The sequence below is a fragment of the Flavobacterium sp. genome, from assembly GCF_040379285.1.
In the GTDB taxonomy this organism is placed as follows: Bacteria; Bacteroidota; Bacteroidia; order Flavobacteriales; family Flavobacteriaceae; genus Flavobacterium.
Window position 1 is genome coordinate 1 of record NZ_JBEILJ010000016.1, and the last position, 48,783, is coordinate 48,783.

Consider the following 48,783-nt stretch of genomic DNA (forward strand, 5'->3'; position numbering starts at 1 on the left):
TAGTCCGTTGTGTTTTGGGTGTGAAGTGGGTGAAAAAACCCTCGCAACGAGCATAAGTCATAGTGAGAGTGAATCTTCAGGGCAATTATTACTCAAAAGAATAACGGTCAATGGACAACCCGCTTTACAAGCGAGTATGGGGTGGAGACTTCGATGGAAACCCGCAGGAACGGTGCTTCCGCCTAATCCGCTCCCAGCGAGGGACTTTATTTTATTGTTACAACCTTAAAAATGTAAATCCTGTCTTTTGATAGGATTTTTTTAGATTTATGAATATCGTTTTTGTATTTTGTAGTTACATCACAGGTTGTAATTTAATTATCTGTCAGAGCCGCAAACAACGACCTTACCCAATGGGAAAAATTAGAACTCAATACCAACCCCAATGCACTGCCCGGGCAACAACTTAGCGTAGCTGGGGTGCCATGTAATTAAATAAAGTAGTAGTATGAAAAAAATAGTTCAACTTTTTGTAGGGTTGTGGGTGACTGTAAACGCCTTTTCCCAAACTCAAATCGTAATGTGGCAGAATCGATTGGGAGGTTCCTCAATCAATATTTGTAGAGCCTCTACTTCTTCAAACGACGGTAGCGTCGTCCTTTGTGGATACTCCAATTCAAATGCCTCAACTGATAAAACAGAAAATTCAAAAGGAGAATTTGATTATTGGGTACTAAAAGTTAATGATCAAGGTCAAGTAGTATGGGATAAAACATTAGGCGGCGAAACGATTGATGTAGCGACTAAAATCATTCCAACAAACGATGGGAATTATTTACTTATAGGATATTCAAACTCCATAGTATCTGGAGATTGCACCGAAGCAAGTCTTAATAATAGTCTGGATTTTTGGGTGATGAAAATCAATGATTCTGGTACTATTTTATGGCAAAATAAAGTGGGTGGCACATCAAATGAAGAACCTTATGATAGTTGTACGACGAATGATGGTGGATATTTAATAGGTGGATATTCTGAATCAGCTATTTCGGGCGATAAAACGGAAAGCAATAGAGGTTTCCAAGATTATTGGGTGGTTAAAATTGATGGTGTGGGTAATGTGGTATGGAATAAAACCTATGGTGGCATTGGCAACGATATATTATCTTCGATTTGTCCATTGTCCGATGGGAATTATTTATTATCTGGGTTCTCCAATTCTCCAATTTCAGGTGATAAAACCGAAAATTCAAGAGGAAATCATGATTATTGGATTCTAAAAATAGATGGAAGCGGTAACATCCTTTGGCAAAAGACAATTGGTGGATCAAATTTCGATATTGCATATTGTTCATTTGAATACAGTCCGAATTCTTATTGGATAGGAGGCGATTCTAACTCTTCTATTTCAGGAGAAAAAAGTGAAAACACAAGAGGCTTTGATGATTTTTGGATTACAATACTCGATGCCCAAGGTAATTTAACCCAACAATTTACCCTTGGTGGAAATTTAACAGAAAGCCTTTTTGAAATGATTAAAACACAGGATGGAAATGTAGTGTTGAGCGGTAGTTCAAACTCTCCCGTTTCTGGAGAGAAATCGTTGCCAACTATTGGTCAAGGCAGTAAGAATGATTGGTTGCTTAAAATTGATCAAACGGGAAATATTATCTGGCAGCAAGTGTATGGTGGTATTTGGGAAGAAGGATTTAACAGTATAGTAGAACTCCCTAATGGCGATTTGTCTTTCTCAGGAGTAGCTACTTCTCCACTTTCTGGTACATTAACCGAAGGGCCTATTGGTCAATATGACTATTGGACACTACGTCTAACAGAAACTCTAGGCAATTTAGAACATTCAAAATATGATATGACTGTTTTTCCCAACCCAACTACAAGTGATGTAACCATTCAATGGAACCCCAATGGGGAAACTGTACAATTTTATTTGTATTCTCCCTTGGGCCAGCTTCTCTCCCATCAAATCGATGTGTCAGGATTAGTTGCAATTGAACTCCCTGAGGCAAATGGCGTTTACATTTTAAAAATCAATACGGTGAATGACCTATACTACACTTTTAAAATCCTAAAAATGTAATCGGATTAGCGCTTCAATTATGCTTGTTTTAATTGTTTATAAACGGAAACAAGACTTATATTGATAGCGAGCGCGAAGAGTAAAAGGTGTATCCAAAAAACTAAAAACCGTTTCTATCCCAGAAGCGGTTTTTTTATTTACATTACAACAACATTCAGCGCCTTCGAAAACCCAACGAAAATTATTTACTCCTTTTCCGAAAACCCTTGATTTTTCAGCGTTTTATCAAAAAATGAACTTCTATTTCCTTGTTTTTCAATACGTTATAAAATAGTTAAAAACAAGAATTTTCTTACGCGTTGTTAAAAACTAAAGCCGATTGTGGATAAGTTTGACTTTCTTTTTTACGGGTATTTGACCAAATTTGTAACAGTCAGAATAACGTTAATAAAATCCTAATAAAGAAAAACACTATGGCAATTGCGGAACCCATTCTACAGGACAACAAAGACCGATTTGTAATTTTCCCCATCAAACACCATGATATTTGGGAATGGTATAAAAAACAAGAAGCCTGTATTTGGACGGCGGAGGAAATCGATTTGCACCAAGACTTAACCGATTGGAACAACAAATTGAACGATGATGAACGCTATTTTATCAAACATATTTTGGCCTTTTTTGCGGCTTCAGACGGGATTGTCAATGAAAACTTGGCCGAAAACTTCGTCAGTGAAGTGCAATACCCCGAGGCAAAATTTTTCTACGGGTTCCAATTGATGATGGAAAACATTCACAGTGAAACCTATTCGCTTTTGATTGATACCTATGTAAAAGATGAGGCCGAGAAAAATCAGTTGTTTCATGCCATTGAAGTCTTTCCTGCCATCAAAGAAAAAGCGGATTGGGCTTTGAAATGGGTGCAATCGCCCAATTTTAATGAACGACTCATTGCTTTTGCTGCCGTAGAAGGTATTTTCTTTTCAGGATCGTTTTGTTCGATTTACTGGTTGAAAAAACGCGGGTTAATGCCCGGACTCACCTTCTCCAACGAATTAATTTCACGTGACGAAGGAATGCATTGCGATTTTGCCGTTCACCTACACAACCACCACTTGGTGAATAAAGTTTCGAAAGAACGCATTACCGAAATTTTAACCGATGCTTTAGATATTGAGCGTAAATTCATCACGGAATCGTTACCGGTGAGTTTGATCGGAATGAATTCCAAATTAATGACCCAATATCTCGAATTTGTAACCGACCGTTTGTTGGTAGAATTGGGATGCAATAAAGTATTCAACGTGACCAACCCCTTCGATTTCATGGACATGATTTCGTTGCAAGGAAAAACAAATTTCTTTGAAAAACGCGTTTCTGAATACCAAAAAGCAGGCGTTATGAATAATGACTCCAGCACACAGAAAATTAGCTTCGACGCTGATTTTTAATTCGCAAAATCAAACGTAAATACTGCTCCGGGAGGAGTTACAACCGATTCGGGCTGGCACACCGTGTCTCCGCATCAAAAATCAATTCGAGTTAGAGAAGGGATTGTCTAACTCATAACCTAAAACCAAACTAATATGTACGTAGTAAAAAGAGACGGCCACAGAGAGCCCGTTATGTTTGACAAAATTACCGACCGTATCAAAAAATTATGTTACGGCCTAAACGAAATGGTCGATGCTGTAAAAGTAGCCATGCGTGTAATTGAAGGCTTATATGATGGTGTGACCACTTCTGAGTTGGACAACCTTGCCGCCGAAACCGCTGCTGCCATGACCGTAACCCATCCGGATTATGCGTTGTTGGCCGCCCGAATTGCGATTTCTAACTTGCACAAGAACACGAAAAAATCGTTCTCCGAAACCATGAACGATATGTTTCATTATGTGAACCCAAGAACCAATCAAGAGGCGCCTTTACTCTCTGAAGAAGTACATCAAGTAATTATGGAAAACGCCGAGTTTTTGGATTCTCATGTAATCTACAACCGCGATTTCAATTACGACTATTTTGGTTTTAAAACCTTAGAGCGTTCCTACCTTCTCAAAATAAATGGTAAAATCGTAGAACGTCCCCAACACATGTTGATGCGTGTGGCGGTGGGTATTCACTTAAACGACCTTCAGTCGGTGATTGAAACCTACGATTTGATGTCCAAAAAATTCTTTACCCACGCAACGCCTACCTTGTTCAATGCCGGTACGCCCAAACCACAAATGTCATCGTGTTTCTTGTTAACCATGAAAGACGACAGTATTGATGGAATTTATGATACGTTAAAACAAACCGCAAAAATCTCGCAATCGGCCGGAGGTATTGGGTTGTCTATTCACAATGTCCGCGCTACAGGTTCGTATATTCGTGGCACCAATGGAACGTCCAACGGGATTGTGCCGATGTTACGGGTTTTCAACGACACCGCGCGTTATGTTGACCAAGGGGGTGGAAAACGCAAAGGAAGTTTCGCGATTTACATCGAACCCTGGCATGCCGATATTTTCGAATTCTTGGATTTGAAAAAGAATACCGGTAAAGAAGAGATGCGTGCCCGCGACTTGTTCTTTGCGATGTGGATTTCTGATTTGTTCATGCAACGGGTAGAAAACGACGGCGAATGGACCTTAATGTGTCCGAACGAGTGTCCTGGTTTGTATGACACCTATGGTGAAAAATTTGAAGAATTATATACCTCTTACGAATTGGCTGGCAAAGGACGTAAAACGATCCGTGCCCGTGAATTGTGGGAGAAAATCTTAGAATCACAAATCGAAACAGGTACGCCTTATATGCTGTACAAAGATGCGGCTAACCGTAAATCGAACCAGAAAAACTTAGGAACGATTCGTTCATCCAACTTATGTACTGAAATCTTGGAATACACCTCGGAAGATGAAATCGCAGTATGTAACTTGGCTTCGATTTCCTTACCGATGTTTGTCGAAGACGGCAAATTCAACCATGAATTGTTGTACAACGTAACCAAACGCGTGACCCGCAACTTGAATAAAGTTATCGACCGCAACTATTACCCCGTTCCCGAAGCCGAGAACTCCAATTTGCGCCACCGTCCCGTAGGATTGGGTGTACAAGGATTGGCCGATGCGTTTATCATGATGCGTTTGCCCTTTACCAGCGATGAAGCCAAACAATTGAATCAAGAAATCTTTGAAACGATTTACTTCGCTGCCGTTACCGCTTCGATGGAATTGGCCAAAGAAGAAGGACCTTACTCTACGTTCCAAGGGTCGCCGATTTCACAAGGAGAATTCCAATACAATCTTTGGGGATTGAAAGACAGCGACTTATCTGGTCGTTGGGACTGGGCTTCACTGCGTAAAGAAGTGATGGAACACGGGGTGCGCAACTCCTTATTGTTGGCGCCAATGCCTACCGCTTCTACGTCGCAAATCCTTGGAAACAACGAAGCTTTTGAACCTTATACGTCCAATATTTATACCCGCCGCGTATTGTCGGGCGAGTTTATCGTAGTCAACAAACACTTGTTGGAAGACTTGGTAAAACACGGGTTGTGGAATGAAAACTTGAAACAAGAAATCATGCGCCACAACGGTTCGATTCAAAATATCGACATCATTCCGCAAGAGTTGAAAGACTTGTACAAAACGGTTTGGGAAATGTCGATGAAAGATATTATCGACATGTCACGTCAACGCGGGTATTTCATTGACCAATCACAATCGTTGAACTTGTTTATGCAAGATGCAACCTTTGCCAAACTGACCTCTATGCACTTCTATGCGTGGAAAAGCGGCTTGAAAACCGGTATGTACTACCTACGCACTAAATCGGCGGTTGACGCCATCAAGTTCACTTTGAGCAATGAGAAAAAGGAAGAACCTACGGTTACCCTCCAACAACCCGAACCCCAAGCGGTAGAAGTTATCGCCCCAGAATCGGGTGAAATGAGCGCCGAAGAATTCCGATTGATGGTCGAACGCGCCCGCAACGCCGGTCCAGAGGACTGTGAAATGTGCGGATCTTAGTTTTATTATGAATTAGGAATTTTAAATTATAAATTAGGATAACAGCTGTCAGTAATGGTGGCTGTTTTTTATTGTATCATTCCATAATTCCCCACAATGAATTTATTTACATTTGTGTTTACTGAAAATTCTAAACTATATGATGACTTGGGAACAACTTTTATCCCTGAAACGTCAAGGCGACACGGGCAAACGCTTACGTATTGAGCAAGACGATACCCGTTTGGGATTTGAAGTCGATTACGATCGGATTATTTTCTCGGCGCCTTTTCGCAGTTTACAAGATAAAACTCAAGTAATTCCACTATCCAAAACCGATTTCGTACATACGCGCCTCACCCACAGTTTGGAAGTTTCGGTGGTAGGACGTTCATTAGGTCGTTTAGTCGGTAAAAAAATCATCGAAAAGTATCCTTACCTCGCCACCATACACGGGTACCAACCCAATGATTTTGGAGCTATCGTGGCAGCAGCAGCTTTGGCCCATGACATTGGTAATCCGCCGTTTGGCCATTCGGGCGAAAAAGCCATCGGGGAATATTTTTCGCGCGGTAACGGCCAAAAATTTAAAGAACAACTGAGTCCCAAAGAATGGCAAGATTTGGTTGATTTTGAGGGCAATGCCAATGGTTTCTCGGTACTTACGGGAACGCGTCCAGGCATTGAAGGAGGTTTACGTTTGTCGTATGCCACCTTGGGCGCTTTTATGAAGTATCCCAAAGAAAGTTTGCCTAAAAAACCTACAACCAATATCTCCGATAAAAAATTCGGCTTTTTCCAAACCGATAAAGCTTTTTTTCAAGAAGTGGCTGAAGAATTGGGGTTACTCCAAATAAACTCGAGTGAAGATTTACGCTATTTACGTCATCCCCTCGCTTTTTTGGTCGAAGCCGCCGACGATATTTGCTATACCATCATTGACTTTGAAGACGGGATAAACTTGGGCTTGGTCTCCGAAGATTTCGCACTGGAATACCTCATTAATTTGGTCAAAGACACCATTGACCGCAACAAATACAATGCTTTAACCACCAAAGAGGATCGCATCAGTTACCTACGTGCCTTAGCCATTGGTAACCTCATCAATGATGCGGTAAAAGTATTTTTAGAAAATGAAGAAGCTATTTTGAAAGGTGAATTTCATCATGCCTTAACCGACAAAAGCAAATACAAAGCCCAAATGGATGACATTATCAAATTGAGTGTCAAAAACATTTACCAAAGTCGGGAGGTCATTGAAAAAGAATTGAAAGGCTACCAAATTATTAATAGTTTATTGGACAAATTTATCACCGCTTACAACCATCAATACGAAGGAAAAACATCCAATTACGATGCGCTTTTGTTAAAAGTACTCCCCGAAAAACACCGCTTGGAAAAAAGTAGTTTGTATGATCGATTGATGCACATTTGCCATTTTATCTCGCTTTTGACCGATGGAAATGCCGTATTGTACTACGACATGCTTGGTTAACATTTCTTAATTTTCTGACTATCAATGGGCTGCGGTTGTTTTTTTTAAAAGATTACGTTAATTTTGAAAAGATTAACTAACAGCTATGAAAAAATTTTACCTGGGATTACTGGGCCTTTGCAGCAGTATTTGGGCGCAAGAGATTCCGAAACAAGCTATTCAAACAGCATTACAAAAGCAACAAATCACCAAAAAATGGGCTGAAAGTGACATTGCCCACTGGGAAGTAGTTAGCCAAACTTCTTCTGAATCAACAGGCATCACCAATTATTTTATCCGACAAACCCTAGATGGGCTGCCTATTTTCGAATCCGTAACTACCGTTTGGGTTAAAAAAAGCGCTGTGATTCAAGTCGGCGATCGTTTCATTCCGAGAATTTTACAAAAAGCCGATCGAAATACAAAAGTACAACCTGCAGCGACAATTTTTCAGAAAGCAACTCAAGAACTAGGATATACCCTTTCGCCATCTGTGCTGAAACAAGAAAGCGCAACAAAGGTAACGCTCACAAACGGCGATGCTATAGATGACCCTATTCAAGCTACCTTAGGCTATCTTACCGTCAACGACCGCTTGCAAAAAGTATGGTATTTTGAATTTTACAGTCCCAACCAAGAACATTTATGGAGCCTCTATGCAGATGCGGCCTCTGGTTCGATTGTCCAAAAAAACGATTTAACAGTACGATGCCAATTTGACCATCCGCACAGCCCCGCGCAATCGGCTTCTCCTATTTTCTCTTTTGAAAAATCAGTTCAAAAAGCGGTAAGTCCTTTACAAGTGCAAAGCGGGAATTATCGCGTCATCCCGTTTGAGTTTGAAAGTCCAAACCACAGTCCCTTTCAACTTATTAGCAGTCCCGCCAATGCATTGGCCTCCCCCAAAGGATGGCATGATACCAACAATCTTTCGGACAATACTCCTACATTGAAGTACACCTACACCCGCGGCAATAATGTTTGGGCCCGTGCCGACTACACCAACACGAATCCCACAGCCCATTCGACCAATCCCACGGCCAATGGATATGCACCCGATGGCGGAAGTAGTCTCACCTTTGACTTCCCTTATGGCGGAGTAAGTGTGCAACCCAATACCTACATTAATGCTGCGGTAACCAATTTGTTTTACATGAACAATTGCTTACACGATGTATGGTACCAATACGGTTTTAATGAGCAGAATGGTAATTTCCAACAAAACAATTTCGGTCGGGGTGGATCAGGTTCCGATTTTGTATGGGCTGATGCGCAAGACGGTTCTCGTTCGAACACGCCTACTTTTAACAATGCTAACTTTTCCACACCAGCCGATGGAACCCGTCCACGCATGCAAATGTATGTTTGGAATGTAGCGCCTCCTATTTTTCCGGTAACCGTAAATAGCCCTGCTAGTGTAGCTGGAAATTATCGTGCTGTACAAAATGTCTTCAACCCTGGCTTTGTGAGTTTACCGCAAGCGCCCAACTTTATTCAATCGAATTTGGTATTGTATCAAGATGGGACAGGTGGTTTAAATGAAGCGTGTGTGCCTCCATCCAATGGACCCGCGATGAATGGAAAAATCGTCATTATTCGTCGTGGAAATTGCAACTTCACCGTAAAAGTCAAAAATGCACAAACGCGAGGAGCTGTGGCAGTGATTATCGTGAATAATGTTTCCGAACCCGAATTTGTGAGCATGAGTGGAGCCGATGCTACCATTACAATCCCAGCGATTTGTATGAGTTTTGACGACGGGGAAAATTTGATCGGAAATACATTTGGAAATTCGGTAAATGTTCGCTTACAACTCAACGGAGCGCCTTTCGTGAGTACCGATGGCGATTTTGACAATGGAATTATTTCCCATGAATATGGCCATGGAATCTCCAATCGTTTGACGGGGGGACCCAGTTTAAGCAACTGCTTAACCAATGAAGAGCAAATGGGCGAAGGCTGGTCGGATTGGTTTGCCTTGATGTTGCAAATGAAGCCAGGAGATTTAGGAACAACGCCCAAAGGGATTGGAACTTTTGCGGTAAGTCAGTCTACCACAGGACGAGGGATACGCCGTTTTCCGTATACTACTGATATGACTATTAACCCGAGTACATTTGCCACAGTAAACGATAACTTTATCACCGATGCCGACGGGAATAGTACCGTTTCACCTCATAATATCGGTGAAGTTTGGTGTGCCATGCTTTGGGATTTAACCTGGGCTTATGTTGCCAAATATGGGTATGACAACAATAAATATACGGGAACGGGAGGAAACAACCGTGTGATGCGCTTGGTGCTGGACGGATTGAAATTGCAACCCTGTAATCCTTCTTTTACGGAAGCCCGCGATGCTTTAATCGCTGCCGATCAAGCCACTACAGGCGGTGCAGATTATTGTATGATTTGGGAAGTTTTTGCCCGCAGAGGTCTCGGTATTAATGCCAGTTCGGGCAATCGTAACGACTCCGCCGATCAGGTAGAAGACTTTACGCAACCGGCGCCTGGCCCCAACTGTACCGCATTGGGAACTTCTATATTTGAAAACAGCCTCACGTACCGGGTTTATCCTAACCCAGCGACCAATGAGGTCTTTGTGGAGCTCCCCAACTATAGCAGTGCGTTGGAGGTTCGTTTGATCGATATCCACGGCCGTGTCGTGTACCAAGCCCAATGGAGCAACGGGAATATAAACCGAATTCCAATCGGGAACTTCCAAACGGGAATGTACCTGCTTCAAGCTACTGGAGAAAGCATACAAATCATCGAAAAAATCATCAAAAACTAAATCGAAAAACGGACCTCAAAAGGGTTCGTTTTTCTTTATGTCAAATTCAATTAAAATCGCACTTCTTTTTTTAGTGAGATTTTGTTAAACATATGGTAACCTCAATACAAACTTCATCCACAAATACTTACTTTTATTAAATTAAATTTATTCAAACCTATTCGCCAAAATCATATTTATGGTTCGAAAATTTTTGATCACAATCACATTACATGTGGGATGTATTTCCTTTTCACAACGATTTATTGCAGTTGATGACAGCACACATTTGCCTGTTCCCTATGTGTCCTATTTTTTGTATAATGGTAAGACCATACAAGGTGGCGGCTATAGTAATGAAAAAGGCTTTTTTGAAATAAAAAGAGAAAAAGAGTATACAAAAATAGTGTTATCCTGTATTGGATATGAAAATTTAGAGCTTGTACAAAATTCAATTAAATATGATACATTACTGCTAAAACCAGTAGTGTATCATTTAAATGAAGTAGTTATTGACCCAAAGGCAAAAAAAGAAACGGCATTATTAGGGAATTACACTACAAAACTGAAATCATTATTGGGGGCAGCTACGGGAATGGAGATTTGCACTTTTATTGAGAATCCTTACCATGAGCCAAAACCTATTCAATCGGTACTTTTTAAAATAAGAAATCATTCAAAAAACAAAGTAGGATTTAAAATTCATCTTTATGAACGGGACTCCTTAACTGGCGAACCAAAACGTGAATTAATCACGCAAGACATTGTCATTATTTCCGAAGAATCAAAAAAAGAAAAAATCGAGTTCAATGTTCGGGCGTATGATTTGGAATTACCTGCCAACGGAGCCTTTCTTGGCATTGAATGGTTAGGGAATCTAGATGAAGAAAATAATACGTTTGAAAATACCTTAGTAGGCAATGGTTACATTGAATTAAATGATTCGTCTAATGCAAAAAATACATTTGAAAGAAATCGATTTTCATTTTATTCATGGGTTTCCATGGAAAAATTTAAAAAGAAAGTGGAAGATTATGTCACCTACAACAACTTACCTAATGCTTCTTTCGGAATTAAAATAATCACAAATTGAAGCTTAATTGGTTTTAAAAAACCGAAACGGTTAAAGCAATTTATTCAGTAATCGCCGTATACCCGCAACATCGATAGCACAATCTTTTTGCAACTCACCAACCGTTCCGTGCTCAACAAACGCATCTGGAATCCCCAAGCGGTATACAGGAAGTTTATAATCGTGCGTGGTGACAAATTCGGCGACAGCACTGCCCAATCCACCTTCAATCGTTGCATCTTCTAAAGTGATTACAACCCGATGCTGCTTACAAATGGTATGCAAAAGCGCTTCATCTAGCGGTTTAACACAACCAAAATGATACAAACCGACCTTTTCTTTTGAGTCAAAATCAGCTAAAGCGGCAAGTGCATTATTTCCAATAAAACCCGTTGCTATTATCGCAATATCCGAGCCTTGATGCAGTATTTTTCCTTTTTTATAGTCTATTTTTTGAAAGGGTTTTTTCCAATCCAAACCTACGCCACGACCCCGTGGATACCGAATCGCAATCGGATTTTCCAATCCTAAAGAAGCGGTATACAACAGTTGACGCAACTCTACTTCATCTAGGGGCGCAACAATTTCCATATTGGGCACACAGCGCAAATAGGCCAAATCAAAAACACCATGATGCGTAGCGCCGTCCTCGCCTACTAAACCGGCACGATCCAAACAGAAAATCACGGGTAATTTTTGCAAAGCAACATCATGAATTACTTGGTCGTAGGCTCTTTGTAAAAAGGTCGAATAAATGTTGCAAAACACTACCATCCCTTGAGTTGCCATTCCCGCAGCCAATGTCACCGCATGTTGCTCGGCAATCCCCACATCAAATGCGCGTTCGGGAAAAGCTTCCATCATGTATTTCATCGAACTCCCCGACGGCATGGCTGGGGTAATTCCGATGATCTTGGTATTTTGCTGCGCCAATTCTACTAAAGTATGACCGAAAACATCTTGAAATTTGGTAGGCAAATGGGACTCTTCTTTAGTAATGAGTTCGCCCGTCGCCGCATCAAATTTCCCCGGCGCGTGGTACTTTACTTGATCTTGTTCGGCTTGCAACAACCCTTTGCCTTTGGTGGTGATGACGTGTAAAAATTTTGGCCCTTTCACCTTTTGCAAACGCTTCAATTCTTTGATTAAAGTTCGGAGATCATGACCGTCTATCGGACCCGAATAGGCAAAGTTCAACGACTTGATCATGTTGTTTTGCTTCGGATTTTTCCCTTCTTTCACGGCCGTCAAATAGGTTTTCAAGGCACCCACACTCGGGTCAATTCCGATCGCATTATCATTCAAAATGACCAAAATATCGGCCTCGGTTACGCCCGCATGATTCAGTCCTTCAAACGCCATTCCGCTGGCAATCGAGGCATCGCCAATCACTGCTATATGCGACCGTTGTTTGCCTTTCAATTGGGAAGCAAGCGCCATCCCCAAAGCCGCAGAAATCGAAGTGGAGGAATGGCCTACGCCAAAGGTATCATAGACACTTTCGGAACGTTTAGGAAAACCCGAAATCCCACCTTTTTGCCGATTGGTTTCAAATTGATCCCTGCGACCCGTCAAAATTTTATGGCCGTAGGCTTGGTGCCCGACATCCCATACCAACAAATCATCAGGCGTATTGTATACATAATGCAAGGCAATGGTCAATTCGACAACACCCAAACTCGCTCCTAAATGTCCCTCTTTTACCGCAACCACATTAATGATTTTATCCCGTAATTCCTGAGCAACTTGCTCCAATTGCGCGATATCGAGTTGCCGTAAATCGGACGGAGATTGAATTTGTTCGAGTAAATGTTGACTCATAAGTCAAAGGTACAAATTGAATTCCTATTTTTGTTTTTATGGAACCCATTTTCACCGACGAATACTTTATGAAAAAAGCCTTAGTTGAGGCTGAAAATGCTTTTGAAAAAGGTGAAATTCCGGTTGGCGCGATTATTGTAGTAGAAAATCGGGTCATTGCCCGAAGTCATAATCTCACTGAAATGCTCCACGACGTTACGGCACATGCCGAAATGCAAGCCATCACCGCAGCTGCCAATTTTATTGGGGGAAAATACCTCAAAGGCTGCACGTTGTATGTCACGTTGGAGCCTTGTCAAATGTGTGCTGGTGCGTTGTATTGGAGTCAGATTTCCAAAATTGTATTCGGTGCCCGCGACGAACAACGAGGGTTTATGACCTTGGGAACCCAGTTACATCCCAAAACCGAAGTCGTTTCGGGGGTGATGGCCGACCAATGCGCCCAATTGATGAAAGATTTTTTTAAAAAAAGACGCTAACCTATTTGCGCTAACGAACCCGTTCTTCGCCATCCCGCAACCCACCTACCAATAAATAAACGTATCTTCATTCACCCATTTTATGAAAACTTTTAAGTTTCTGTCTGTGCTTATGGTCCTTGTGACCCTAGCCGCTTGTTCCAAAAAATCGGCTGCCGATTTTGACTCTGACCCTACGCTATTTAAAGCGTACATTGCTGGTTTTACCTCTGGTTTTATTCCTGCAAAATCCGACATTCGGGTGCAACTTGCTTTCCAAAAAAAGGATTGGAATCCCGAGCAAGAATTGGATGATGATTTATTCTCCATTTCACCAAGTGTGGATGGAAAAGTGAAAATGTTATCCTCCAACACGATTGCCTTTATTCCTGAGGAACCCTTGGAACAAAACACCTTGTACCAAGTGACCTTGAATTTGGAAAAATTGACAACCGTAACGGATGAAAAACTCCAAGCTTTTAATTTTTCATTCAAGACCATTAAGCAAGATTTTATTGTTCAAACCCAGGATTTACAGTCGTACAACAAGAACTATTATTACCAATACGGGACGATTCGCACCGCAGATGAAATGGATATTGCGTTGGCACAAAAAATCCTCTCGGCGAGCCAAAACGGTAATGATTTAAAAGTGAAAATCGACAAGGAAATGAGTTCGCCCACCGAATTCAAATTCCTTATTGACAGCATTCAACGCTTTGACGATGAAAGCACGATCACCTTAAAATGGGACGGTGACGAAGCCGATGTCGAAGACCAAGAAGGTTCGGTGGAAATTAAAATTCCGGGGAAAAACCAATTTAAAGTGGTGCATATCACTTCGGGCGATGAAAATAACCAATCGATTTTAATCAATTTCTCGGATCCGTTGAAAAAAGACCAAAATTTTGCCGGCTTAGTCAACATACAAAACACCGACAACTTGAAATTTAGCACGATGGGCAATGTGCTCAAAGTCTATTTCGACAATGTCGGCCCCACAACCAACACCCAAAAAACAGCACAAAACGAAGTGGCAGCTACCGCAGAAGTGGCGGTGGATACCGTGGCGATGGCAGTAGACTCAACAGCAACCGTTATCAACACTTCCGACGAGGTTTCGGATTATGAAGAAGAGGAAGAACCCAAAATGATTTCGGCCAATAAATTTGTAGAAGTGTTTGCCGGAATTGAAAGCAGTGACGGTTTTAAACTCAAAGAAAATTACTCTGAAACACTTATTTTCGACCCCATCAAACCGGGGGTGAAATTGGTAAAAAGCGGCAGTATTCTCCCCAGTTCGAACAATTTAAAAGTGAATTTTGAAGCGGCCAGTTTAAATGCTGTAGACGTAAAAATCTATAAAATTTACAAGAACAATATTCTTCAGTTTTTGCAAGACAACGAACTCAATGGCACGCAAAACTTGCGCCGTGTGAGTCAGCCTATCGCGAAAACCACCTTGCAACTCAAGCAGAACAATCTCTATAATTACAACAAATGGAATACTTACGCATTGGATATTTCCAAAATTATCGAACCCGAACCTGGGGCGATTTACCGAGTTGAGTTTTCGTTCCGTAAAAAATATGCTTTGTACAAATGCGACGGTACTTCTGAGGAATCTTCCAATGAGGATGAAGAAGAAGAAAATGAAGACGATGTGAACTACAGTGGTGGTGGCGGTTATTATTACTATTATGAGGAGGATTATAACTGGATGGAAAGTCAAGATCCTTGTTCCAACTATTACTATTACAACACCAAACGCGGCACAAATATTCTAGCAACAGATTTGGGAGTTATTGTAAAACGCGGCAATAATAAATCGGTTACGGTTGCAGTGAGTAATATTGTGACAACCGATCCTGAATCGGGGGCGAAAGTAGAATTATTCAACTACCAACAACAAAAATTAGCCGAAACTACAACTGATGGCGATGGTATGGCGACTTTCGAATTGACGAAAATGGCGTACTTCGCGGTAGTTTCCAAAGGTGATCAAAGTACGTATGTGAAGCTGGATGATGAACTTTCATTGTCGGTAAGTAATTTTGATGTTTCGGGTGAAAGTTTGCAAAAAGGCTTGAAAGGCTACATTTACGGGGAACGCGGCGTTTGGCGTCCGGGAGACAAAGTGTATTTGTCCTTTATTTTAAATGACAACAACAATAAACTTCCTGAAAACCATCCGATTAAGTTGCGCTTTAATGACCCCAAAGGCAAAACGGTGTATCAAACGGTTCAAACCAAAAACGAGTTGAATCATTATGCCTTTATGATTCCTACAGAAGCCGATGCGCCTACGGGGAATTGGGAAGCGCGGATTAGTGTGGGTGGTGCTCATTTTTACAAAAGCATTAAAATTGAAACCATTAAGCCCAACCGTTTAAAAATTAAAAATAGTTTTAATGGTAAAATGCTTTCTGCGGGTGAAAAAAACACCAATACCGTTCAAGTGACTTGGTTACATGGTGCCATCGCAAAAAATTTAAAAACCGAAGTACAAGCCAAATTTTCTCAACAAGTTACCAGTTTTAAAGGGTATTCGAATTATATTTTTGACGATCCTTCTCGTAATTTTTCCACCGAAGAAATCAATATTTTTTCTGGAAAAATCAACGAAAATGGTCAAGTTTCGATTCCGATTAATCCGACCATTCAAGGACAAGCTCCAGGTATGCTTCGCGCGGCTTTCATTACCAAAGTTTACGAACAAGGCGGTGATGTAAGTACTGATGTTGCGGCTGTTAATTATTCTCCCTATAAAACCTATGTCGGCATAAAAGCGCCCGATCCAAATAAATACGGTTTAATCGAAACCGACAAAAACAACCGTTACGAAATCATTTCGGTAAATGAAAACGGAAACCCCGTTGCGGTGAAAAACTTGGAAGTTCGCGTCTACCGTTTGGAATCACGTTGGTGGTGGGATGCTTCGAACGAAGATTTATCCAATTACAACACGGCTAACGTGACCACTTCGTATAAGTTATTCCGCATCAACACCGATGCTTCTGGCCGTGGTCAAGTGGTATTTTCAGTACCTGGCGATGATTGGGGGCGCTATTTAATACGTGTTATCGACCCAACGAGTGGACATGCTTCTGGAACAACTGTATTTTTAGATTATCCCTATTGGTCGTCGCGTTCCCGCAATGTTGATGGCGATGGAGCTACTGTTTTACGTTTTAATACCGATAAAAAAGAATACGCGGTGGGTGAAACTGCAAAAGTGTTTTTACCATCTAGTGAGGGTGGACGGGCATTGATTTCGATAGAAAATGGTTCCAAAGTTTTAAAAACATTATGGGCCAAAACAAAATCGGGTGAAACCACAATTGATGTACCGATTACCGCCGAGATGGCGCCGAATGTGTACATTAATGTAACCTTATTACAACCGCATTCTTCTACGAAAAACGACGCGCCGATTCGCATGTATGGCGTAGTTCCGATTGGGGTAACGGATAAATCGACGGTTTTACAACCTAAATTGGTGATGCCTGAAGTTTTAAAACCCGAGCAAACGGTAAACATCAAAGTCAGCGAACAGCAAGGCAAAGCCATGACCTATACCATTGCGATAGTCGATGAAGGTTTGTTGGATCTTACGCGTTTCCAAACGCCCAATGCTTGGGATGATTTTTACAAACGCGAAGCCTTGGGTGTGCGCACTTGGGATATTTACAATGATGTGATTGGCGCTTATGGTGGCCGTGTGAATCAGGTTTTCAGTATTGGTGGTGACGCTGATGCAGGCGGTGGCAAATCGAAAAAGGCCAATCGTTTCAAACCTGTGGTCGTATTTTTAGGTCCATTTAAATTAGAAAAAGGCGCCGAAAAACGCACCAAATCAAGTTGCCGAAATACATTGGTTCGGTGCGCACCATGGTAGTTGCCGCCAATGCCGATAGCAATGCTTATGGAAGTATTGAAAAAACAACACCTGTTCGCAGTCCGCTGATGGTCTTGGCTTCGTTCCCAAGAAAAGTTACACCCTCGGAACAAGTAACCTTACCGGTGACGCTATTCGTTATGGAAAATCAGGTGAAAAATGTAACGGTACAGGTGAAAACCAGTGGCGGCATTGTGATTGCAGGAAAAGCGACACAATCGGTTACTTTTGCCCGTCCCGATGAAAAAATGGCCTTTTTTAATTTAAAAATTGCCAATGTCACGGGTGTTGGAAAAGTACAAGTGATCGCTACTTCGGGCAAAGAACGCTCCGTTTACGAAATTGAAGTTGATATTTTCAACCCGAATCCGGTAACTACTTCTTATACCGATGTTGTTTTGAATCCGAATCCGAGTAAATCCGTCAACTGGAAAACCTTCGGAATTGCGGGAAGTAATAAAGCGGTGGTCGAAATTTCGTCCATGCCTACTGTTGATTTTGGTCGCCGAATGGGGTATCTAATTCAGTACCCTCACGGTTGTGTGGAGCAAACGACATCCTCGGTATTTCCACAATTGTATTTGATGGACATAATGGATGTGGACACGAGTCGCAAAAATCGAATTCAACGCAACGTCGCTGCAGGAATCCAACGTTTATCGAAATTCCAAACCGCAAGTGGTGGTATGAGTTATTGGCCCGGCAATAATTATGCTGACGATTGGGGAAGCAGTTATGCCGGACATTTCTTGCTTGAAGCCGAGAGAAAAGGGTATGCTTTGCCGCCAATGTTTAAAGCAAAATGGATTGCTTACCAACAAAGGGCTGCCAAACAGTGGCGTTTTGAAAGTCATAATGATATAGCACAAGCGTATCGTTTATATACCTTGGCTTTGGCGGGGAATCCTGACTTGGCTTCGATGAACCGTTTGCGAGAAACTCGCGATATCTCCAATGAAGCCAAATTACGCCTAGCGGCAACTTTTGCCTTATTGAAACAAAATAATGCAGGTATGGCATTACTTTCACGAGCTAAAATCGATGAGGAATATACAGACGAGAACTATTACGACTATTACTACGGTTCGCGGGAACGCAATCGTGCCATGGCGTTGGAAACGTTGCTTCTTTTGGGTCAAAAAACGCAGGCGTTTCAATTGGCAACAAAATTGGCCAAAAATATGGCTTCTGACGAATGGATGAGTACGCAAACATCAGCCTACTGTTTGTATGCTATGTCAAAATTTGCCCAATCCAATGGTGGAAAAGGGATGAATGTGAATGTGATTCAAAAAGGGAAATCGGAGACAATCAATTCGGCAAAATCGCTTTCGCAACGTACCTTAGTGGTCCAAAACGGTTCAAATAATGTCACTTTGAAAAATAATTTGAAGAACACTTTGTTCGTTCGGGTTTACAACAGCGGAATTCTTCCGGTTGGAAAAGAAAAGCCAATGGAAAACAATGTGAAAGCTTCGTTGGTGTTTAAAGATCGCAAAGGGAACAAAATTGATGTGCGTAAAATCACGCAAGGTACCGAGTTTATTGCGGTAGTAACTCTAACCAATTTAAAGAGTGATTATGTCGAAAACATTGCCTTGACACAAATCATTCCGTCTGGATTTGAAATTGTAAATACTCGGTATACCGAATATGGCAATGCAACCGACAACACGGTGGATTATATGGATATTCGCGATGACCGCGCCAACTATTATTTTGGCCTAAAAGGGGGAGAAACCCGTACCTTTAAGTTATTATTGAACGCTTCCTACCTCGGAAAATACTATTTACCTGGATTACAATGTGAAGCGATGTATGACCATGAATTCATTGCTCGAACTAAAGGACAATGGGTGGAAGTGGTAAATGAGTAGCCTATAGCGATAGGTTGGAAAAATTATAAGCCTAGTTTAACCAGACCTAACAGGTTTCGAAACCTGTTAGGTCTATAATATAAGCCAAAATGAAACGAGAACTATTTGAATATGGTGGGTATTACCATGTTTACAACCGAGGGAACAATCGAGAAAATTTATTCCTAGAAGAACGAAATTATCTTTATTTTTTAAACCTTATGAAGAAGTATATTCATCCAATTGCTGAAATTTATGCCTATTGTTTGCTGAAAAATCATTTTCATATCATTTTAAAAATAAAAGAACAAGAGGAGTTAATAAATGTGACTGAAGACAAATTGCATTTACCCTTTGCCAACTTTTTTAACAGCTATGCAAAGGCAATAAATAAAGCCTACGGAAGAACAGGTAGTTTATTCCAAGAGCATCTGAAAAGGAATCGAATCAGTTCCAATGAAACCCTGATTCAAGCGGTTGCTTTTGTACATTTAAATCCCGAATACCACAAAGTTTGTTCTGATTTTGAGTCGTACAAACACACCTCCTATAAAGCCTATCTTTGCCTACAGCCAACCTTGTTGACCCGTCAATATATAATTGCATTATTTGGAGGGATTGATAATTTTAAACACGAACATGATTTAAAAAAAATAAAATTTGAACTTTTGAAGGATATTCTATTTTTTGAACAATAAACAAACCTAACAGGTTTCAAAAACCTGTTAGGTATTAATCAACAAGCCATTGCAAAAACAGCTTTACATATTTATTCACTTCCTACAATCTAAGCTTTTACTGTTTTACCATGCAGTGAAAACGCGTGTACGTAAGCATCCCAAAAAAGCAACAGTCCTTTTTTTACTACTGTTGGCTTATTATTTTTCACTGCCCCGCACCCTGTTTCAAGTCCCCTACGCTACCGTAATTGAAAGTTCGGATGGCCAGTTATTGGCCGCAAAAATTGCTGCCGATGGTCAATGGCGTTTTCCAGCAAAAGATAGTGTTCCCGAAAAATTCAAAAAATGCATTGTCTATTATGAAGACGAACATTTTTACCACCATTGGGGATTCAATCCAATTGCCATTTACAAAGCCGTACAACAAAATCGGGCGGCAGGAAAAGTCGTTCGCGGTGGAAGTACGTTGACACAACAAGTCATACGCCTGTCGCGGAATAATCAAGACCGCACCTATTGGGAGAAAATAAAAGAAATCATTTTGGCGACGCGATTGGAGTTTCGCCATTCCAAGGATACGATTCTCGAACTCTATGTGGCACATGCGCCTTTTGGGGGAAATGTAGTCGGATTTGAAATGGCCTCCTGGCGGTACTTTGGTGTTCAAGCACATCAGTTATCCTGGGCAGAAAGTGCAACCTTAGCGGTATTACCCAATGCTCCTCGATTGATTTATCCGGGAAAAAATCAGGAAAAATTATTGAAAAAACGGAATGCCTTATTATTAAAATTATACCAAAATAAAGAGATTGACCAACTCACTTACGAATTGGCGTTGAAAGAACCGTTACCGCAAAAACCCTATGATTTACCCCAATTGGCCCCTCATCTATTGGAACGGGTGGTCAAAAAACAACCGGGTGAACGCATCACCACAACCATTGAGTTGCCCTTGCAAAATCGGGTGAATCAAATTGCGAGTTATTATTACAATCAATACAAACAGAATGAAGTCCATAATTTGGCGGTGATTGTAATCGACGTACAAAACCGCAATATCGTGAGTTATGTGGGCAATGCCCCTACGGATATGCAACACGGTAAAGATGTAGACATTATTGGCGCTCCGCGAAGTACGGGAAGTATTTTAAAACCCCTTTTGTTTGCTTCAATGTTGGATGAGGGCGAACTCTTACCGAACACTTTAGTAGCGGATATTCCGACTCAAATTTCGGGCTATGCACCTCAAAATTTCAATCAAACCTTTGACGGTGCCGTTCCTGCACAGCGCGCTTTATCGCGTTCGTTGAATATTCCCGCGGTTTTGATGTTGCAAGAACACGGGATACCGAAGTTTTATGAAACCTTGCAAAAGTTAAGTCAAAAAAACATCAACAAACATCCCGATCATTATGGATTGTCTTTGATTTTGGGTGGGGCAGAAAGTAATCTTTGGGATTTAACGAAGACCTATGCCAATATGACGTCGACCTTAAATTATTACAACCGCACCAAAAAATACCGCAGTCAAGAGTTTGCAGATTTGAATTACATGCAAGGAAAAGAACATGATTTCGGAACCGATTCTTTTGATAAAACCATTTTCGGAGCGGGTTCGATTTACCTCACCTATACGGCGATGAAAGAAGTCAACCGTCCGGAAGGCGATGAAGCTTGGAAGTTTTATGATTCTGCTTTACCGATTGCTTGGAAAACGGGAACGAGTTTTGGAAATCGCGATGCATGGGCGATTGGAACCAATTCACGATATGTGGTGGGCGTTTGGGTAGGAAATGCATCGGGAGAAGGCCGACCTGAATTAACGGGTGTGGACAGTGCAGCTCCGATTTTGTTTGATGTTTTTAATACATTATCCAAGTCGGGTTGGTTTAAAGCACCCTTAAACGATTTGGAACAAGCAGAAATTTGTATGCAAAGCGGACATATCGCCCAAGACGACTGTCCTAAATCAAAACAATGGATTCCATTAAAAGGATCAAAAACCAAAGTTTGCCCGTATCATAAATTGGTTCATTTGGACCCAACCGAACAATATCGTGTGAATAGCAATTGTGTCTCAGTAGACCAAATTGTAACCAAAAAATGGTTTGTCTTGCCACCGGTTTGGGAATGGTATTACAAGAGTTTACATATTGATTACCAACCCTTACCGCCTTTCCGAGTGGATTGTGTGGGAGAAACACAAGTTCAAATGGATTTTATTTATCCGCGGGCTACGAGTAAAATTTATTTGACCAAAAACTTCAACGGTGTGATACAGCCCGTGGTATTTAAGGTAGCCCATTCCAATCGAGAAGCCAAATTATATTGGTATGTGGATGACCGATTTTTGGGAACCACCCAAACCTTTCACGAAATGCAGATTACGGCCCAAACGGGTGTACATCGTGTGACGGTAGTGGATGAAAAAGGCAATGAAATCAAGCGTAAAGTTGAGTTGATACGCGATTGATACCATGATGCAGCCCGGACTTGCCTACCGGCAGGCAGGTTGCAGCGGCATCCTCCCGACGTTAGGAGGGAGATACAGCGGAAAGCCGGAATTGCTGCCCAAAACAAAAAAACCGCCCTTCACATCGAAAGGCGGTTTTTGTTTATTCTTTAATCTCGTTTCCTTCTTCGTTAAAGAAACGGTATTCGAGGTACGTGTAAGCATCACGAGGTATGATTTTCACCCATTTTTTATGTTCGAAGAACCACTTCAAACGTAAAGATGGAAAACCTTTGGTAAGGTAGGCAGCCACAAAAGGATGGGCATTGAGCACCAACTTATTTTGACTGTCTTTTAATCGTTCAATATCGGAAGCAATGCGGTCGATTAACAAAATGGGCGCATCGACTTCGCCTTGTGATCCTTGGCTAGGATCTTCTTCCTGTGTTTTAATGTTGACTTCAGGTCGCACCCGTTGTCGTGTAATTTGGACCAATCCGAATTTACTCGGAGGCAAAATTTTGTGTTTCGCTTTGTCATCGCTCATTTCGGCTTTGAGATGATCATAGAGCACTTTGCGATTTTCTGGATTTTGCATGTCAATAAAATCAATAACAATAATCCCACCCATATCGCGCAGTCGCAACTGTCTCGCAATTTCTGTAGCTGCAATCAAATTGACTTCCATAGCGGTGCCTTCTTGACTGGTTGCTTTATTTGAGCGGTTGCCGCTATTCACATCGATGACATGAAGCGCTTCCGTATGTTCGATAATCAAATAGGCTCCTTTACTCATGGAAACCGTTTTCCCAAAGGAAGTTTTGATTTGTCGTTCAATATGAAACCGTTCAAAAATCGGATGATCGACGGCTTGATAAAGCTTCACAATTTTTTGTTTCTCCGGCGCTATTTCGGCTAAATAGTCCTTGGTTTGTTGGCACAACACTTCATCATCAACGGTGATTCCAGTGAAGGTATCGTTGAAAATGTCTCTAAGCATAGAAGAAACTTTGGTAAGTTCGCTCAATACTTTCGACGGATGATGTGCCGTAGGTAATCGTTTACACATTGCAACCCATCTGTTCATCAGATTTTGCAAGTCTTTTTCGAGTTCGGCTGTTGATTTGCCTTCGGCTACTGTTCTCACAATAACACCAAATCCTTTTGGTTTGACGGCGGTAACTAATTTTTTAAGTCGGTCTTTTTCTTCTCGTGAATTGATTTTTTGTGAAACCGAAACCCGATCGGAGAACGGCACTAACACCAAATAACGCCCGGCAAACGACAGCTCAGAGCTGATGCGCGGTCCTTTGGTGGAAATGGGTTCTTTGACCACTTGAACTAGTACCGATTGATTAGCGCTCAACACATCGGCGATGGCACCATTTTTATCAATCTCTTTTTCAAACGGAAAGTTTTTTAGGGAGAAATCTTTTAATTTACCTGTGCTTACAAGTTTAATGAATTTCAAATAAGAAGTGAGATTGGGTCCCAAATCGTGATAATGCAAAAAGGCATCTTTCTCGAATCCAACGTTAACGAAGGCAGCGTTGAGTCCTGGGACTGGTTTTCGAATTTTGGCAATAAAAATATCGCCTACCAAAAATTGGCTTCGATCTTCTTCTTCTTTGTGTAATTCAATGAGTTTTCCATCTTTTAGTAAGGCAAAATCTACAGCATCGTAACTCTTTCGGATGATAAGTTCTTTATTCATGATGTAAATTTTTATCCCGGAACAGGTCAAAAAGACCAATTTTAGGATGGATTAAACATTTATACAGGTTGTTTACCCGTTGGGAAAAATGGAAAAAATAACGATTGTTTAGGTTTAAAACGTAAAACAACGTAAAAAACGGCATTTAATTCGATTTTTTTTAAGTTTTTCCCGTAATTTCAAGGAACGTGTAAAAAGAAAAAAGTAGTTAAAAACTACTTTTTCTTTTTATGACGGTTTGCTCTAGCTCTTTTTTTACGTTTATGCGTCGCAACCTTATGTCTTTTTCTTTTTTTACCGCTTGGCATAGGTTAATTTGTTTGTGATTAATAAATATTTTTAGACTGTTACTTCGGTTTTAGCTTTTACACCTTCAACAAATACTTTAGCTGGCTTAAAGGCAGGAATGTTATGGGCTGGAATTTTGATGGTAGTATTTTTGGAAATATTTCTACCTGTTTTCTCTGCTCTTGTTTTGATGATGAAGCTACCGAATCCTCTTAGGTATACATTGTCTCCGTTCTCTAATGAAGCCTTTACCTCTTCCATAAATGCTTCTACAGTAGATTGAACATCTCCTTTTTCAAGACCTAATTTCTCTGAAATCTTCGCTACGATATCTGCTTTCGTCATTTTCTTTCGTATTTAATAATTATGTGTAAATTTTTGAGAGTGCAAATATAGGAATTAAAAAAACAAATTTTCAATTATAATCTATTAAAATTTAAATACATAAAGTTATACTTTTGTTAATCTCAAATTATCCATGGAATTTACTAACTCACTATTAGTTTGGTATTTAGAAAACCAACGCGATCTCCCTTGGCGTCAAACACGCGACCCCTATTGTATTTGGCTCTCAGAAATCATGTTGCAACAAACCCGAGTCGCTCAAGCCGCACCCTATTATTTGCGCTTTCTTGAGGCCTTCCCCACGGTGGTCGATATGGCAGAAGCCACCGAAGAACAAGTGTTGAAACTATGGCAAGGACTAGGATATTACTCTCGTGCCCGTAATCTTCATCATACCGCCAAACAAGTTGCCTTTGATTACCAAGGCCAATTTCCAACAACTTATCACGAACTCCTAAAACTTAAAGGGGTTGGTGCTTATACCGCTGCCGCGATAGCTTCCATTGCTTTTGACGAAGCCGTAGCTGTGGTTGATGGAAATGTATATCGGGTGTTAGCACGCTTTTTTGGGGTTGAAACGGACATCGCCTCTACTTCCGCTCAAAAAGAGTTTACTACCTTGGCTAATACGTTATTAGACCCAAAACGCCCAGCGCAATTCAACCAAGCAATGATGGAATTTGGCGCGATACAGTGCACACCCAAAAAACCGCAATGTCTTCAATGCCCCCTTCAATGGGGTTGTGTAGCCTATCGCGATCAAAAAGTAGATGTATTGCCTGTAAAAACAAAAAAAACCAAAGTAACCGACCGCTATTTCCATTATCTAGTCATCGAAGATCCACAACGAAAGATTTTGCTTGAAAAAAGAACGGAAAAAGGAATCTGGCATAACCTCTACCAATTTCCTTTAATTGAAACCCCTTCTCCTTCCTCTTGGGAGGATTTACAAGAAAAAATAGAATCCATTTGTCCACGTGAAACCATTAATTCTATTATTGAAGTTAATAAAATAACTATTTTACACAAACTTTCTCATCAAAATTTGTACATTCGTTTTTATAAGATTAGTCTTAATAAAGAAATGGAGACTGGTGTTCCAAGAGAATCTCTCGAAGATTACCCGTTTCCAATAGTAATTTATAATTTTATTAGGATGTATTAGGTATTAATTCGTATTTTTGCGTGATATAAACACGCCAATTTTATTATGAACGGGACACTTAACAAAGTTATGCTGATTGGTCATCTGGGGGATGATGTTAAAATGCACTATTTCGAAGGCGGTAATTGTATTGGGCGCTTTCCATTAGCAACAAATGAGATTTATATCAATAAATCCACTAACGAAAAAATTACATCAACCGAATGGCACAATTTGGTTGTGCGTAACAAAGCAGCGGAAATCTGCGAACGCTTTTTATCCAAAGGCGATAAAATTTATGTTGAAGGGCGAATCAAATCGCGTCAATGGACTACCGAGGAAGGTATTACTAAATACACAACAGAAATTCAGGTGACTGAGTTTACATTTCTGAATGTGAAAAAAGATTTAGAAAGCCGCTCGGTTCCTAACCACGAACCTAGAAATGCAAGCTATGAAACGCCTAGCTCGCATGTTGAAAACGATATGCCTTTCTAAACCACTCCTTTTTAATGTTTTGCATTAATAGGTAAAAATTAAACTGCAATTGCTTCTTGGATTATGTTCCACCCAGTGCGAATATAATTTTGTTTCTTCAGAACAAACCAAAAAGCAATTGCAGTTCTTTTTTATTTACAATCTAATCTGTTAGTGCCGCCCTGTATTTTCAACGTTCATTTTCTTTTATAAAATAATACGACTCGCTTAGCGTTAACCCCTTTGATAAAAAGAACAAATTGTCGCATCGAAATGATACCTTTGTGCTCGTATAATTCTAATCATCGGATGAATCAACATACCTCTATTTTCTCAGCGCAAAATCGTTCGTATCGCTTCGGTTTTTTATTGGTTATACTTTTATGTTGCACGTCGAGTTGCAAAGAGGAAATCATTCCAAAACCACCTGGAAATTTACGTTTAGAATATCCAATGGCTGCGTATACCACTTATAACGGCCCATGTCCTTTTTCATTTGCCCGAAACAAAGAAGCGCAAATCAAAGAAAAAGGCGACTGCACGTTTACGATTACGTATCCTAAAATGAAAGCAACACTATTTCTAACGTACAAACCGATTCAAGGGAATTTAGAACAATTGTTACGCGATACGCAAAAACTAACGTACAAACATGTAATCAAAGCCGACAACATATTGGAACAACCTTTTATGAATGCCAAAGACAAGGTGTATGGCATGTTTTATCGTGTGGGGGGGAACGCCGCTACCAATGCACAATTCTATGTAACCGACAGTACCCGCCATTTTTTAAGTGGTTCCATGTATTTTTATGCGCGTCCTAATTTTGACTCCATCATGCCTGCCGCCGATTACATTAAAAACGACATGCAATCCTTGATGGAATCTTTAAAATGGAAATAAAAAAAGGATTCCAGCTGTATTGGAATCCTTGGGTTGAATATAATTAAGTAAGTTGTTAACTTTTTTTGGCCACTTTCATATCGGTGACTTTATACGTTTTGCCATCAGCGCAGGATTCGATAGCCGCTTTTAATTCAGAACCTGAAAGTTGATCAGCATCAAAATTTACAACCGCTTTTTTGGTTTCAAAATCGACTTTAGCCTCTTGTACACCAGGCATCTCTACGAGCTTTTCTTCTATCGTTTTGGCACATCCAATTGCACAAGTCATTCCATCAATTTGTAAAGAGGCTGTCTCTGGTTTAACAGCAGGCCCTTTGGTAGTACTGGCAACATCTTTTCCGTTTGGAGCAGCAGCGGTCTCTTGTTTACAAGCGGTTAATGTTAAAACCATAGCCGCTAGAATACTGAATGCAGATGATATTTTCATGATTATTCCTTTGAATTGCAAGCAAAAATAAATTTTTTTTTATACGAGCATTCATAAAATAATCCCAATTTTGCAAACCTTAACATCTTTGCTATGACCCAACAACAAGTAAAATGGTTATTCCTCATTATCCTCGCGCTTACTTGGGGAAGTTCATTTATTTTGATAAAAAGAGGATTGTTGGGCTTGACGCCAATCCAGCTGGGAGCCGCTCGCATCGTATTTTCTTCCCTTTTTTTACTCTTCATTGGATTTCGGAGTTTGAAAGACATTCGCCATTATCAATGGAAGTATATAGCGTTAACTTCCTTATTTGGAACCTTTATTCCTGCTTTCCTTTTTGCCATTGCACAAACACAAATCAGCAGTGCTGTGAGTTCCATCCTGAATTCGTTGACGCCCCTAAACACTCTTATTTTGGGAGCGCTTGCCTTTGGCCTTTCTTTTAAACGCAGTCAGATTTTTGGTGTTGTAATCGGATTTTCAGGAACGTTGTTACTCATTATCGACGGAGCGCTTTCTCACCCCAATCAAAATTATATGTATACCGTGTTAGTGCTTATTGCCTCGCTTTGTTATGCGACCAATGTGAACTTAATCAAAAAATACCTATCCGATGTGAAACCATTAAGCATTACAACCGGTAACTTTTTGGTTATGCTATTCCCCGCATTAGTCCTTCTTTTGAGCACCAATATTCTGGAAATAATTACAGTGCCTGCTACCCAAGAAGCGTTGCTATACATTATGATTTTGGGAGTGATTGGAACAGGAATAGCGAATATTCTTTTTTATAAACTAATTCAAATCTCTTCCCCTGTTTTTGCTACTTCGGTAACTTATTTAATTCCGGTGGTTGCCGTGTGTTGGGGTATGGTTGATGGCGAAAAACTGACCGCAGTGCAGGGCATTGGGGCGCTTATCATATTAATTGGCGTTTACCTCTCGAGTAAAAAATAAAAAAAGGCTGCTCCTAAGAACAGCCTTCATGTTATAAAAGCTTTTAGCTTATTGAAAATCAGCGTCGGTCACTCCTTCGTTGATTTTTATATCCGAAACTTTGATTTCTAAATCACGTCCTCCTTGAGAAAGCACAATGATGAAAGGTACTTTAACCCCTTTTACATCTTTGTAATCCGACAATAAAATAGAAGAGGTCATTTGCTGGCCATTACGCTCTTGTGTTGTTGTTGAACCTACACGCAATCCCGTTTTCACATCGTAGTAATAAATTGTTTTACCACTTTTCAACGCATAAGCATCCACGCCATTAAAAGGTTCGATCCCGTCTAAAACCACATCGGTTTTCTTAGCCAAGCCCAACTCTTCAAAGGTACCCGCCAATGTTTTTTTCTCTGCATACTCTTCAGCGGTCATCTCTTTTTTCTGCCCTTGACCTGCAGAATACCCTGACTTATCGCCGATGACTTGTTTAGACAGCTCCATCATTCCGGTAAGTTCTAATTTCATCAACGTACGTCCTTTGCTGTCTTTTTTGGAAACATAGGCCAACGGAGCAGGAGCCCCCTCAATCTCAGAAGTTCCATTTACCGCGATAGATTTTACCCCCATAACTGCTTTTTCGCCTCCAATGGCTGCCATGTATTTATCTAAAACCGTTTTCACAGTTACCCCAGCAGGCACTGGCATTTTCATTTTTGGCTTTTCAGTTGGGTTACCAAACTTATCAAAGAAGAACATTGGAATTTTCATCTTTTCTAAAGCAGGTACAACTTCAGCCGCTTTCCCTGTAATAATAATACGTAAGTTATCGGCCAATACGTATTTGTTCATCACACGCATAACATCTTCTGCCGTTACTGCCTCAATATTTTTGATGTAATTTTCATAAAAATCAGCGGGTAAACTTTCTGTTTCAATGTTTAAGGCATAGCGTGCAACTGTTTGCGGCTTTTCAACTTGCATTACGAAACGACCGATATACCCTGCTTTTACATTGCGAAGTGCCTCATCGGTTACTTTTTCAGTGCGAATACGTTTGATTTCTTTCATGATTTCAACCACAGCACTATCGGTAACCGAATTACGTACTTGCGTATTTGCTTTGAATTTGCTCATCATGTACTTATTTGACCCCACATTGGAACGGGCGCCGTACGTCCAACCATGAGCCTCACGCAAATTCATATTTAAATAACTATTAAAATCACCTCCCAACACTTGATTCGCCACAATAACAGGAAAAAAGTCAGGATCAGACAACTTCAAGTTTACGGTATTTACGACCGAAATCTCTGATTGCACTGCGTTGGGCATATCGACGAAATTGATTTGTGTGTACTGAACATTACTAGGCTGCGTATACGAAACCGCAGGCGCTATAGCTTTGGTCCAAGTGCCAAATAACTTTTCGACTAACTTTTTGGTTTCTTTAAATTTTACATCCCCAATGATGACCAAATAAGCACGAGAAGGCGCAAAATAGGTCACATAATTTTTCTTAATATCGTCTAAGGTTACATTTTTAATAGTTTCCTCCGACAAATATTCACCTGCAGGGTGATTTTTACTGTAAACCAAAACATTTTCAACGCGTCCAGCTACTGCGGGAACACTTTTCTCTTGTGTTTTTAATCCTTCGATTAGTTTATCGCGTTCTTTTTCAAACTCTTCTTGTGTGAAATTAGGCATCAATGATCCTTCGGCCATCAATTCTAAAATGCGCTTTGAGTATTTGGACAAACCACTAGCATAAGCACCACTTGAACTGAAACTAATGTCGGCTCCCAAAAAGTCAACTTCTTCATTGAAGGCATCTTTTGGCGTTTTAGTTGAACCCATTCCCATCAAACTGCTGGTCAAATCGTCAACTCCTTTTTTATTACCTTCTGCATAAGGAGCGTTGTCGATGGTCAAACTAAAAGAAACACGAGGTAATTTGTGATCTTCTACCACCATGACCTTTAATCCGTTAGGAAGCGTAAATATCTCTGGTTTTTTGATGCTAATTTTAGGTGCCGGTCCGGGCTGTGGTTGGGGTCTGTCTTGTGCTTGCATAATGAATGTCAGAAACAAGCCTGATAAAAGTATAATAGATTTTCTCATGATGATTCAGTTATTTAGCGTCTGCTTTGTCTTTGGCTGGAACATAATCCAGAATTAAACGCTGGTTGGGATTCAAATACTTTTTGGCAATGTCACGAATTTCTTCTCTGGTAATAGATCGATACATTTCGATTTCAGTGTTGATTAAATTAACATCGCCATACAACAAATAGTAAGACGCCAAATTTTCAGCTACCCCTTCTACACTGGAATTGTTGTTTACGTAGTTGTTTTCAATCTTATTTTGCAGTTTTTTATAGTCGTTCTCCGAAATGAGTTCGTTTTGCAATTTCACAATTTCATCATCCATTTCTTTTACCAACTGCGCCAAAGTAGTATCCCCTTGAGGCATTCCATATAGAATGTACATTCCGTAATCTTCTTGTGAATAGTTAAATGCTCCAATTTGTAACGCCATTTTTTTATCATCGACAATTTTCTTGTACAATTTGGAACTATTCCCATCGCTTAAATACGTTGAAATCATGTCCAACACACGAGCATCACGTGACTTCATTGAAGGTGTTCTATAAGAAGCTACCACCATCGGTTTCTGGATGTTAGGATCTTCATAGCTAGCGCGGATTTCTTTCGTAATCGGCGCTTCTTCAAACTTCTGACGCATCACTTCTTCACCACGTGGGATGGGTCCAAAATACTTTTGAATCCAAGCTTTCGTTTGTGCAATATCAATTTGCCCAGCCACGACCAAAACGGCATTGTTTGGGGTATAAAACTTTTTGTTGAACGCTTGAAACTCCTCTAAAGTAGCCGCATCTAAATGCTCCATAGAACCAATTGTTGCCCAACGATAAGGGTGTTTCACAAACATATTTTTCTTTACCTCAGCAATCAATTGCCCATAAGGCTGATTGTCTACGCGTAAACGCTTCTCTTCTTTAACCACTTCATTTTGAGTATCAACTCCAATTTGGTTAATCACCGGGTGCATCAATCGCTCAGATTCCATCCACAACCCCAATTCAAGGTTATTGGAAGGAAAAACTTCAAAATAATACGTACGGTCATCAGTGGTATTGGCATTGTTTGTCCCACCATTACCGGTAACGATTTTGAACCATTCCCCTCGTTTAATGTTTTGAGTCCCTTCGAACAGTAAGTGCTCAAAAAAGTGGGCAAAACCTGTACGTTCTGGATTTTCGTCTTTGGCTCCTACGTGATACATTACCGAGGTAATCACTACAGGCGCCGAAGGGTCGTTGTGGAGAATGACATGCATTCCGTTGTCTAAGTCATACTCTTCAAAAGCAACTTTTTGAGCATGAGCTGTACCTCCAAGCATAAGCAATGAACTTAAAGCGATTAAAGATTTTTTCATAAGAATTCGTTGTTTGTTTTTTCGGGCTTGAACCCAGCGTTAAATCGAATGCCCATAAGTCACACCAATGGGCATATTGTTACACAAAAATAGATTTTTTAATTGGGTTTCAGCATTTTTTTACTTCTCGAGTGATGCCTTAATCTAATTCTTTGATTCTTAGGTTGAGTATTTTGAAAATTAGCTTGTTTCAATGAAATTAATTTGTATATTTGCAACCTTAAAATTTTTAACTAAACATTATTGTTATGTACGCAATCGTAGAGATAGCAGGGCAACAATTCAAAGTAAGCAAAGACCAGAAAGTTTTTGTTCACCGTTTAGCGAACGAAGAAGGTTCAAAAGTTTCTTTTGAAAAAGTTCTTTTATTAGACGACAACGGAACAATTACGATCGGCGCCCCAGCTATAGAAGGTGCTTCCGTAGAAGCCAAAGTTTTACAACACCTTAAAGGTGAAAAAGTAATCGTTTTCAAGAAAAAGCGTAGAAAAGGGTACAAAAAGAAAAACGGTCACCGTCAATCCTTAACCCAAATCGTTATTGAAGGCATTGCTGCCACTGGTCCAAAAAAAGCGGTTAAAAAAGAAGCTGCTCCTGCTGTAGAAGCTACTGAAGAAGCACCAAAAAAAGCAAAAGCGCCTAAAGCAGAAAAATCGGAGGATGCTGCACCAAAAGCACCGAAGAAAACCAAAAAAACTGAAGAATAATAACTTATAAAACCAAAACATCATGGCTCACAAGAAAGGTGTCGGTAGTTCCAAGAACGGAAGAGAATCAGAGTCGAAACGACTTGGTGTAAAAATCTATGGTGGCCAAGCGGCTATCGCGGGTAACATTATTGTTAGACAACGTGGTTCAAAACATAATCCAGGTGAAAACGTGTACATGGGCAAAGACCATACACTACACGCTAAGGTTGATGGAATTGTAAAATTCCAGAAAAAAGGAGATAACAAATCTTTTGTATCTGTTGAACCCTTCAAAGCATAATACTTCGTATAGAACATAAATCAACCCGTTCACTTGGAGCGGGTTTTTTTATTGCACTCGATTCACTTTCATTACAAAAAAAGGAGATTAGACTCAGTCGAAGCCAAAAAAAACCACCTCGAAAGGTGGCTTTATTTTTAATTGGGATCTTTCATTTTGAACGATTCCATGAATTTTGTGGTATAATTTCCAGCCACATAATCCGGTTCATCCATCAACTGACGGTGGAAAGGTATGGTGGTTTTAATCCCTTCAATATAAAACTCATCCAGCGCGCGCTTCATTTTATTAATCGCCTCCTCACGAGTTTGTGCCGTGGTAATCAACTTGGCAATCATAGAGTCGTAGTTGGGTGGAATAGTATAGCCAGCATAAACGTGGGTGTCTAAACGAACTCCGTGTCCTCCTGGCGCATGCAACACGGTGATTTTACCTGGCGAAGGACGGAAATCATTGTACGGGTCTTCCGCATTGATACGACACTCGATGGAATGCAATTGCGGTAAGTAATTTTTACCCGAAATAGGCACACCCGCCGCTACCAATATTTGTTCGCGAATTAAATCGTAATCAATTACTTGCTCGGTGATGGGGTGTTCTACCTGAATACGGGTATTCATTTCCATAAAGTAGAAATTCCGGTGTTTATCTACCAAAAACTCTACTGTTCCAGCACCTTCATATTGAATAAACTCAGCTGCTTTCACGGCAGCATCCCCCATCCGTTGACGCAAATCATCGGTCATAAATGGAGACGGTGTTTCTTCGGTTAATTTCTGGTGGCGACGTTGCACCGAACAATCACGTTCAGACAAGTGACATGCTTTTCCATAGGAATCCCCTACCACTTGAATTTCAATATGACGGGGCTCTTCAATCAATTTTTCCATATACATCCCATCGTTTCCGAAGGCCGCTGCAGCTTCTAATCGGGCACTTTCCCAAGCTTTATCGAGCTCTTCTTCTTTCCAAATGGCACGCATTCCTTTTCCTCCACCCCCTGCAGTAGCTTTCATCATTACGGGATACCCAATTTCTTTGGCTACTTTTTTGGCTTGTTCTAGGGACTCTAAAATTCCATCAGAACCAGGTACACAGGGAACTCCCGCTGCTTTCATCGTGGCTTTAGCGGTTGCTTTATCTCCCATTTTTTCAATCATTTCAGGAGAAGCACCAATAAATTTGATACCGTGTTCCTGACAAATTTTAGAAAACTTAGCGTTTTCAGAAAGGAAACCATATCCTGGGTGAATCGCATCCGCATTCGTGATTTCAGCTGCTGCGATGATATTGGACATTTTCAAATACGATAAGTTACTCGGCGCAGGTCCGATACACACCGCTTCATCGGCAAATTTCACGTGTAAACTTTCGGCATCCGCGGTAGAATACACTGCAACGGTTTTTATCCCCATCTCACGACAGGTGCGAATTACACGCAAAGCGATTTCGCCTCTATTGGCGATTAATATTTTCTTGAACATCCTGTTTCAATTTAAATTAAACCTAGACTTCCAACACAGTAAAAGGGAGTCCTCATCCTGTGGAAATCGCTACAAATTAAGACGGATCGACCAAGAATAGCGGTTGATCAAATTCAACGGGAGACATATCGTCTACTAATATTTTGACGATTTTACCCGATACTTCCGATTCAATTTCATTGAACAATTTCATGGCTTCTACCACACACAACACATCCCCTTTACCGATGGTTGAACCTACCTCAACAAATGGAGATTTGTCGGGTGCGGGTTTGCGGTAAAAAGTACCTATCATAGGCGACTTGATGGTAATATATTTTGCATCGTCAGCGGCTGGAGCGGCAGGTGTAGCTGGAGCTGCTGGGGCTGCTGGAGCAGGAGCCGCTACTTGCGAAATCACAGGAGCTACCGGTGCGGGTTGTACATACGTAATATCAGGAGTATTTCCTTCCAAAGTGGTGCGGATGGTAATTTTTACATCGCCAGTCTCCAATTTTACCTCAGCAACACCCGAGTTGGATACGAATTTGATCAGATTTTGAATCTCTTTTAAATCCATAGTTCTTTCGTTTTAGTTATCGTTTATTGTTTGTTATACGCCCATTTAAGGTAAATGGCTCCCCAAGTGAACCCACCCCCAAATGCAGCAAAAATTAGATTATCACCTTTTTTTAATTGATTTTCAAAATCACTCAACAACAGGGGTAAGGTAGCCGAAGTTGTATTCCCATAGCGTTGAATATTAATCAATACTTTGGACTCATCCAATCCCATGCGTTGTGCCGTAGCGTCAATAATACGGCGATTGGCTTGATGTGCTACCAACCAATTAATATCATCATGGGTTAAATTATTGCGTTGCATGATTTTTTCACTCACATCGGCCATTCCTGAAACGGCGTATTTGAAAACTGTTTTCCCATCCTGAAAAACAAAATGCTGTCCGTTTTCCACGGTATCTTTGGATGCTGGTAAAATCGAACCACCCGCATCAATCTTTAAATACTCTCGACCGATTCCATCCGAGCGCAAGAACTCATCTTGCAATCCTAAGCCTTCTGTATTGGGTTCAAACAAAACGGCACCAGCACCATCACCAAAAATGATACAAGTAGCTCGATCAGTATAGTCGATGATGGAAGACATTTTATCGGCACCAATTAACAACACTTTTTTATAACGCCCCGATTGAATGTAAGCGGCAGCCATCGACATTCCATACAAAAAACTTGAACATGCAGCTGACAAATCAAAAGCAAAAGCATTAACCGCACCAATTTGAGAAGCTACATAGACTCCAGTTGAAGCAACGGGCATATCGGGTGTAGCCGTGGCCATGATGATTAAATCAATTTCTAAGGGGTCGATATTATTCTTTTCCAGAAGATTTTGAGCCGCTTTGATGGCTAAAAAAGAAGTGCCTTTTCCCGATTCTTTTAACAAACGGCGCTCTTTGATTCCGGTGCGGGTAGTAATCCATTCATCGTTGGTATCTACCATTTGCTCCAGTACTTCATTGGACAAAACAAAATCAGGGACATAAGCGCCTACGGCAGTAATAGCGGCTGTAATTGTACTCATAGTTTGGTTTAATAGCGCTCTGAAAAGCATGTCGTTTCAGAGGGTGGAAATTACAAAAAATAATTGAGTTATACTTTTTAAGGTGTAAAAAACAAAAAACTCCCACATAGTGAGAGTTTGAGGGATTTTTTACCGTATATATTAAGCCTCAGCTACTGATTTATCAATAACTACTTGACCTCTGTAATACATTTTACCTTCATGCCAGTACGCTCTGTGATACAAGTGAGCCTCACCAGTTACAGGGCAAGTAGCGATAGTCGCAGCAGTAGCCTTGTAGTGCGTTCTTCTTTTGTCTCTTCTTGACGCAGATTGTCTTCTCTTAGGATGTGCCATTTTTTATATTATTTATCCGTTAATAGTTGTTTTAATTTATCCCAGCGGGGATCTATATTTTCTTCTTTTTGTGTTGTTCCTTCGGTTTTCACCGAGGTAACAGACAGTTTTTCTAGGGCTTCGTTTTTGAGTGATCCTTCTTTTACGCCGGGATGAACCCTTTTTTGGGGAACCGACAACACAATCAACTCATAAACATATTGCGTAATATCAATTTGGTGTTCACCGTGAGGCAAAATGAGAAGCTCCTCATTTTCATTGTTAAATTCGTCTCCAAACTTAACAACCACTTTAATAGCACCTTTAACGGGTAAATCGAATTTTTCACCCGTGACATCGCAAGGAACAAAAACAGTTCCTTTATGTTTGAGTGACAATTCCATAAACGTTGATTTTTTGTCTAAAATCAATTTTACGTCTACCGCACAATTTTCAAAATCGCAATACGCATACGATTCAAAGAACTTCTGGCTAATTTGATAGTCAAATTGGTGTTTTCCCAATTTTAATCCTGTAAAAGGAATTAAAAATTCATTTGTAACTTTCATCTTTTCACCAATTTGCCTAACTGCAAGCCTCAACTTTGGGAGTGCAAAGATATAAATTTATATCAAATTCAAAAGCCTTAATGCCCTTTTTTTGATTCCAACTGTTTTTCTTTGATTTTTAGGGGATTTTTTGACCATTCTTTATATTCATGGCGCGCCTTGTAAATGTCAAGAGCAAGGTATACTGCTTCTTTGAAAGAAGTGGCATCGGCTTGATTTTTCCCCGCAATTTCAAAGGCCGTTCCGTGATCGGGTGAGGTTCGAATTTTATGCAAGCCTGCCGTATAATTCACTCCAGAACCAAAAGAAAGCGTTTTAAATGGAATTAATCCTTGGTCGTGATAGGAGGCGAGAACGGCATCAAACTTTTCATGCTGTCCCGAACCAAAGAATCCGTCGGCAGAATAGGGGCCAAAGACCAAAATACCTTGGTTAAACAAATTTTGTATTTCGGGTTTTAGTATTTCTTGATCTTCTTTGCCAATAACGCCATTATCACCGGCATGAGGATTCAATCCAAGAACCGCAATTTTAGGACGATTGATGCGAAAATCTTGTTTTAAGGTTTCATATACCGTTCGGATCTTTTGATGAACCCGTTCGCGAGTTAAGTGTTGAGAAACCTCATTAACAGGAACATGATCGGTTAACAAACCCACTCGCAATCGATCGTGAACCATCAACATTAAGGCATTGCCCTCTAATTGTTGGTCGAGATAGTCGGTGTGTCCAGGAAATGAAAAATCCTCTGATTGTATCGAATACTTATTAATAGGTGCCGTCACCAACGCATCAATGGCGTCATTTTTTAACGCTTCCGTGGCGGCTACAAACGATTTAATGGCATAACTTCCTACTTGATCGTTCAATTGTCCAATCTGAATATCCACCGATTCCTTCCACACATTAAGCACATTTACTTTCCCTACAATCATTTGATCCAAACGATCAATACCATGAAGCGGCAATTCCGATTGCATGCTTTTTTTGATAAAAGAAATCACTTTGACATTGGCAAATAAAACGGGCGTACACAACTCCAACATGCGAGTATCCTCAAAGGTTTTTAAAATTACTTCACAACCTATCCCGTTAAGATCTCCAACAGCAATTCCTAGTATAATATTCTCCGCTTTTTTCATGGGTAAATGAAGTCGTTTTAAATGCGTACTTTTGAAGGGCAAATTTAGAAAATAAAAACGATAAATGTTTACAGGCATTATAGAAACCCTAGGAACCATAACCGCACTCGTAAAAGAGCAAGAAAACCTGCATATTACGGTGGCTTCCGAACTTACTTCCGAACTAAAAATTGACCAAAGTGTTGCCCACAATGGGGTATGTTTAACCGTCGTTGCCATCGAAAGCAATCAATATACGGTAACTGCCATCAAGGAAACCCTTTTGAAAACCAATGTAGGGCAATGGAATGTAGGGGATAAATTGAACTTAGAACGCGCCATGAAATTGGGCGATCGTTTGGACGGACATATTGTGCAAGGGCATGTGGATCAAATAGGTACCTGTGTGGCCATTCGCGAAGCTGAAGGTAGTTGGTATTTTACGTTTGAATATGACGCACAAACCAACAATGTTACCATCGGAAAGGGATCAATTACGGTAAACGGCACGAGTTTGACCGTGGTAGATTCGCAAAAAAGTGCTTTCAGTGTAGCCATCATCCCTTATACTTACGAACATACGAATTTTCACACCTTTACTATAGGCACCCTAGTCAATTTAGAGTTTGATGTGATCGGAAAATATGTGGCTAGACTCTGCGAAATCGGAAAATAATCTCAAATAACAATTGAATAAAAAAAAGAAAAGCTTCAGAACTATCTTGAAGCTTTATTGTATCGGGTTAACTTGTATCCTACATATACCATAGACGAAAGGGCCAAAAAAATCAAACCTTCATCTACAGGAAGCCCTGGAGGTGGAGGTGGAATTGGGGCCGGCGGATTCGGTGCTGCAAAGGTCATTGGACCACACAAAATCGCTAGAGTGATTAAAATTACTTTCGTTGGGTCGATTTTCATAGGGCGTAAAAGTATAAAAAAAAACGCTTTGTCAAAATTTTTTACTTCATATTTTGGAAGATGGGTTAAACAAATTTATCATCACGTATTTTAATTACTTCTTACTTTAAACGGCAAACTATAATTTTATTGCTTGTTTATTTAAAAATTAGGAGCAATCCGATGCGAAGAACATAAAACAATAAAAATTTGATTATCAAATATTTATCTTTTAATTATAACTCTTTTAACTCCAATTTGTGTATCGTTTTGGAAGGAAATAAAATACATGCCATTTGGATAAGATGAGCAATCTATTGTAATGTTAGGTTTTGACGTAATAAATTCACCAAGCGTCTTCCCTAGGACATCCCTTATTTTTACGGCACCTAACTCCCTATCGGTAGTGGTTAAAACAATAAAATCGGTGGCGGGATTGGGGAAAAGTGAAACCGTACTCGAGTTCAAATCGGGGTTTGATAAGGCCGATGAAAACACATAAGCTCCCGAATAGCGATTGAACGTAATGTTATAATTGCCAGAAGTAATTGGAATATTTGGACCGTCTTGTACACCAATCCCCGATGGGAACGTTGAATTACCCCAGTTAATAAACCATGCTGCATTCTGTCTAAACTTAGCTATACCTTGTGTCAAAGTTGTATTCAATAACGAATAATCGCGGCCATTGGCACTTGATAAATTTAAATCGGTATTCCAAGGCATACCAATAGTAGACCCAATTATTGAAATTGTAGGTGGTTGACTAACCAAAGTAAAGGTGTAGGCTCCGGTTTGAGAATTAAAAGCAACATTATAATAGCCCGACTGGGTTATCGGTATGTTGGGGCCATCTTGAACTCCAACACCCGAAGGAAATGCAGCCCCCCCCCAATTTGTTGCCCAACTGCTATTTAATCTAAATTTTACTTCGCCTGGAACTGTTGGAGAAATTCCTGTGGTAGACAAAAAAACAGACGACAAGGTGTGATTAACTTGGTCACTTGAAGTCATAATATAATCGAAATCAAAATTACCCGATTCGGTTGCCGTACCTATTAAACCGATATAATTTACTACCCCATTACTCAAAGCCGCATGAGCATTAATTCGTCCAAATCCAAAATACGGGTCCCAACCCGTAGTATCTTCAGGGCCTCCAACCAAATCTTGTGAAGTTTGCTGGAGTTTCAACTTGATTTGATTGACCGTTAGCCCCGGGGTTTGCGAAAGCATTAACGAAATAACTCCCGTGACATGGGGCGCTGCTTGCGAAGTCCCTCCCCAATAGCCGTTGTAATTGGTGTTGGAATTATGGCTTAACCCGTACATAAAATTACCTGGAGCAACAAAATCTAATTCAGGCCCATAGTTACTACCGCTGGTCGGGCTCCAAAAAAATGGATTACTTCGGGTGTCATTAGGATTTGTAGACCCAATTGCCATTGCATTGGGATACTTAGCAGGATATTGAATGTTTGTATTTCCATTGCCTGTAGAAACTACCACCCAAACATTATTAGCATAGGCATAATTGACTGCATTTTCTAATAATGCTGACGGACTGTTGCCTCCAGCAGACAAATTGATAACTTTTGCCCCATTATTTACTGCAAAATAAATTGCATCGGCCCAAGCACTGTAAAAACCGTTATTGTTATTGTCTAAAACTTTTAATGGCATAATTTTAGAATTCCAATTTACACCTGCATAACCGATTCCGTTATTGCCTGATGCCAATGCTATACCAGCAATATTAGTACCGTGTCCGTGATCGTCTGTTGGATCGGAATCATTATTAACAAAATCATACCCAGCAACTATCCTGCCAGCAAATTCAGGATGGTCCAACTTTACACCCGTATCCAAAACAGCAACAATAAGATTGGGATCTCCTTGGGTAATATCCCAAGCCAAGTCGGTATCAATATCGGCATCATTTGTTGATGGACTCAATGAAAATGTACCGTTGTTGGCATGTGACCATTGCCGGTTGTTATAAAAAGGGTCGTTTGGAGTGGTTAGCATAACACCATGCCCGGAACCAATAAAATTGGGCTCTACTACATCAAAAAGTTGGGTTTCACTGTATTTTTTAATGAGGTATTGTAGGTCTTGATTGGAATTAAAAACAAGGCGAAACCACTCCTTGGCATTTTTGTCGCCTACGGTTTCCCAATAAGCTAATCCGAAAGTGTTGTTTAGGTTTTGTAAAGTTTTGTTTTTAGAGAAAATTTCTTCACTACCCGAAAATGATTTTTTAAAAGCAACAATTATTTCGTTTTCGGCATAGTTTTTTGGTTGACCAAAGCAGCCAAAACTGAAAAAAATTAGAAAAATAATGTACTTTTTTTTCATAACTTTTAATTTTTAAAAAAGCGTAGAGCTTACCGTTATTTAAACAAAATTAAAAAAAAAATAAAAAACCGCTAATTATGCAAAAAAAGCCGTCTCACTGTGTGGAGGCTTCTTCTTTTGTTATTCTCGTAAATTCTCCAACATCACTTGCGTCATGCTTGCGAGGTCGTAACGGTGGTTCCAACCCCAATCGGTGCGCGCACGCGAGTCGTCAATCGACGCTGGCCACGAATCGGCAATCTTTTGCCGGAAGTCGGGCTTGTACGAAATCGTAAAATCGGGAATATGCTTGGTGATTTCGGCGGCAATTTCGGCGGGGGTAAAACTAATACCGGCGAGATTGTAGGAGGAACGAATTTTGATTGCCTCCGCGTCGGCTTGCATGATTTCTATCGTCGCGCGAATGGCATCTTCCATGTACATCATCGGCAATTTGGAATCGTCGCGTAAGAAACATTCGTACTTCCCGTCTTCCAAAGCTTTGTGGTAAATGTCTACGGCATAATCGGTGGTACCGCCACCCGGTTCAGAAGTCCAACTAATTAATCCCGGATACCGAATACTGCGCACATCAACGCCATATTGGTGGTGGTAGTATTCGCACCAACGTTCGCCTGTTTGTTTCGAAATGCCATACACCGTGGTCGGTTCCATAATGGTGTACTGAGGCGTATTTTCTCTCGGTGTCGTGGGGCCAAATACCGCAATACTGGAGGGCCAGAAGATTTTCTTGATTTTTCCGGCTTTTGCCAAATTCAACACGTGAAACAGGGAATTCATGTTCAAATCCCAGGCAAAAGCAGGGTTCTTTTCTGCCGTAGCCGACAAAAGAGCCGCCATCAAATACACGTCGGTAATTTGGTATTTTTCAATCAAATGTTCAATCTGGTTGTAATCGAGTGCATTGACGACTTCAAAAATCCCCGTATTGACAATGTCGTTGTTGAGTTTGCGAATATCAGAAGCGACCACATTCTCAACCCCATACTGCAATCGGAGTTGTGTGGTCAACTCGGTGCCTATTTGCCCACAGGCCCCGATGATTAAAATTTTAGTAGTCATGTAGTGGTTTGTTTGTAGGGCAAAGATAGGGGATTAATGTTTCAAGTTTCAGGTTTCAAGTTTCAGGTTTAGAAATTAATCGTTAGAAAGAAACGAATAGGAATGGAAGGGTATTAAGCTAACGCGTCAATAGAAAGATTCATTTTCAAATCCTCAAATCATTACATTACCTCATTGCCACATCGACACATTGCCACACCTACCTACCGGCAGGCAGGTTGCCTCATTGCCTCATCGACACATTGACACATTGACACATTGCCACATCGACACATCACACCTTCTCCCCATGCTGCGACAAGTCCAAGCCCAGTTGTTCCGATTCTTGGCTTACGCGAATTGGGATTAGGAAGTTGGTGAATTTAAAGAGGAGGTAAGCCCCGCCAAAGGTAAAGGCCGACACCAATACCAAGGCCATCATGTGGTGACCAAAAACCGACCAACCGCCGTGGACGAGGCTGGCGTTTTCCCCCTGCGCGAAAAGGGCGGTGAGAATCATTCCCATAATTCCGCCCACTCCGTGACAGGCAAACACATCTAGGGTATCGTCAATTTGTTGTAAGCGTTTCCAGTACACCATGGTGTTGGACACCAAAGCGGTAATAAAACCAAAGAAGATGCTTTGCGGCACGGTCACATAGCCCGCCGAAGGGGTGATGGCTACGAGTCCGACCACCGCGCCAATACATGCCCCGAGGGCCGAAACTTTGCGTCCGTTCAATCGGTCAAAGAACACCCAAGTCAGCATCGCGGCTCCCGAAGCAATGGTGGTGGTTGCAAAGGCAAGTGCAGCGGTAGCGTTGGCGGCGAGCGCAGAGCCCGCATTGAATCCAAACCAGCCAAACCACAGGAGTCCGGTGCCGAGGAGCACAAACGGAATATTGGTTGGAATATGTTCGTTGTTTTGTCGTTTTCCGAGCACGATAACCCCTGCCAGTGCGGCAAACCCGGCGCTCATGTGAACGACAGTGCCGCCGGCAAAATCCTTCACACCGAAATACCCGCCGAGTAGGCCGTGAGGGTGCCAAATCATGTGGCATAACGGTGCGTAGATGAGTAGGGTAAACAAACTAATAAACAATAAAAACGAAATAAAACGGATGCGTTCGGCCAATGCGCCGGTAATGATTGCGGGGGTGATGACCGCAAACTTCATTTGAAACAACGCATACAAGATAAAGGGAAGTGTACTCCCGAGGGATTTATGGGGCAAAAAGGAGACCTGATCAAAAAAAGCAAAGTCGGTGGGATTACCGATAAGGCCATAGTGTTTTCCGTTGAGGGTGATGCCGATAGGGTCGCCAAACGAGAGACTAAACCCAACCACGACCCACAGCAAACTGATGACGCCTAGGCAAATGAAACTCTTGAGCATGGTCGAGATCACGTTTTTTTTGCCGACCATCCCGCCGTAGAAAAACGAAAGCCCTGGGGTCATGAGCAACACCAAACACGAAGAAGTAAGAATCCAAGCGATATCGGCGGTGTTGAGTTGGTTGAGTGTACCAAAAGTAGAACCTGCTACGGGATCGGTATGCGGCCACACCAGTCCCACCACTGCCACAAGGGTAATAATGACAAAAGCCGACACCCAACGTTTTTCTAATTTCATGCTTTAACCCTAATTTTGATAGGGTAAAATTACAAATTACACTACATTTTAAGTAAAACAGAGTAAAAAATTAGGGGGTGTGTTTTAATTTTTGTGAGTTTATTAAAAAAGAAGGTGTTTTTTTACGGGGTTGTAAATACGAAAACGATTTTTGGTGACTAGTGACTAGTAACCTGCCTATGCCGGCAGGCAGGCTAGTGATTAGTGACCTGCTTATGCTGGCAGGCAGACTAGTAATTAGTGATTAGTTTCTTACCACTGTTCACTGCTCACTGCTGACTGTTGACTGCTGACTGTTGACTGTTGACTGTTGACTGTTGACTGCTCTGAACAGTGCTATATCCTAGAGGGAGATATGTGTTTGAATAGTAGTGAAAAACTATATAGGTTAATTGAATTAAGTTTCAACTAAATTATTCTTTCATTTCAAAAAATTCTGTTTCCACAAAATCAGTTGAATCTAAAACAATTTCTTGTTGATTGTACAATTCTTCAATTTTTGAAAGAGCTTCTTCATTAGAATTGGCTTCAATTTCAATAACATCTGGAAAGTGTTTCTTTTATTTCAATTTTAAATGTTTTCATAGGTTGCATTTTAAAACGTATTCAATTCACGGTATTTATTTTTGAAAATGTTATCCAAATGATATTCTAAGAATTCTTTTCTGGGCAAGTATTTTAAAGGTTTTGTCATAGGATGATTTTCAAAAGGAGTAAATTGAGTTTGATAGAAATCGGTATTTTTTTTCTTTTTAAGTTCAGTTGAGTAAATTAATTTGTAATCTGTGGAGATGCTTATTAGGCCTCTGTCAAAAGCTTTGTCATAAAGTGGTGAAAGACAAATTCCATTTTCAGGATTTAAGCGGTGTTCTTCATCTTTTGACCATGGAATGATATGACTTGCTGTGAGTAATTGCGGTATATCAATACCTGTAATAGCACATTGGCTATCATAGTTGGCTAAAATGATATCCCGAAAAACCGATTGGTTAACACGTGTTTTTACCTCCCTTGTTTTGGTTTCTCCTTTGATATCTTTAAGGTCAAGAAGTAGTTCTTTGTATTTATTTTCAATAGTTGTATGTTGTCGTTGAGCAAGAATTTCTTCACTGAGATAAACAAGTGCTTCTTGATTGCTGTAGAATTCATCCCAAATGGGTTGAACCTGATTCATTCCTCCTTTTAAACCACCCACACCACGTTGTTGATGATAGGGGTCACAACTTGCAAAATTACCTAAACGCATCCCAATAGAGCTTGGCGATCTACCCAATAGATTTGCCAACTCAATTATCTCTGGGGTATGCTTGTGCATTTTGCCAAACGGTAGCTTTAAGTAGAGATTAAAAGCTAGAATTAGTTCTTCACGGGACCAGAGGTTTTTAGGCATTAAAAAACATTTCTTTTATCTTATCTTCTAAATTACCACGAAATACACAAATAACATTAGGAATATCTTTTACAAGGTTTTCCAAATTTGCATTATTATCCTGAGAATAAAAAATTATTGGAATATGCTCTAAATGTTCCTCAAATCTAACATCTTTTATGTATTTATCACCATTTGATGGTTCCATATTATAATCCATTATAATTCCATCAAAATTGTATTGCATGCATTGCTGAACAATATCTTCTCCATTTAATGCTGGAATAATATTTATAATTATATTGTGTTTTGCAGAGATTAGTTCTAGATTCTTTTGAGCTGAACTAGCCCAATTTTCCATGTCATCTATCCAAAGTAGAATTATTTGTTTCATGTTTTTTGATTTATTTAATGTGTATTTTAAAGGAAATACCTTTTTCTTTATTATTCGTTACTGAAATTTTACTTTTCATACTTTCAACAATTTGATTAACATGATATAAACCTATTCCTGAACCATCTGTGGTTGTATATCCTAAGTCAAATATCTTATCTAAAAATTTTTCTTCAATACCTATTCCATCATCAATGAAAGAAATGTCTAGTGAATTGTCTTGATGACCATCTTCAAATTTTATTAATAAATTATTTGATTTTGCTTTTTTTGAATTATTGATCAAATTATCAATAATTATATTGATTTCAATTGGTTTAATTCTTCTTATAAAGTTAGAAGAAGTGGAATTATCAATTTTTATGTTCAGACTTTTATCAGTTATACTCGGAATAATATTTTGAATGTATTCCAACATATAATTGACTAAGTCGACCTCCTTATATTCAGTATCTAATTTAAAATTTGCTTTGGTTGCGAAAGTTACAACATTGAGAATTTTTTTAGTTTCGAAACTTAAAAGCCTTATAATATCATTTAAATCTTCTTTCGATAATTCGATACTATTCTGTACACGAAGTGATATACCTTTTAAATTGTTGTCTATAGTTCCTGCATATATACCAATGTGATGTAATAAGCTTATTACTTCTTTATAGTCTGAGGAATTTATTGATTTAAGGAAAAGGTTTTCACTAATTTGCTCTCTTAGCTTTTTTGTTGCATCACTAGCTTTTTTTCTTTCTTCTTCTGCTAGTCTTTCTGCTTCAATTTTTGCATAATTAATTTTTGCTAAATATTCGCTTGCTTTCCTTGCTTGTCTAATTAAATTTTCATTTTTAGTTTCATGAGCTATTCTATTTAAATTATCAACAATTGAATTAGCACTATTATTTTGACTTGCATCAATTAATTCTAAAAAATCATCTTCTATTTGAAAATCTAAAATATCAGAACTATCTGTTAGTTTTGCTAATAAATCAGTTATTCTAGACTTCATATCAAAAGAAGAGTTATCTTCAATACTTAATCCCCATCTTTGTACTTCTACAACATATTTTTCTAGACGGCGTAAAACTATCCAAAAGTATTCTACTAATTCTTCATAATATTCATTCTTAACAAGACCATCACCTCTACTTGAAGTTTCAATAAAAGAATTATTATTTCCATTAATTTGTATTTGGCCTATTAATTCTCTTGTGCCTAAATACCTATTGTAACCTTGAGATTTTCTCTGGTCAATTTTAAAAGAATCTTCACCAGGTTCACCATAAGGATAAACTCTGAATCCGTTTTTGTATAGGAAAATATGCCCATATTGAACTGAAGGCAATCCCATTCTTAATGCAAATGTCATTTTTGCAGAATGGTTTAAGTAATAGACTTCATAATTAATATTGTGTAGTTTAAGGAATTCTTTATTCTTTTCAATTACTTTATATATTTTTTTGCCTCCATCATATAACTCAGTAATAATTTTACCGTCTTCAGAAATTTTAGAAATTATTTTTGTAGTCTTAATATTTAATGCATCAAATATAAAATTCTCAACTTTTCCATTTACTCTATTGTAATATTCCTGATCAATATCATTTTCTAATTCTTCTTCTACGTGAATATAAATTTCAAAATTATTTTCATTTATTGGATTAATTAATTTGGATAGAGAATCTTTAAGTTTCAAAAATTTATGTCGATCCCAAACTTCTCTTAATTCAGAAATTTCAAGAATAGTTCCATTTTTAATATTATAATGGCTTTTTTTAATTGTTTCATGTAATACATCAATGTCTACAAAATTATCTTTAATATCTTCTTCGAACTTTTCCCATTCAGTAAACAAAGTTTCAACTTTTGGATTTAAATCTTTTTTAATTGTTTCGAGATAAAGTATTTTTCCTAATTTGTCACAAGAAAATCTACCAATACCTTTTGCTCCAGCAAAAAAACGATTGGTGTTAATGTTATCTCTATAATTGTAAGTATTGTCTTCCGTGCCCTCTTTTTTCGCAGAGTAGGCAACAAATAACCATTTTTCTATTAAATCATTATAGTCCATTCCTTTTCCATTATCGATTATAAGTATCTTAGGATTTGAACTATAAATATTTTTGAAAAATATGTCTACTCTGTTTGCATGTGCATCAAAACCATTTTTTACTAGCTCAAAAATAGCTATATAGTCATCAGTAATTAAATCTCTTCCGATAATGTTTTTTAATGCAGAACTGACTCTAAATTTTAAAGGATTTTTCATCTAAATAAGTTGTTTTAAAATCAAACCACTTTGCTCTCCAAATAGAGGAGGGATTGCATTTCCAATTTGTGTATATCTAGGTACCTCTTGTGTTCTTCTTTTTCCGCCTGTGGTGTATTTTCCTTGAAAAATATACCAATCAGGAAATGTTTGAATTCTTGCGTATTCACGAACAGTAAGGATGCGAGGTTCTTGGTAATGAATATAGTCGTCGGGTAAGGTGGTGATTGTAGGACTTTTGTCTAACCCATTTAATGGAATTACTGTATGTTTTTTTATATTAAAACGTTCACGTACTTCTTTGCTTAAATCTAAATTTCTTCTATTGTGAGTAACCGCTAAAATATCTTCAAAACGTTTTAAAATTAGTGCTGAATGCTTGGGGAAACGATGACTGTTTGGTATTTTTTCGTTTACTCCTTTACGCATTAATTTTTGGTATTCATTTTTTTCTTTTCCATAAATACCTGATTCAAAATTTGGAGAATCAGGTGTGGGTTTCAATCCGTTCTTCTTAAATAAGTCAGAGATTGCATCTTGTAAATTTATTTCTGGGGTTAGGCCTTTGTTGTTTAAAAATTCGAATTTATTTTTTTCTAATAAAGAAAAAA

38 protein-coding genes and 1 pseudogene are annotated in these 48,783 nt (G+C 39.7%); 18 read left to right on the top strand and 21 right to left on the bottom strand.

The features are described 5' to 3' along the window. The 7 genes from ABWO12_RS05185 to ABWO12_RS05215 all read left to right on the top strand — a co-directional run. A partial coding sequence (locus tag ABWO12_RS05185) for a hypothetical protein (RefSeq protein ID WP_353087717.1) occupies window positions 1-229 on the top strand: 229 nt, incomplete at its 5' end. Between the two features lie 219 nt (window positions 230-448). After that, window positions 449-2,038: a T9SS type A sorting domain-containing protein gene (locus tag ABWO12_RS05190; protein ID WP_353087718.1), complete on the top strand. Its 1,590-nt coding sequence runs from the start codon at window positions 449-451 to the stop codon at window positions 2,036-2,038. Between the two features lie 413 nt (window positions 2,039-2,451). Beyond that, window positions 2,452-3,429 (top strand): ribonucleotide-diphosphate reductase subunit beta, encoded by a 978-nt coding sequence (locus ABWO12_RS05195; RefSeq protein ID WP_353087719.1) that lies wholly within the window; start codon window positions 2,452-2,454, stop codon window positions 3,427-3,429. Window positions 3,430-3,564: 135 nt separating this feature from the next. Beyond that, window positions 3,565-5,991 carry a ribonucleoside-diphosphate reductase subunit alpha gene (locus ABWO12_RS05200; protein WP_073361932.1) on the top strand — a complete coding sequence of 809 codons (2,427 nt, stop codon included), beginning with the start codon at window positions 3,565-3,567 and terminating at the stop codon, window positions 5,989-5,991. A gap of 142 nt (window positions 5,992-6,133) precedes the next feature. Then, window positions 6,134-7,465, top strand: coding sequence for a deoxyguanosinetriphosphate triphosphohydrolase (locus ABWO12_RS05205; RefSeq protein ID WP_353087750.1), 1,332 nt, complete (start codon window positions 6,134-6,136; stop codon window positions 7,463-7,465). Window positions 7,466-7,550: 85 nt separating this feature from the next. After that, window positions 7,551-10,235, top strand: coding sequence for a T9SS-dependent M36 family metallopeptidase (locus ABWO12_RS05210; RefSeq protein ID WP_353087720.1), 2,685 nt, complete (start codon window positions 7,551-7,553; stop codon window positions 10,233-10,235). A gap of 178 nt (window positions 10,236-10,413) precedes the next feature. Next, complete coding sequence (locus ABWO12_RS05215) at window positions 10,414-11,307, top strand: peptidase associated/transthyretin-like domain-containing protein (protein ID WP_353087721.1); 894 nt, start codon at window positions 10,414-10,416, stop codon at window positions 11,305-11,307. 30 nt (window positions 11,308-11,337) lie between these two features. On the opposite strand, the gene ABWO12_RS05220 is transcribed toward ABWO12_RS05215, so the two are convergent. Continuing rightward, window positions 11,338-13,107: a 1-deoxy-D-xylulose-5-phosphate synthase gene (locus tag ABWO12_RS05220; protein WP_353087722.1), complete on the bottom strand. Its 1,770-nt coding sequence runs from the start codon at window positions 13,105-13,107 to the stop codon at window positions 11,338-11,340. 38 nt (window positions 13,108-13,145) lie between these two features. Between ABWO12_RS05220 and ABWO12_RS05225 the strand changes: the two genes are divergently transcribed. The 4 genes and pseudogenes from ABWO12_RS05225 (at window position 13,146) to pbpC (ending at window position 22,472) form a co-directional block, all read left to right on the top strand. Continuing rightward, entirely contained in the window at window positions 13,146-13,586 is a 441-nt protein-coding gene (locus ABWO12_RS05225) for a nucleoside deaminase (RefSeq protein ID WP_353087723.1), read from the top strand. A gap of 82 nt (window positions 13,587-13,668) precedes the next feature. Further along, a pseudogene (locus ABWO12_RS05230) lies at window positions 13,669-19,340 on the top strand (alpha-2-macroglobulin family protein). 89 nt (window positions 19,341-19,429) lie between these two features. Next, window positions 19,430-20,017 carry a transposase gene (locus ABWO12_RS05240; RefSeq protein WP_353087726.1) on the top strand — a complete coding sequence of 196 codons (588 nt, stop codon included), beginning with the start codon at window positions 19,430-19,432 and terminating at the stop codon, window positions 20,015-20,017. A gap of 115 nt (window positions 20,018-20,132) precedes the next feature. Continuing rightward, on the top strand, window positions 20,133-22,472 hold the full coding sequence (gene pbpC / locus ABWO12_RS05245; RefSeq protein WP_353087727.1) for a penicillin-binding protein 1C: 2,340 nt from the start codon (window positions 20,133-20,135) through the stop codon (window positions 22,470-22,472). 142 nt (window positions 22,473-22,614) lie between these two features. Here the strand turns inward: pbpC and ABWO12_RS05250 are convergent, their stop codons facing one another. Together ABWO12_RS05250 and ABWO12_RS05255 are read right to left on the bottom strand one after the other, a co-directional pair. After that, entirely contained in the window at window positions 22,615-24,165 is a 1,551-nt protein-coding gene (locus tag ABWO12_RS05250) for an Rne/Rng family ribonuclease (protein WP_353087728.1), read from the bottom strand. 339 nt (window positions 24,166-24,504) lie between these two features. Beyond that, a complete protein-coding gene (locus ABWO12_RS05255) occupies window positions 24,505-24,798 on the bottom strand; it encodes an HU family DNA-binding protein (RefSeq protein ID WP_353087729.1) in 294 nt (97 codons plus the stop codon). Window positions 24,799-24,931: 133 nt separating this feature from the next. On the opposite strand from ABWO12_RS05255, the gene mutY reads away from it, so the two are divergent. From mutY to gldD, 3 genes are all read left to right on the top strand, one after another. Further along, a complete protein-coding gene (gene mutY / locus ABWO12_RS05260) occupies window positions 24,932-25,963 on the top strand; it encodes an A/G-specific adenine glycosylase (RefSeq protein ID WP_353087730.1) in 1,032 nt (343 codons plus the stop codon). Window positions 25,964-26,008: 45 nt separating this feature from the next. After that, window positions 26,009-26,440, top strand: a complete 432-nt coding sequence (locus ABWO12_RS05265) for a single-stranded DNA-binding protein (protein WP_073361910.1) — start codon at window positions 26,009-26,011, stop codon at window positions 26,438-26,440. A gap of 288 nt (window positions 26,441-26,728) precedes the next feature. Then, complete coding sequence (gene gldD, locus ABWO12_RS05270) at window positions 26,729-27,322, top strand: gliding motility lipoprotein GldD (protein WP_353087731.1); 594 nt, start codon at window positions 26,729-26,731, stop codon at window positions 27,320-27,322. A gap of 55 nt (window positions 27,323-27,377) precedes the next feature. Here the strand turns inward: gldD and ABWO12_RS05275 are convergent, their stop codons facing one another. Continuing rightward, entirely contained in the window at window positions 27,378-27,752 is a 375-nt protein-coding gene (locus ABWO12_RS05275) for a heavy-metal-associated domain-containing protein (protein WP_353087732.1), read from the bottom strand. A 93-nt stretch (window positions 27,753-27,845) separates the two neighbouring features. Between ABWO12_RS05275 and ABWO12_RS05280 the strand changes: the two genes are divergently transcribed. Next, window positions 27,846-28,712: a DMT family transporter gene (locus ABWO12_RS05280; RefSeq protein ID WP_353087733.1), complete on the top strand. Its 867-nt coding sequence runs from the start codon at window positions 27,846-27,848 to the stop codon at window positions 28,710-28,712. A 48-nt stretch (window positions 28,713-28,760) separates the two neighbouring features. On the opposite strand, the gene ABWO12_RS05285 is transcribed toward ABWO12_RS05280, so the two are convergent. Both ABWO12_RS05285 and ABWO12_RS05290 read right to left on the bottom strand, forming a co-directional pair. Further along, window positions 28,761-30,818: a M16 family metallopeptidase gene (locus ABWO12_RS05285; RefSeq protein WP_353087734.1), complete on the bottom strand. Its 2,058-nt coding sequence runs from the start codon at window positions 30,816-30,818 to the stop codon at window positions 28,761-28,763. Between the two features lie 10 nt (window positions 30,819-30,828). Next, window positions 30,829-32,157 carry a M16 family metallopeptidase gene (locus ABWO12_RS05290; protein ID WP_353087735.1) on the bottom strand — a complete coding sequence of 443 codons (1,329 nt, stop codon included), beginning with the start codon at window positions 32,155-32,157 and terminating at the stop codon, window positions 30,829-30,831. 248 nt (window positions 32,158-32,405) lie between these two features. Between ABWO12_RS05290 and rplU the strand changes: the two genes are divergently transcribed. Further along, window positions 32,406-32,864: a 50S ribosomal protein L21 gene (rplU, locus tag ABWO12_RS05295; RefSeq protein ID WP_353087736.1), complete on the top strand. Its 459-nt coding sequence runs from the start codon at window positions 32,406-32,408 to the stop codon at window positions 32,862-32,864. A gap of 22 nt (window positions 32,865-32,886) precedes the next feature. Further along, a complete protein-coding gene (gene rpmA / locus ABWO12_RS05300; protein ID WP_073361898.1) occupies window positions 32,887-33,147 on the top strand; it encodes a 50S ribosomal protein L27 in 261 nt (86 codons plus the stop codon). Window positions 33,148-33,284: 137 nt separating this feature from the next. Here the strand turns inward: rpmA and accC are convergent, their stop codons facing one another. From accC to pdxA, 6 genes are all read right to left on the bottom strand, one after another. Further along, window positions 33,285-34,631: an acetyl-CoA carboxylase biotin carboxylase subunit gene (gene accC, locus ABWO12_RS05305; protein ID WP_073361897.1), complete on the bottom strand. Its 1,347-nt coding sequence runs from the start codon at window positions 34,629-34,631 to the stop codon at window positions 33,285-33,287. Between the two features lie 76 nt (window positions 34,632-34,707). After that, window positions 34,708-35,190 carry an acetyl-CoA carboxylase biotin carboxyl carrier protein gene (gene accB / locus ABWO12_RS05310; RefSeq protein ID WP_353087737.1) on the bottom strand — a complete coding sequence of 161 codons (483 nt, stop codon included), beginning with the start codon at window positions 35,188-35,190 and terminating at the stop codon, window positions 34,708-34,710. Between the two features lie 23 nt (window positions 35,191-35,213). Continuing rightward, window positions 35,214-36,212, bottom strand: a complete 999-nt coding sequence (locus ABWO12_RS05315) for a beta-ketoacyl-ACP synthase III (protein ID WP_353087738.1) — start codon at window positions 36,210-36,212, stop codon at window positions 35,214-35,216. Between the two features lie 141 nt (window positions 36,213-36,353). Then, entirely contained in the window at window positions 36,354-36,548 is a 195-nt protein-coding gene (gene rpmF, locus ABWO12_RS05320; RefSeq protein WP_073361890.1) for a 50S ribosomal protein L32, read from the bottom strand. Between the two features lie 8 nt (window positions 36,549-36,556). Next, on the bottom strand, window positions 36,557-37,096 hold the full coding sequence (locus ABWO12_RS05325) for a YceD family protein (protein ID WP_353087739.1): 540 nt from the start codon (window positions 37,094-37,096) through the stop codon (window positions 36,557-36,559). A gap of 77 nt (window positions 37,097-37,173) precedes the next feature. Then, window positions 37,174-38,238: a 4-hydroxythreonine-4-phosphate dehydrogenase PdxA gene (gene pdxA / locus ABWO12_RS05330; RefSeq protein WP_353087740.1), complete on the bottom strand. Its 1,065-nt coding sequence runs from the start codon at window positions 38,236-38,238 to the stop codon at window positions 37,174-37,176. Window positions 38,239-38,302: 64 nt separating this feature from the next. Here pdxA and ABWO12_RS05335 point away from each other — a divergent pair, with 64 nt between their 5' ends. Then, window positions 38,303-38,893, top strand: coding sequence for a riboflavin synthase (locus ABWO12_RS05335; protein WP_353087741.1), 591 nt, complete (start codon window positions 38,303-38,305; stop codon window positions 38,891-38,893). A 41-nt stretch (window positions 38,894-38,934) separates the two neighbouring features. On the opposite strand, the gene ABWO12_RS05340 is transcribed toward ABWO12_RS05335, so the two are convergent. The 9 genes from ABWO12_RS05340 to ABWO12_RS05380 form a co-directional block, all read right to left on the bottom strand. Next, window positions 38,935-39,138, bottom strand: a complete 204-nt coding sequence (locus ABWO12_RS05340; RefSeq protein ID WP_353087742.1) for an Fjoh_0651 family PID-CTERM protein — start codon at window positions 39,136-39,138, stop codon at window positions 38,935-38,937. Between the two features lie 204 nt (window positions 39,139-39,342). Next, window positions 39,343-41,475: a S8 family serine peptidase gene (locus tag ABWO12_RS05345; protein WP_353087743.1), complete on the bottom strand. Its 2,133-nt coding sequence runs from the start codon at window positions 41,473-41,475 to the stop codon at window positions 39,343-39,345. A 120-nt stretch (window positions 41,476-41,595) separates the two neighbouring features. Next, complete coding sequence (locus ABWO12_RS05350) at window positions 41,596-42,537, bottom strand: L-threonine 3-dehydrogenase (RefSeq protein WP_353087744.1); 942 nt, start codon at window positions 42,535-42,537, stop codon at window positions 41,596-41,598. Window positions 42,538-42,811: 274 nt separating this feature from the next. Then, window positions 42,812-44,149, bottom strand: coding sequence for an ammonium transporter (locus ABWO12_RS05355; RefSeq protein ID WP_353087745.1), 1,338 nt, complete (start codon window positions 44,147-44,149; stop codon window positions 42,812-42,814). Window positions 44,150-44,562: 413 nt separating this feature from the next. Then, window positions 44,563-44,688 (bottom strand): DpnD/PcfM family protein, encoded by a 126-nt coding sequence (locus ABWO12_RS05360; protein WP_353087751.1) that lies wholly within the window; start codon window positions 44,686-44,688, stop codon window positions 44,563-44,565. Window positions 44,689-44,744: 56 nt separating this feature from the next. Beyond that, complete coding sequence (locus tag ABWO12_RS05365) at window positions 44,745-45,539, bottom strand: HNH endonuclease (protein ID WP_353087746.1); 795 nt, start codon at window positions 45,537-45,539, stop codon at window positions 44,745-44,747. After that, window positions 45,532-45,912: a response regulator gene (locus ABWO12_RS05370; RefSeq protein ID WP_353087747.1), complete on the bottom strand. Its 381-nt coding sequence runs from the start codon at window positions 45,910-45,912 to the stop codon at window positions 45,532-45,534. Before ABWO12_RS05370 ends, ABWO12_RS05365 begins: the two co-directional genes overlap by 8 nt. Before the next feature lie 10 nt (window positions 45,913-45,922). Further along, a complete protein-coding gene (locus tag ABWO12_RS05375) occupies window positions 45,923-48,172 on the bottom strand; it encodes a sensor histidine kinase (RefSeq protein ID WP_353087748.1) in 2,250 nt (749 codons plus the stop codon). Further along, a partial coding sequence (locus tag ABWO12_RS05380; RefSeq protein ID WP_353087749.1) for a DNA cytosine methyltransferase occupies window positions 48,173-48,783 on the bottom strand: 611 nt, incomplete at its 5' end.

Coding starts and splice junctions, on each gene's coding strand:
- ABWO12_RS05280 (WP_353087733.1), top strand. CDS start 27,846: ATGACCCAACAACAAGTAAAATGGTTATTCCTCATTATCCTCGCGCTT.
- rpmF (WP_073361890.1), bottom strand. CDS start 36,548: ATGGCACATCCTAAGAGAAGACAATCTGCGTCAAGAAGAGACAAAAGA.
- ABWO12_RS05285 (WP_353087734.1), bottom strand. CDS start 30,818: ATGAGAAAATCTATTATACTTTTATCAGGCTTGTTTCTGACATTCATT.
- ABWO12_RS05350 (WP_353087744.1), bottom strand. CDS start 42,537: ATGACTACTAAAATTTTAATCATCGGGGCCTGTGGGCAAATAGGCACC.
- ABWO12_RS05215 (WP_353087721.1), top strand. CDS start 10,414: ATGGTTCGAAAATTTTTGATCACAATCACATTACATGTGGGATGTATT.
- ABWO12_RS05370 (WP_353087747.1), bottom strand. CDS start 45,912: ATGAAACAAATAATTCTACTTTGGATAGATGACATGGAAAATTGGGCT.
- ABWO12_RS05225 (WP_353087723.1), top strand. CDS start 13,146: ATGGAACCCATTTTCACCGACGAATACTTTATGAAAAAAGCCTTAGTT.
- ABWO12_RS05240 (WP_353087726.1), top strand. CDS start 19,430: ATGAAACGAGAACTATTTGAATATGGTGGGTATTACCATGTTTACAAC.
- ABWO12_RS05375 (WP_353087748.1), bottom strand. CDS start 48,172: ATGAAAAATCCTTTAAAATTTAGAGTCAGTTCTGCATTAAAAAACATT.
- ABWO12_RS05190 (WP_353087718.1), top strand. CDS start 449: ATGAAAAAAATAGTTCAACTTTTTGTAGGGTTGTGGGTGACTGTAAAC.
- ABWO12_RS05250 (WP_353087728.1), bottom strand. CDS start 24,165: ATGAATAAAGAACTTATCATCCGAAAGAGTTACGATGCTGTAGATTTT.
- ABWO12_RS05265 (WP_073361910.1), top strand. CDS start 26,009: ATGAACGGGACACTTAACAAAGTTATGCTGATTGGTCATCTGGGGGAT.
- ABWO12_RS05220 (WP_353087722.1), bottom strand. CDS start 13,107: ATGAGTCAACATTTACTCGAACAAATTCAATCTCCGTCCGATTTACGG.
- ABWO12_RS05275 (WP_353087732.1), bottom strand. CDS start 27,752: ATGAAAATATCATCTGCATTCAGTATTCTAGCGGCTATGGTTTTAACA.
- ABWO12_RS05255 (WP_353087729.1), bottom strand. CDS start 24,798: ATGACGAAAGCAGATATCGTAGCGAAGATTTCAGAGAAATTAGGTCTT.
- ABWO12_RS05335 (WP_353087741.1), top strand. CDS start 38,303: ATGTTTACAGGCATTATAGAAACCCTAGGAACCATAACCGCACTCGTA.
- accB (WP_353087737.1), bottom strand. CDS start 35,190: ATGGATTTAAAAGAGATTCAAAATCTGATCAAATTCGTATCCAACTCG.
- ABWO12_RS05200 (WP_073361932.1), top strand. CDS start 3,565: ATGTACGTAGTAAAAAGAGACGGCCACAGAGAGCCCGTTATGTTTGAC.
- ABWO12_RS05290 (WP_353087735.1), bottom strand. CDS start 32,157: ATGAAAAAATCTTTAATCGCTTTAAGTTCATTGCTTATGCTTGGAGGT.
- rpmA (WP_073361898.1), top strand. CDS start 32,887: ATGGCTCACAAGAAAGGTGTCGGTAGTTCCAAGAACGGAAGAGAATCA.
- gldD (WP_353087731.1), top strand. CDS start 26,729: ATGAATCAACATACCTCTATTTTCTCAGCGCAAAATCGTTCGTATCGC.
- ABWO12_RS05205 (WP_353087750.1), top strand. CDS start 6,134: ATGACTTGGGAACAACTTTTATCCCTGAAACGTCAAGGCGACACGGGC.
- ABWO12_RS05325 (WP_353087739.1), bottom strand. CDS start 37,096: ATGAAAGTTACAAATGAATTTTTAATTCCTTTTACAGGATTAAAATTG.
- ABWO12_RS05355 (WP_353087745.1), bottom strand. CDS start 44,149: ATGAAATTAGAAAAACGTTGGGTGTCGGCTTTTGTCATTATTACCCTT.
- ABWO12_RS05365 (WP_353087746.1), bottom strand. CDS start 45,539: ATGCCTAAAAACCTCTGGTCCCGTGAAGAACTAATTCTAGCTTTTAAT.
- ABWO12_RS05345 (WP_353087743.1), bottom strand. CDS start 41,475: ATGAAAAAAAAGTACATTATTTTTCTAATTTTTTTCAGTTTTGGCTGC.
- mutY (WP_353087730.1), top strand. CDS start 24,932: ATGGAATTTACTAACTCACTATTAGTTTGGTATTTAGAAAACCAACGC.
- pdxA (WP_353087740.1), bottom strand. CDS start 38,238: ATGAAAAAAGCGGAGAATATTATACTAGGAATTGCTGTTGGAGATCTT.
- ABWO12_RS05210 (WP_353087720.1), top strand. CDS start 7,551: ATGAAAAAATTTTACCTGGGATTACTGGGCCTTTGCAGCAGTATTTGG.
- ABWO12_RS05315 (WP_353087738.1), bottom strand. CDS start 36,212: ATGAGTACAATTACAGCCGCTATTACTGCCGTAGGCGCTTATGTCCCT.
- ABWO12_RS05195 (WP_353087719.1), top strand. CDS start 2,452: ATGGCAATTGCGGAACCCATTCTACAGGACAACAAAGACCGATTTGTA.
- ABWO12_RS05340 (WP_353087742.1), bottom strand. CDS start 39,138: ATGAAAATCGACCCAACGAAAGTAATTTTAATCACTCTAGCGATTTTG.
- rplU (WP_353087736.1), top strand. CDS start 32,406: ATGTACGCAATCGTAGAGATAGCAGGGCAACAATTCAAAGTAAGCAAA.
- accC (WP_073361897.1), bottom strand. CDS start 34,631: ATGTTCAAGAAAATATTAATCGCCAATAGAGGCGAAATCGCTTTGCGT.